A 56705-nucleotide genomic window follows, 5' to 3' on the forward strand; every position below is an offset into this window, starting at 1 on the left:
GGCGATGACCGAGGTGGTCTACGACGGCAGCTTCGCGCCGTTGCAGGGCACGCCGATGTCCGCCGCGTACGCCTCCAGCCTGGACCTGTCGTTCGACGTCCGCGGTGGTCTGGTGATGCGGCAGATGCACCACTGGGCGGCGCTGCTGTTCATGGCCGCGATCGTCGTGCACATGCTGCGGGTGTTCTTCACCGGCGCCTTCCGCAAGCCGCGCGAGACCAACTGGATCATCGGTTCGCTGCTGTTCTGGGTCGGCTTCCTGGCCGGCTTCACCGGCTACTCGCTGCCGGACGACGGCCTGTCCGGCACCGGTCTGCGGATCGCCTCGGCGATCATGCTGTCCATCCCGGTGATCGGTTCCTGGGTCACCTCGTCGATCTTCGGTGGCGAGTTCCCGGGCACGATCATCATCAGCCGGTTCTTCATCGCCCACGTGCTGCTCATCCCCGGTCTGCTGGTGGCGCTGATCAGCGTCCACCTCGGCCTGGTCTTCAAGCAGAAGCACACCCAGTGGCCCGGCCCCGGCCGGACCAACAACAACGTGGTCGGCGAGCGCATGTTCCCGCGCTACGCGCTGAAGCAGGGCGGCTTCTTCATGGTCGTCTTCGGCGTCATCGCGCTGATGGGCGGTCTGTTCCAGATCAACCCGATCTGGTTGTTCGGCCCGTACGAGGCGTGGGTGGTCTCCGCCGCCAGCCAGCCCGACTGGTACGTCATGTTCCTCGACGGGTCGACCCGCCTCATGCCGGCGTGGGAGATCCCGATCCCGATCGGTGACGGGTACGTGATCCCGCCGCTGTTCTGGCCGACGGTCGTGCTGCCCGGCATCCTGGTGGGCCTGTCGACGATGTACCCGTTCCTGGAAGCTCGACAGCTCAAGGACCGCAAGAACCACAACCTGCTCCAGCGGCCCCGCGACGCACCGGCGCGGACCGCGGTGGGCGCCATGGCCGTGTCGTTCTACGTCGTGCTGACGCTCTCCGGCGGCAACGACGTGATCGCCGACAAGTTCCAGATCAGTTTGAACGCGATGACCTGGGCGGGCCGGATCGGTCTGCTGGTGGTCCCGCCGCTGGCGTACTACGTGACGTACCGCCTCTGCCTGGGCCTGCAGCAGCACGACCGGGAGGTGCTCGCGCACGGCGTGGAGACCGGCATCATCCGGCGTATGCCGGACGGTCGGTTCGTCGAGGTGCACCAGCCGCTCAGCGCGTCGAACGGGCACGCGGACGGCCACGGCGAGCTGGAGTACGTCGGCTGGGTCGTACCGAAGAAGATGAACCGGCTCGGGGCACTCGGCCCGGCCATCCGGGGCTTCTTCTACCCGATCGAGAAGCCGGTCGAGGCGCCGGTCTCGCCGGGGCACCCGCCGGTCGAACCCCGGCCGGAACGCGAGGAGATCACCAGCGGCGACAACCGCCGCTGACCAGCCCGAACGCACTGTCACGTGGCGCCCGCCGGATCCCGGCGGGCGCCACGTCGTATGGGTACCCCACCGCCCATCCGGCCAGGAGTCGGACGGCCGTGGCGGGACCGGTCGACCCCGCGCGACGGGCGATCGCAGGAATAACCCCGGTGAGCCGGGTATCCGTGCGGTCCAACGTCTCAAGGGGGGGAAGCATGTTGGGTCTCAAACGCCTCGGCCTGTTGGCCGCGCTGGTACTGGTCGGGGTCGCGCCGGCTGCGGCCGCGCAGGCCGCGGCACAGCCGTCGACGCAGGACACCCAGTACCTGCAGGCGGTACACCAGGTCAACCTGTTCGAGATCACCGCCGGTGACCTGGCTCAGCAGAAGGGTCAGGACCAGGGGGTCAAGGACCTGGGCGCGATGCTGAAGACCGACCACACCCAGCTGGACCAGACGGTGCAGCAGACCGCGTCCCAGCTCGGGGTGGAACTGCCGAACGAGCCCAGCGCCGATCAGCAGGCGGTCATCGCCAAGCTGAACAACGCCAGCGGCGCGGAGTTCGACCGGCTCTGGGTGACGAGCGAGCTGGCCGGGCACGTCCAGGCCATCCAGGCCACCCAGACGGAGATCTCGCAGGGCTCCGAGCAGTCGGTGGTCCAGTTGGCCCAGACGGCCCTGCCGACGCTGCAGGCGCACTATGACGAGCTGGTGCAGCTCGCCAACAAGCTGGGCATCCCGGTTCCGCAGACCAGCGCCAGCGGTACGCCCAGCCCGGGTGGCACTGGCACCGAGTCCCCGGCTCCGGGTGGCACCGGCACCGAGTCGCCGGCTCCGGGTGGTAGCACCGAGGCCCCGGCTCCGGGTGGCGGCACCGAAACGCCGGCTCCCAGCGTGAGCTGACGTAGCGACAGCAGACGGCCGGTCCACCCGCAGGGGTGGACCGGCCGCCGTGCGTGTGCTTGTCAGTCGGCGCTGGAGAGGCCGATCGCGAACGCCTCCTCCAGGTCGTGCTGGGAGTACGCCCGGAACGCGATGTGCGACTCGGTGTTGAGCACGCCCGGCACCTTGGAGATGCTGCCGGCGATGACCTGGGCGATCTGGTCGAACTCGCGGACCCGGACGATGGCGATGAGGTCGACGTGCCCGGCCACCGAGTAGACCTCGCTGACCCCGGAGAGGCTGGCCAGTGTCTCCGCCACCTCGGGGATCGCGTCGGTGGCACAGTCGATCAGCACGATGGCGGTGATCACGGGACATCTCTCCGTTCGTCGGCGTCGTCGCCCATGCTAGATGTTTCCGGGTGGCCCGGCGTCCTGCCCCCGTCGTCCGGGCCGCTCAGCCGGGCGCGGTGGCCGCGACGGTGCTTCCGTCCCCGGCCCGGATCACGCCGCGCAGCCGCTCGCCGTCCGGCACGACAGCACCCGGCCACACCACCGTACGGAACACGTCGCCGTCCACCCGCGCGCCCGCGCCGACCACCGACTCCACGCAGCGACCGGTCACCGTGGCGGACCTGTCGACGAGGGCGCCGCCGTTCGCGGCGTGCAGGTTGGCTGCCAGGTAGTCGGCCGGGGTGCCGGTGTCGTAGAAGGTGCCCGGGTAGGGCACCACCTCCAGCGCACCCGCCGCCTCGGCCGGACGCCAGACGGCGCGGACCAGGTCCGAGAAGACGACCGGCAGGTCCCGGACGAGCCGCCAGGGCAACAGCGAGAAGCCGGTGAAGCTGTGCCCGGCGAAGGTGCCCGGCGCCGCCGGGTCCGCGGCGGGCTGACCGAGCAGGCGTACGGTGTGGCCGTCCCACCCGTCGAGCAGGGCGGCCACGTCCGGGCCCGGCGTCGCGGCCGGGTCGGCGAGGTACGCGTCGGCGTTGCCGACCAGCACCGGCCGCCCGTCGATCCAGTCCCGCAGGTTGGCCACCCCACCCGCGGTGCCCAGCGGCTCGCCGGGCTCGACGGACAGGTGTGCGCGGTCACCGACGTGGGCGACCACCTGGTCACCGAGATAGCAGGCGTTCACCGCGACCCGGGCCGGGCCGACCAGGCCGAGCCCCGCGACCCGGGCCAACGCCCGATCCAGCAGCGGGACGTTGCCCACCGGGCAGAGCGCCTTGGGTACCCGTTCGGTGAGCGGGCGCAACCGGGTGCCCTCGCCGGCGGCGAGCACCACCGCGCACAACTCCGCCGGCACGGCCGCCGTCGCGGTCATGGCAGGTCGTCGGGGATGGGGGGCGGGAACTGCCCGGCCAGCGGCCCGATGTCGTAGTAGGCGAGCAGCCGGGCGGTCGGCCAGGTCAGCTTGGGCAGGTCGTCCAGCGGGTGCCACGCGGCCTCGAGGACCTCCCCGCCGTCGACCGCCAGCTCGGTGCCGGACGCCGGCACCTCCGCCTCGAAGACCACGTCCACCCAGCCCTTGGCGTGCACGATCGCGTTCGGCACCGCCGGACGTAGCCGGGACGGGGGAAGCCGGACGCCGGATTCCTCGAACAGCTCGCGGGCCGCGCCCACCACCGGGGCCTCGCCGCGGTCCAGCAGGCCGGCGGGCAGCGACCAGCCCTTGCCGGGGGGCTGACGCAGCATCAGCAGTCGTCCCGCGCCCGGCGCCTCGGAATCGCGGACCAGGGTGACCGCACCGACGATGTACTTCGGCATCGCCAGCTTGACCAGGCGCCGACGCACCGGCAGCGGCAGCCGGTAGAAGGCCTGGTAGAAGATGGCCCGACCGGTGGCGCGGGAACGGGGGATCATGACCCCAGGCTAGTGGTCGCGAATGCCCTTCGGACGCGCTGGGGCGGCCCGGTCACTGTCGATGGTCGACCAGGTCGATGAGCTGGCGTACCACGGTGTCCGGTTCGATGACCCGGTCGAAGACCGCGACCAGCAGGGTCTCCAGGTCGGGATAGCCCAACTCCTCGGAGAGACGCAACAACGGCAGGTCGCTGGCGAGGCCCCGGTTGTGCTGACGCAGGGTGAGCCCGATGGTGGCCCGACCGAGACGGACCTTGTCGCTGATCGTGATGCCCGGCTCGGTGTGCTCGGCGAACCACCTGTTGATCTGCATCTGCGCGTGTGGCGACTTGACGAAGCTCAACCACTCGCGGCGGGGACCACGCGAGGCGACGCCGGCCTCGAACCCGTTGTCGCCGTCGTTCTCGGTGAAGATCTCCACCACGTCGCCCTCGTCCAGCTCCGAACTCAGCGGAGCCAGCCGACCGTTGATCCGCGCCGCGAGACAGTGGTCGCCCCGCTCGTTGCCCAGCTCGTACGCGAGGTCGACAGGGGTGGCGCCACCCGGCAGCACGACCTGCCGCCCCTCGGCGAAGACCTGGATCTGGCCCTCGGCGAGGTCGCAGCGCAACGACTCGAGGAACTGCGCCGGGTCGGCGGCGTCCGGCTCCCAGTCGAGCACCCGGCGCAGCCAGTCCAACTGCTCGGCGCGGGCCGCCGCGCTGCCGCGCCCCGACTGTGGGAAGCGGAAGTCGGCCGCGATGCCGTACTCGGCGGAGCGGTGCATCTCCTCGGTGCGGATCAACACCTCGACCGTGCGGTCCTGCGGGCCGCAGATGCTCGTGTGCAGCGAACGGTAGAGGTTGTTCTTCGGTGAGGCGATGAAGTCCTTGAAGCGCCCGGGGATGGGTCGCCAGGTGCCGTGGATCGCGCCCAGCGCGGCGTAACAGTCGGTGGGCGGGCCGTCGACCACCACCACGATGCGGGGCAGGTCGAACGGGGCGGTGTGGCCGCCGGCGATGGTGTCCTTCCAGATCGAGTAGAGGTGCCGGGGGCGAGGGCTCACGAGGGCGTCGACCCGGCTGCGCTTCAGCGCGACCCGGGCGCGGGTGACCACCGCGTCGAGGTACGCGTCCCAGCCCGGCCGGTCGTGCACGTGCCGGGCCAGCCGGGCGTGCTCGTCGGGCTCCAGGTGCAGCAGCACCACGTCGTCCAGCTCGCGCTTGAGCGTCTGGATGCCCAGCCGGTCGCAGAGCGGGACCAGCACCTCCTGGGTCTTGCGGGCGATGCGCTCGCGCGACGACGCCGAGCGCACCCCGAGGGTGCGCATGTTGTGCAGCCGGTCGGCCAGTTTGATGATCAACACCCGGACGTCCTTGGCCGCCGCCACGATCATCTTGCGGATCGTCTCCGCCTCGGCGGCCTTGCCGTAGAACGCCTTGTCGAACTTGGTCACCCCGTCGACCAGGTGGGCCACCTCACCACCGAAGTCCTCGGAGAGCGCCTGGAGGGTGTAGCGGGTGTCCTCCACGGTGTCGTGCAGCAACGCCGCGACCAGGGTGGTGGTGTCCATCCCCAGCTCGGCGCAGATCTGCGCCACCGCGAGCGGATGGGTGATGTACGGCTCACCGCTCTTGCGGAACTGCCCGCGGTGCATGTTTTCCGCGATCGTGTACGCACGTCGCAGCACCGCGGGATCGGTGCCGGCGTGGATGCTCCGGTGGGTGCGCACCAGTTGGGTGACCGGGTCGGAGTCGGTGGTCGGCCAGCTGAGCAGCGAGCGCAGTCGGCGGGCGAGCGGCAGCTCACCCGGCTGTGTCGGCAGGGCGCCCCCCAGGGCGGCGCCGTGTCCGGCGTCGACGTCCACGAGGGACACCTCCTCACCCCGGCTCCACGGCGCCGGGAGCCGGCGGCGGGAGCAGGCCCACGAATCGGGCAGGACTGCACTTCTCTAACAGCCTAAGCGAGTCGACGTAGTCCGATCGGTCAGTTGGTCATGAGCGTTCGGTCGAGAGTTGGTGGGACGCGGCGTTCTCGGCCTTCGTCAGCAGGTCACGGAACCTCCCCGCGCCTCCCGCCGGGGAGGACCAACCGGAGGACATTTCGAGAAGTCGGGTCTCGGGTCGCTCCAACCAGGACAGGATCCGCTCGGACTCCTCGGCGGTCGCCGCCGGCACCGGGCCGTGCCCGCCCACCACCGTTTCGGCAGTGGCCCGGATGGTGGTCAGCGTGGGTCGCGGGTGCACGCCGGGCGGGGACACCCCCGCGCCGGCCAGCCGGCCGTGCCGCACCAGCGCCAACTCCCAGCCGCCCCGGGCGGCCGGCCGGGCCGCGGCCAACTCGACGATCCCGGTCAGCGCGGCCAGCCGCTGCATCCGCACGGTGGCCCGCAGCACCGCCGCCAGCCGGAACCGCACCACCGCGGCCTCCTCGTAGCGCTTGTCGGCCGAGAGCACGTCGATCCGGGCGAGCAGCGCGTCCACCACCGGCTGTGGATCACTCGTGGTGGCGGTGCGGAACGGCTGCGCCGCTCTGTCGTCGTACTCCTCGGGGGTGATCCTGTGCTCGCAGGGCGCCGGGCAGCGACCCAGCTCGGCCAGCGCGCAGGCCGGCGTGACGGTGCGCAGCGAGAGCCGGTGCGTGCACTGGCGCAGCGGCACGGCGTCGTGGAACCCGGCGGCGGCCAGCTCCGCGGCCCGCCGGGAGGTGAACGGACCGAGGTACGCGGTGTCGGTGGGGGAGAGGTCGCGGACTATCGAGAGCCGGGGATAGGGACCGTCGGTCAGCTTGAGCCAGACCATCCGCTCCGGGTATTTCGACCGCCTGTTGTACGGCGGGGCGTGCGCGGCGATCAGGCGCAGCTCGCGGACCTCCGCCTCCAACGAGTGGGCGCACTCCACCGCCTCGACCCGTTCGGCCGCCGCGAGCATCTCGGAGATCCGCGCCCGCTTCTCGCCGGCGGTGAAGTAGCTGCGCACCCGGGTGGCGATGTCGACGGAGGTGCCCACGTAGAGCGGACGGTCGTCGGCCGCCCGGAAGATGTAGACGCCGGGGACCTTGGGCAGCCCCTCGGCCAGGTGCCGTTTGCGGCGCTGGGTCGGGGTGACCGCCCGGGCGAACTCGATGGCGTCGCCGACCGTGTCCACCCGGTGCCCGCCGAGCCGACCGATCAGCCCGTGCAGCACGTCGACGGTGGCCAACGCGTCGTCCAGGGCGCGGTGGGTGGGCTGGGTGGCGGTGCGGAAGTAGGCGGCCAGGGTGCCGAGCTTGCGGTTGGGCACCTCGTCGCGGGTCAGCACCCGGCGGGCGAGCGCCGCCGTGTCCAACACGCGGGGGTTGGGCCAGCGGTAGCCGTGCTTGGCGCAGGCGGCCTTGAGGAAGCCCACGTCGTAGGGGGCGTTGTGGGCCACCAGCACCGCGTCGGCGATGAACTCCAGGAAGCTCGGCAGCACCTGCTCGATCGGCGGCGCGGGCACCAGCATCGCCTGGGTGATGCCGGTCAGCACGGTGATGAACGGTGGGATCGGCTGCCCCGGGTTGACCAGGGTGGCCAGCACCCCCAACTGCTCGCCACCGCGCACCCGCACCGCGCCGATCTCGGTGATGCCGCCGCCGTCCGGCGCGCCGCCGGTGGTCTCCAGGTCGACCACCACGAAGGTGGTCGCGTAGAGCGGCAGCGCCGGGTCCACCCCGCCCACCGTCGGGTCGAGACCGGCCAGTGACTCCTGGACGTACTCCGCCTGTGCCATCGCCGGCACGCTAGCGCGCCGGTCCGACACTCCCGTCGCAGCCGTCTCACCAGTCGCCATGGGGCTAGGATGAGAGATCGGCTCACTCACCGGGCGGTGGGCCCGGTCGCGGTGGGAGACTTGCCACATGCCCCTCACCGAGCCGTCCGACGACCACCTCCCGCAGGAGGATCCGGTCGCGCTCGACGGTGCGACGGGCAACCCGGACGACAACGTAGTCAGCGCGACATCCGACGCATCCGAGCCGACGGCGGCGGGCGCCGGCGCGGCTGGCGAGCCGGAGCCGACGCTGCCCGAGCCGGTCCGGCAGCGGATCGTGGCGCTGACCGCCGCGGTGCTGCCCACCCTGCCCGCCGACGAGGTGCCGGTGCCGTTGCGTCGGGTGGCCAAGTTCGCCCCGAACCGGCGGGCCCGGCTCGGCGCGCCGGCCATCGCCGCCCAGCTCACCGCCGACCCGCTGTTCCGGCAGCGGGTCACCGCCCGGGTCCTGGCCGACGCCGGCGACCTCGGGGCCGCCGTCGTCGAGGGCACCGCGCCCGCCGCCGCCGACCCGGTCGAGGTCGCCGCGCTCGCCTACCTGGCCCGACCCCGCGGCTGGCGGGAGCTGATCGACGCCAGCGGTGCCGCCGTGCGTGCCGAGGCGGACAGCGCGGTCGTCGCCGAGCTGGTCCGCGAGGCCGAGCAGCGGGCCACCCGCGCCGAACACGACCGGGCGGTGGCCCGGGTCGAGGCGGAGAAGCTGCGCGACGAGCTGGCCCGCGTCCGGGAGGAGCTGGGTCAGCTCCGGGAGGAGTCCCGGCAGGTCGCCCGTACCCTCCGCGAGACCCAGGCCCGCGAGCGCAAGGCCAGCGAGCTGCTGGCCACCGAGCGCGGCCGGGCCGCGCGCGCCAGTGCCGACGTCGACGCCGAGCTGCGCCGCGCCCGCGCCCGACTGGCGGAGGCGGAGGCCGCCGCCGGAATGGCCCGGGCCAGCGCCAAGGAGTCCCGCTCGGTCGACGACGCCCGGCTCTGGTTGCTGCTGGAAACCATCGGCCAGGCCGCCGTCGGGCTGCGCCGCGAGCTGGCGCTCGACCCGGTCGACAAACTGCCCGCCGACTTCGTCGCCGACGCGTTCGCCGAGCAGCCGGGCACCGCTCCGGCCAGCCCCGCCGCACGTGCCCGCGACACCGACGACCCGGCTCGACTCGACCAGCTGCTCGCCCTGCCCCGGGCGCACCTGGTGGTGGACGGCTACAACGTCACCAAGCGCGGCTTCGGCGAGATGTCCCTGGAACAGCAGCGCAAACGACTGATCACCGGGCTGGGCGGGATCGCCGCGCAGACCGGTGACGAGGTCACCGTGGTCTTCGACGGCGCCGAGCGGATGCACGGGCTGCCGCCCGCGCCGCGCGGCGTACGGGTGCTCTTCTCCCGCAAGGGCGAGACCGCCGACGAGCTGATCCGGCGGCTGGTCCGCGCGGAGCCGGCGGGGCGTCCGGTGGTGGTGGTCTCGTCCGACCGTGAGGTCGCCGACGGGGTACGCCGGCACGGCGCCTACCCGCTGGGCGCCGACTCGCTGCTGCGGCGACTCGCCCGCTCCTGACGCCGTCCGCGGGTGTCGTGATCGACACGGGTTCCATGATGTCGGGGTGTCCGACCACGTGGGAGGGCCCGATTTCATGCACATCGGGTCGATCTCGCCCTTGGCCGAGCGGTCGAACCGCCTTCCTGTCCTACGCGAGGGCTAGCGTTGCCGCTGTCGCCGACGGGAGGAGGTCGCCATGACCCCGGACAACGTCAAGGTCTTCGTCGACAGAGACCTGCGAGGTGCCCGGTTCAACAGATCGACGTTGGCCGGCGCGGTGATGCGCGGCGTCGATGTGAACGGTGTGGACATGGATGCGCCGTGGCTCGCCGAGGGCACGCTTCTGATCAACGGCGTCGATGTCGCGCCGCTCGTCGAGGCGGAGCTCAACAGGCGGTTCCCCGGGCGTGAGCTCAGGCAGGCCACGGACCCGGACGGCCTCCGCCTGGCGTGGACGGCGCTCGAGGAGGCCTGGGCGTCCGCGGTCGACCGGGTCCGGTCCATGCCACCGGGCGCGGCCGACGTCTCGATCGACGAGGAGTGGTCGTTCGCGCAGACACTGCGCCATCTCGCGTTCGCCGCCGACGCCTGGCTGGGCAAGGCGATCCTGCGCCTGCCGCACCCGTTCCACGCGCTCGGCCAGCCCAACGTCGAGTACGAGACCGACGGCTTCGACATGTCGGTCTTCGCCAAGGAGCAGCCGACGTTCGCCGAGACCCTGACGGTGCGGGCCGAGCGGCAGGCGATGGTGCGCGACTTCGTCGCGGCCGTCACGCCGGACCTGCTCGCCGAGCCCCGGCCGGCCGCCTGGTGGCCCGAGCAGCAGGTGACAGTCCTGCACTGCCTCCACGTGATCTTCGACGAGGAGTGGCAGCACCTTCGCTTCGCGCTGCGCGACCTCGACGCGCAGGAGCGCGGCGGCGGGACGGGCGATCCGGCCGATCACCGCTGACCGCCGCGGACGTGGCGCGCGTGCGATATGCGCGCTAGTCCGAGAAGCGGTCACCGATGCGGATCGTGTCGTACCGGGTCTTCGGCACGCAGGAGTTCCTGCTCCGGCCGCTGTCGGTGACGTAGGTGATCCGGTAGCAGGTCCGCAGGCGGCACATCTGGCCCTTGCGGTTGCAGACGGACGTGGAGGTCTCCTCCTTGCCCGAGACGGCGCCGACGGTGTCACCACGCGCCCCCCACGCGATCAGTCCGATCACCACGGCGAACGCGCAGGCGATCCCCACCACCGCGATGATCGGTCTTTTCGCCGCCCGGCTGTGGCGGCGCGGCAGCACCTCGCCGCCCGGCTGCTCCGGCGAAGGGCGGCCATCTTCGTCGGTCACCCACCCACCCCCGTTGTCACGACCTCACGGTAGGAGGACATCGCAACGGCGCCGCCGTCCGATGGACGCGAGATCGGGGGGGTCCGGGCGGTCGGGATGGCCCGATTTCGCTGAACTGGAGTCGATCTCTCCCCCAAACGGACGGTCGGACGTGGTTTCTGTCGTACCCGGTGGTTAGCGTCGATGTCACCGATGGTGCTCGGTTGACGACGACAAGACGTGAGCCGGCACCGCGAGCCGATCAGGAGGCGCGATGCTCATCGACTGTGACGGGTGCGCGAGGCGGGCCGACGGATGTTCCGGCTGCCCGCTGACCGCCCTGTTCGACGAGACGTCCCCGGCGGCCGGGCTGGTCGCCGCCGAGGTCGAGGCCATCGAGGTGCTCGCCCGGGCCGGCTTCGACGTGGAGGTGCTGGCCGCGCCCGCGCGCCCCAGCGCGGCTCGCCCCCGTGCCGTCCGCCGGATCGCCTGAGCGCCACACCGCGCCCGAAAGTGGGCTTCTCGCGGACCATAGGATGAGCGGTCACGGCGGGAGGAGCGGCGCGATGAGCGGGATACGACGGAACGACGACGGGCTCGTCGGAGCCACGCTCGTCGGCGCGGCCTGCGGCGGCGCTGTATCAGGCGGCTCCGCGTGGGACGGCTCCGCGTGGGACGGCTCCGCGTGGGACGGCTCCGCGTGGGACGGCTCCGCGCGGGGCGGCTCCGCGTGCGGCGGCTCCGCGTGCGGTAGCGGCGACGCGGCGGCGTCCCGTTGACCCCGCGCGGGTGGGCGTTGCTGACACTGGCCGGGTTGACCATCGCGCTGGTCGTGACCGCCGCGCTGTTCATCCCGTGGCACCGACCGCCGGCCCCGCGGGCCGACCAGCTCGCCGCGCTGGGTGACCTGCCGGCCGAGCAGGTGGCCAAGGGGCGGGAGTTCCGGGCCGCGCTGCGCCCCGGCGGTTACACCGCGCTCGCCGTGGGGCTGCTCGTCGCTCTCGCGCTCGGGCTGACCCCGCTGGGCGGTCGCCTGGTCGAGCTGGTGGGCCGGCCGTTCGGGGGGCACTGGATCGCGCAGGCGGTGCTCGGCGGGCTGGCCGTGATGCTCGTCGCCGACCTGGTGACGTTGCCGTTCGCCGCCTGGCGCCAGAGCGTGCTCACCCGCTACGGGTTGAGCACCAACGGCTGGAGTGGCTGGGCGGTCGACCTGCTCAAGTCGTACGCGGTCAGCGCGGTGATCGGGGCGGTGGCGCTTGTCGGCTTCTACGCGGTGATCCGGTTCGCGCCGCGCTGGTGGTGGGCGTTCGGCGCGGCGGGTGCCGCTCTGCTCGTGGTGCTGCTGTCGTTCGTGTTGCCGGTGCTTGTGGAGCCGGTCTTCAACAAGTTCACCCCGATGGACCAGGGCCCGCTGCGTACCGAGCTGATGAGCATGGCCGCCCGCGACGGGGTGCCGGTGCGCGACGTGCTGGTCGCCGACGCGTCCCGGCGCACCAAGGCGGTGAACGCGTACGTCTCCGGTCTCGGACCGACCCGGCGGGTCGTCGTCTACGACACGCTGCTGCGCGAGGCGACCCCGGCCGAGGTGACCGCCGTGGTGGCGCACGAGTTGGGGCACGCGAAGGACTCCGACGTGACGGTGGGCACGTTGACCGGTGCGCTGGGTACCGCCGCCGCCGTGGTGGCGCTCTACCTGCTCGGCTCGTGGGCGCCGCTGCTGCGGCTGGCCGGCGTCGACTCGGTCGCCCAACCACGCGCCTTTCCGTTACTGCTGGCGCTCGTCACGGTGGCCGGGCTGGTCGCCGCGCCGGTGCAGGCGCTGATGTCGCGACGGGTGGAGGCTCGGGCCGACGCGCACGCGCTCGCGCTGACCCGTGACCCGCAGGCGTTCGAGTCGATGCAGCGCCGGCTCGGGTCGGTCAACCTCGGCGACCCCGATCCACCACGCTGGGAATACCTCTACTCGGCCTCGCACCCGTCCACAGTCGAGCGGATGGCCGCCGCCCGCGCGTACGCCCGGGAGGCCGGCCGATGAGCCGCACGCTGCTGATCACAAACGATTTTCCGCCCCGCCCGGGCGGCATCCAGTCCTTCGTGCACAACCTCGCGGTGCGGCAACCGGCCGGCTCGGTGGTCGTCTATGCGTCGAGCTGGCGTGGGGCCGAGAAGTTCGACGCCGACCAGCCGTTCGAGGTGATCCGGGAGCGCACCCGGGTGCTGTTGCCCACCCCGTTGATCGCCCGCAGGGCGGCGCGGTTGGCGCGCGCGTACGACTGCGACACGGTGTGGTTCGGCGCGGCGGCCCCGTTGGGGTTGCTCGCCGCCGGCCTGCGTCGGCGGGCCGGCGTACGCCGGGTGGTGGCGCAGACCCACGGCCACGAGGTTGGTTGGGCGGCGCTGCCGGCCGCCCGGCCGGCGCTGCGGCGCATCGGTCGGGGTGTGGATGTCACCACCTATCTCGGCGAGTACACCCGCAGTCGACTGGCCCGCGTGCTGGACGGGGTGACCGAGCTGCGCCGGCTCGCCCCCGGGGTCGACGTGGACACCTACCACCCGACCGTGGACGGCGAGCAGGTCCGGGCCCGGCTCGGGTTGACCGACCGCCCGGTGGTGGTCTGTGTGTCCCGGCTGGTGCCCCGCAAGGGCCAGGACATGCTGATCCGGGCGCTCCCGGAGATCCGCCGCCGGGTGCCCGAGGCGGCGCTGCTGATCGTCGGCGGTGGGCCGTACCGGGCGACGCTGGAGAAGCTGGCCCGCCAGACGGGTGTGGAACGGGACGTGGTGTTCACCGGCTCGGTGCCGTCGGCCGAGTTGCCGGCGCACTACGCGGCCGGCGACGTCTACGCGATGCCGTGTCGCACCCGCAACCGGGGCCTCGACGTGGAGGGGCTGGGCATCGTCTACCTGGAGGCGTCCGCGACCGGCCTGCCGGTGGTGGCCGGTGACTCCGGGGGCGCACCGGACGCGGTCCGTGAGGGGGAGACCGGTTACGTCGTACGTGGGCGCGACGTGGCCCAGCTCGCCGACCGGGTGGCCCGACTGCTCGCCGATCGGGACCTGGCCCGCCAACTGGGCGCTGCCGGCCGGGCCTGGGTGGAGCGGGAGTGGCGCTGGGAGGCGCAGGCGGAACGGATGCGGGCGCTGCTCGACGGTTGAGCGCGCGGCGTGGCGCCGACGGTCGGCCCGGTGACGTCGGGAGGGGTGTGGGGCCCCGGACGCTCAGCGGATGCGGGCCAGGATCCGATCGGCGGGGGCCGGGCGGCCGAAGTGCCAGCCCTGGCCGGCGTCGCAGCCGATCGCCCGTAGCCGCTCGGCCTGCCCGGCGGTCTCCACACCCTCGGCGGTGACCGTCAGGTCCAACGCGTGCGCGAGCGAGACCAGCGAGGCGAGGATCCGCTCGTCGGTGCGGCCGACCGAGGGCGACCGCAGGCCGGCGACGAACTCCCCGGCGACCTTCAGTTCGGTCACCGGCAGGTCCCGTAGATAGGCCAGGTTGCTGTAGCCGGTGCCGAAGTCGTCGATGGCGATCCGCACCCCGAGGTCGGCCAGCACCCGCAACGCGCGGACCGGCTCCTCGGCGGTGCTCATCATCGTGCTTTCGGTGATCTCCAGTTGCAGCCGTTCCGGCGGCAGGCCGGTCTGCCGCAGGAGCGCCCGAACCTCCTGCACCAGCCCGGGTCGGTGCACCTGCCGCACCGCCAGGTTGACGCTGACGAACGGGGCGGCGACGCTGCCGGCCGCCCACGCCTCCGCCTCGCGGCAGGCCTCGGCCAGCACCCAACCGCCCAACTGGATGATCAGGCCGGTCTCCTCGGCCAACCCGATGAAGCTGTCCGGACGCAGCACCCCCAGCTCCGGGTGGCGCCAGCGGACCAGCGCCTCGACGCCGACCAGGCTGCCGTCGCGCAGTGAGGTCAGTGGCTGGTAGTCGAGGTAGAACTCACCCCGCTCCAGCGCGGCGGGGATCGCCGCGGAGAGCGCGTACCGGGCCAGCTCGCGTTGGTTGCGCTCGGCGTCGTAGAGCGCCCAGCGCGCGCCGCCGGCGGACTTCGCCCAGTGCAGGGTGCTGTCCGCGGCCCGCATCAGGTCGGTGGGGTTGGCCCCGGCCACCTGCCGCTCGACGATGCCGATGCTCGCCGAGATCTGCAGCTCGTGCCCGTCGACGAGCGCCGGTGTGCGGACCGCGTCCAGCGCCGTCTCGGCCACCGCCACCATGTCGTCGGTGCCGCCGGTGCTTTGCACGAGGATGACGAACTCGTCCCCGCCGAGCCGGGCCACCAGGTGCTCACCCATGGCCTGGGACAGCCGTTCGGCCACCGTGACCAGCAGCCGGTCACCGACCTGGTGCCCCAGGGTGTCGTTGACGACCTTGAAGCGGTCCAGGTCGAGGAAGCACACCCCGACCCGCTGCGCGCCCCGGCCGGGCTCGTTGAGCGCCGCGGTGAGCCGCTCGGTGAACAGCGTCCGGTTGGGCAGACCGGTGAGCGGGTCGTGGGTGGCCTGGTGCCGGAACCGGGCCTCGCTGGCGCGCAGCGCCCGCTCGGCCTGCGTCCGGGCCCGCATGGCGGCCCGGCGGATCGACTCCTGCTCGTCGAGGGTGCGGTCGCGCAGCGCGCGGGCGTAGCCGGTCGCCACGGCCGCCAGCAGCCGGGCCATCCGATCTTCGACCTCCTCGGCCACCAACCCGAGGTCGCGCACCAACCGAAGCTGGATGACCTCGACGGTACGACCCAGCCCCTCTGCCGAGGCGATGTGCGCGGCGACCAACTCGGCGCCGACCCGGTGCCCGGCACGCAGGTCGAACGGCTCCGTGAGCAACGCCCCGGCCAGTTGCCCGGTGAGCCGGTCCAGCATGGCTTCCAGCTGGGCCTGGGTCATCGGCAGGTAGCTGGTGCCGGTGACCGCCTTCGCCCAGGCACGGGCGAACGTGCCCGGACGGGAGGCCGCCTCGGGCGACTCAGCCACCGAGTCGCCCGACGCCGCCCATGAAGACCGCGCGCTCGGCGTCCTCCGCGCTCTCCGGGGTGTCCGGTCGCCACTGCGGCACCCACACCACACCGGGGTCGAGCAGCTCGAACCCGTCGAAGAGCGCGGTCAACTCGGCCCGACTACGGACCCACAGGGGATTGTCGGTGCGCCGGTAGACCCGCTCCGCCTCGGCGCGTTCGTCGTCGCTGCGCCCGTCGTCGCTGGCCTGGGACAGCACCAGATAGCTGCCGGGGGCCAGGGCGTCGCGCAGCGTCCGCAACAGCTCGGCCGGTCGGTCGTCGTCCGAGACGAAGTGCAGGACGGCCACGACCATCACGGCCACCGGTTGGCTCAGGTCGAGCTGCTTGCGGACATCCGGGTGGGCCAGGATCGCCTCCGGGTGCCGCAGGTCCTCCTGCACCACCACCGCCCGTTCGTTGCCGGCGAGGATCTCGCGGCTGTGCGCCACCGCCACCGGGTCGACGTCCACATAGACCACACGTGATCGCGGGTCGAGCCGCTGGGCGATCTCGTGCACGTTGCCGACGGTCGGGATGCCCGAGCCGATGTCCAGGAACTGGCGTATCCCGGCCTCGGCGAGGTGATGCACGGCCCGGCGCAGGAACGCCCGGTTGGCCTGGGCCATCAGCGGCGCCTCCGGCACCGCCGCGACCATCGCCTGCGCCGCGGCACGGTCCGCGGCGAAGTTGTGCGAGCCACCGAGGTAGTAGTCGTACATCCGCGCGACACTCGGGCGCTCGATGTCGATGGTGTCGGGTGCCCAGTCCGGCCGCTGCATGCGATTCACCCCTCGGTTCGCGACGCGGGCGTCGTCGCCCGCGCGGGTATTGTGCACCCGCCACGCACGCCAGACCATAGCGTGCGTCAGGTTGTCCGCCGACGTCGGTCGATGCGCGACGGTCCGCGCTGGCCGAAGCCGGCGCGGACCGTCGGTCGTGAGGTCCCGCTGTGCGAGCGGGGGCAGGTCAGAACTTCGGCGCGTCCGGTGCTTCGAGCAGGCCGAGCCGCAGAGCGGTCATCAGCGCCTGGGCCCGGTTGGCCGCGCCGAGCTTCTCGTAGAGCTTCGAGATGTGCGTCTTGGCCGTGGACTCGCTGACGAACAGTTGCTTGGCGATGCCGGCCACGCTCATCCCGTCGGCGAGCAGCCGCAGCACCTGCCCCTCGCGGGGGGACAACTGCGGGCCGGACGGCGCGAGCCGGCGCTTCATCGCCTCGGCCAGGTCGGCGGCGGTGAACGCGCTGGGGGAGGAGGCGGCGTGCCGCGCGGCGGCCACCACCTCGTCGGCCGGGGCGGTCTTCGGTACGAAGGCACTCGCACCCGCCTCCAGGGCACCGAAGAGCTGGTCGTCGCCGGCGTACATGGTCAGCACCACGATGCCCATCGACGCGCTGGACTTGCGCAGCGCGCGGGTGGCCTCCAGGCCGCTGCCGTCGGGCAGCCGCAGATCCATGATCACCACGTCCGGCTGGAGGGCGCCGGCCTGGCGTACCCCCTCTGCCGCCGTGGCGGCCTCACCGACGACCTCGAACTGCCGGTCGCGCTCGAAGGCGTGGCGCAGGCCCTTACGAATCAGGTCATGATCGTCAACAAGGAGGACCTTGGTGCGGGTGGCCGGTGTCGGACTTGTGGTCATCCTCGGGTTACTCCCCTTCTGGTGCTGCGCTGTCGCGCACGTTATCTCGGCGGGACGAGGTGCCAACAACCACGGCCACGGTCGTGCCGGTGGGTTGCCGCGGCCTGATCTCCAACCGGCCCCGGATACGTTCCGCCCTCTCGGCCATGATCGCAAGACCGTACCGTCCGTCGGGGCGCTGGTCAGCCATCCCCTGACCGTCATCCGACACTTCTATTTGCGCGTACGGGGGGTCGACCTCGCACGTGACCCACAAATTCGAGGCGCCGGCGTGCTTGCGCGCGTTGGTCACCGCCTCCTGGGCGATGCGCAGCAACTCGGCCTCGGTGGCGGCCGGCAGCCGGGCGGTGGACTCGTCGAGCGAGAGGTGCACCCGCAGCCCGCCGGACGAGCCCACGGTGCGCGCGTACTCGGCGATGGCCGCGGCCAGCCCACCCTGCCGGTCCACCTCACTGCGCAGCTCGAAGAGGCTCAGCCGCAGCTCGGTGATCACCCGGGTCACCTCGCCGCGCAGCGTACGAAGGGCCTCGGCGGTCTCGTCGGCGTTGTCGAAGACGGTGGCCATGGCGTTGTCGATGCCGTAGCCGACCATCACCAGCTCCTGCGCCACCCCGTCGTGGATCTCCCGGGCCAGCCGCTGCCGTTCCTCGTTCGTGGCCAGCGAGCGCACCTCGTCGAAGAGCAGCGCCGCCTCCAGCCGCAGCGCGGCCGGGCGGGTCAGCGCGGTCACCCGGGACACCACCGGCGGCGGGTACGCGTGCGCGGTGTCCGCCTCCAGCACCACGAGCCCGACCGTACGCACCCCGGCGACCAGCGGAACGATGAGCGCGGACACGTCCGCGCCCCGGTGTGAGCGGGACTGCGAGCGCGCTGCCGTCGTGGCCTGTTGGCTGGCCCAGGCGTCGGCGATCGCCGAGTCCGCGTCCAGCGTCGTCTCCCAGTCCACCCGGTCGAGGCCGGCCTGGGCGAGCACCACGAGCCGGCCTCCGCCGCTGGCCGACAGCACCGCACCCCGGTCCGCCTTGGCCACCGTGCGCAGTTCCTCCAGCAGGTGCTCGGAGATGCCACCCGGGTCCAGGGTGGCACCGGGCAGCTGTCGGGCCACCGTCCGCAACTGGGTCAGCAGCCGGGTCGCCTCGGCGTACGGCTGGGGTTTGCCCTCACCGCGGACCACGAGCACCCGGTGCAGGGTGCCGGCGGCGTAGAGGCCCAGCGCAGCCAGGATCAGCCACTGCGCGCAGACCGCGAGGTAGCCCGGCTGGCCGAGCTGGAGCTCTCCGCCGACGGTGGTGAGCGCACCGCTGACCAGCAGGGTGGCGGCGGTGACCGCGAGCAGGGCGGCGCCCTCGCGGAAGCGACGGCGCAGCGCGGTGACGGTCACCGGGACGGCCAGGTAGGGCAGCACCGCCGAGGCGCCGAGCCCGGCGACGGTGCCGATCGACGCCACCGCGGCCACCTGGCTCGCGGCCAGGCCCAGCACCACCACCTCGGCCACCCGACTCAGCGGCGCGATCAGCCGGTGCTGTGGGGCCAGCAGGGACGGGAGCCCGGCCACCGCCAGGAGCGCGATCCACCAGAGTTGGGTGACGTGGCGGGTGGCGAAGAGGGTCAGGACGGCGACCAACGCCAGCATCACCAGGCGGGCGGCCGCGGCGAGGGGATGCGGGTGCGGTGCGGTGGCTGTGGATGCGGGCACGTGACGGATGGTAGTCAGCCTCGGTAGATGTCGGCGATGTCCGCCGCGTACGTCTTGTGGACGACCTGGCGCTTGACCTTGAGCGACGGGGTCAGCTCGCCGGTCGCCTCGGTGAAGTCGTGGGGCAGGACCCGGAACATCTTGATCGCCTCGGCCTTGGAGACCGCCTGGTTGGCGGTGTCGATGGCGGTCTGGATCTCCCTGCGCAGGGCCTCGTGCTCGCGGAGCTGCTCGACGGGGGTGTCGGCGGCCAGCCCGGCGCCCTCCAGCCAGGCCGGCAGCGCCTCCTCGTCGACGGTGACCAGCGCCGCGATGAACGGCTTGCGGTCGCCGATGACGACACACTGACTGATCAACGGGTGCGCCCGGACCAGGTCCTCCAGCACCGCCGGGGCGACGTTCTTGCCGCTGGCGGTGACGATCAGCTCCTTCTTGCGCCCGGTGATGCTCAGGTAGCCGTCGGCGTCGAGCTGGCCCAGGTCGCCGGTCCGGAACCACCCGTCGGTGCTGAGTGTCTCGGCGGTCGCCGCCTCGTTGTGCCAGTAACCCTGGAAGACCAGCTCGCCGGAGATCAGGATCTCGCCGTCGTCCTCGATCCGCACGGTCACGCCGGGCAGTGGGCGGCCGACGGTGCCGATCCGGGTGCCGGTCGGCAGGTTCGCCGCGGCGGCGGGGGAGGTCTCGGTCAGGCCGTAGCCCTCCAGGACCGTCACGCCGATGCCCCGGAAGAAGTGACCGAGCCGGGCGCCGAGCGGCGCGCCGCCGGAGATGGCGTCGCGGCAGCGCCCACCGAGCGCGGCACGCAGTTTGCCGTAGACCAGCCGGTCGAAGACCACGTGCTGGGCGCGCAACGCCAGGCCGGGGCCGCCCGGGGTCTCCAGAGCCTCGCTGTACGCGATGGCGACCTGCTCGGCACGGGCGAAGATGCCGCCCTTGCCGTCGGCCTCGGCCTTCTGCTTGGCCGCGTTGTAGACCTTCTCGAACACCCGGGGTACGGAGAGCACGAAGGTCGGCCGGAACGCCTGCAACTCGGCGACCAGGTTCTTGGTGTCGGCGCAGTGGGCCATGGTGGCCCGCGCCTGCACGACGCCGATCTGGATCAGCCGGGCGAAGGCGTGCGCCAGCGGGAGGAAGAGCAGGGTGGACGCGCCGGCGTGGAACAGGTTCGGCAGCACCGGCACCGCGTTGGCGATGTCGGCGTACATGTTGCGGTGGGTGAGCACGCAGCCCTTGGGTCGGCCGGTGGTGCCGCTCGTGTAGATGATGGTGGCCAGGTCGTCGGCGCCGACCGCCTTGCGTCGCCGCTCGACCTCGGCCAGCTCGACCGTGGCGCCGCTGCTGACCAGCTGGTCGACCCCGCCGAGGTCGATCTGCCAGACGTGGTCCAGCTCGGGCAGCCGGTGTCGGATGCCGGCGATCAGGGCGGCGTGCGCGTCGGTCTCCACCACGACGGCGACGGCGTTGGAATCCTCGATGATCCACGCGGCCTGTTCGGCGCTGGACGTCTCGTAGATCGGCACGGTGACCGCTCCGACGGTCCAGATGGCGTAGTCCAGCAGCGTCCACTCGTACCGGGTGCGGCTCATCAGCCCGACGCGGGCACCGGGTTCGATGCCGGCGGCGATCAGTCCGCGGGCCACGGCGGCCACCTCGTCGCGGAACTGCCGGCAGGTCACCTCGGCCCAGGTGGTGACGGTGCCCGTGGCACCGGGGGTGGGGCGGGCGAACTGGACGGCGTCGGGCGCGACCTCGGCGTTGTCCCAGACCGGATCGGTGAGGTTGGCCGCGTCGCCAACGGTGACGATCGGCGGGACGGAGAACTCGCGCACCTGCACTCCTTCGTGCTCGCACTGGCCGGTCGGGGCGCCGCCGACGGACGGTGGCTGTGTCGAAACCTACCCGGTGAGCACGGGCACACTGCTAGGGCCTGCGCTGTCCCGGCCCCCGCGGGCCCCGGCGGCGCGCGGGGGCGGCGCGGCGTGGAGCCGCTGCCCGCCGGGTAGCCTCCCCCCATGGCGGACTCCTCCACCCAGTCGATCATCATCGGCGCCGCACCGGATCGGGTGACGGCGGTCATCTGTGACTTCGCGGCCTACCCGGAGTGGACCGACGCGGTCCGCCGCGCCGAGGTCGTGGAGGAGTACGAGGACGGCTACGCCAGCCAGGTGCGCTTCACCATCGACGCCGGGGTGATGGCCGACGAGTACGTGCTCGCCTACTCCTACGCCGAGGACCTCTCCCGGATCGAGTGGCACCTGGTCGCTCCCTCGAAGATGCAGAAGTCCCAGCGTGGTTCGTACGACCTGGTGGGTAACCCGGACGGCAGCACGACGGTGACCTACACGCTTGAGGTCGACCTGTCGGTCGGCATGCTCGGGATGTTTCGGCGCAAGGCCGAGAAAATGATCATGGACACCGCGTTGAAGCAGCTCAAGCGCCGGGTAGAAGCAACCGGTGCGGCGCAGTGACGGGTCCGGTGGCACGGTAGAGGAGCCGACGGTGGGCGGAACGGATCCGGGTTCGGCCCGGGAAGAGGCAGAGCGGCTGGTCGCCACCCTGCTCGCGGGGGCGCGACTGGCCTCCGCCGGCTCGGCGGGCGGCGCGTTCGGCTCGTTGGGCGGGGTGCTGGCCGGTGTCCTCGGTCACAGTGCCGACCCGGGCGGCCGACCCGGCGCCGGCGGTGCTTTCGCCACCGGATCGGCCGAATGCTGCGTCTGCCCGGTCTGTCGGGGCATCGCCGCGTTACGCGACCCGAGTCCGGAATTCGCCGAACGCCTCGCGACCGGCGCCGGTGATCTCGCGGCGGGTGTCGCCAGCCTGCTCCGCGCCTTCTCCCCGCCGCAACCGTCCCCGACGAGCCCCTCCGGTTCGACCTCCGCGCCGACCCCCACGCCACCGTCGGCACCCGCCGCGAGCACCGGCGACGTGCCCCCCGAGCCAGCCCCCGCCGACCGGTTCGGCGCGACCGGCGACGAACACGTGTGGCGCGATGCCACCCGCAGCGGGCATGATTCTCAGCCGGCGCCGGAGCGGGATGTCTGGTCGGTCGCCACCCGGACGGCGGACCCACTCGCCCCGGCCGCCGTACCACCCGTCGACGACGCCGGGCCGGCGACCGTACCGGCACCGACCACTCATCCCGCGGTGCCCGCTTCGCGGGTGCCGGACGACACCGGGGCGCAGGCTCCGGGCGACGGCGCCTGAGCGCGGGACATCCCGACCCGGACCGGCATGCCGCCGGGACACGGGCCGGACAGCAGAGGGGAGCGGCAGCGGTGACGCTGACCATCGGAGTCGACGTCGGTGGCACGAAGGTGGCCGGCGGTGTCGTGGACGACACCGGCACGGTCCTCGTGCAGACCCGACGGGACACCCCCGCCGATGACGTCGGCAAGACCCGCGACGTCATCATCGAGCTGGTCGGCGAGCTGGCAGCCGGGCGGACGATCGAGGCCGTCGGCATCGGCGCGGCCGGCTGGATCGACGCCAGCCGCTCGACCGTGCTCTTCGCTCCGAACCTGGCCTGGCGGGACGAACCGCTGCGGGAGTACGTCAGCGAGGCCGTCGGCCTGCCCGTGATCGTGGAGAACGACGGGAACGTGGCCGCCTGGGCCGAGTTCCGCTACGGCGCGGCCCGCGACGCCGACGACTCCATGATCATGTTCACGATCGGCACCGGCGTGGGGGGCGGCATCGTCCTCGGCGGTGACCTGATGCGCGGCGCGCACGGCGTCGCCGCCGAGCTGGGCCACATGCTGGCCGTGCCGGACGGGCACCAGTGCGGCTGCGGCCGGCTCGGCTGCATCGAGCAGTACGCCAGCGGCAGCGCCCTGGTGCGCTTCGCCCGCGCCGGCGCCCGGCAGGAGCCCAACCGGGCCACCGCGCTGCTCGACCTGGCCGGCGGTGAGGCCGAGGCGATCACCGGCCCGATGGTGACCGCCGCCGCGCAGGGTGGCGACCCCGTCTCCGCCGAGGCGTTCGCGCAGATCGGCCGATGGCTGGGCACCAGCCTCGCCGACATGGCGCAGATCCTCGACCCGCAGACCCTGGTGGTCGGCGGCGGTGTGATCGATGCCGGTGAGCTGCTGCTCGGCCCGACGCGCCGCTCGTACCTCGACGCGCTCGCCCAGCGCGGTCGCCTGCCGGTGGCCGAGGTGCTCCCCGCCGAGCTGGGCAACAGCGCCGGAGTGATCGGCGCCGCCGACCTCGCCCGCCGGATCTGAGGCGGTCGGAGGTGGGTGTGCCGCTGCGCGTGGTGTCGTACAACATCCACAGCCAGCGCGACGACACCGCCGCGCTGGCGGCGGTGGTCCGGGCCGCGCGGCCGGACGTGGTGATCGTGCAGGAGGGACCGCGCCGGTTCCGGTGGCGGCAGAAGTCCGCCACGCTTGCCGAGTCGTTCGGCCTGGTGGTGGCCGCCGGCGGGCTGCCCGCACTGGGCAACCTGCTGCTGACCAGCCTGCGGGTGCAGGTGCGGGGCAGCCGGTGCCAACGCTTCCCGCTGACCCCCGGCCGGCACCTGCGCGGCGCCGCGTACGCCGACTGCCGGGTCGGCGACGCCCGGTTCACCCTCGCCGGCTCGCACCTGTCCACCGACCCGACCGAGCGACCCTCCCAGGCCGCCGAGTTCAAGCGCGGCCTGGACGCGGCGACCAGCCCGGTGCTGGCCGGGGCGGACCTCAACGAGGGTCCGGACGGGCCCGCCTGGGCCACCGTGTCGCGGGGGTTGACCGACGCCGCGGTGGCCGCCGACCGGGCCGAGCGGCTCACCTACTCCTGCGCCGACCCGCGCCGACGCATCGACGCGCTCTTCGTCGACCCGCGGATCACGGTCGTGGACTACGACGTCGTGGACACCGCGCAGACCCGCCGGGCCAGCGACCACTTCCCGGTCCTCGTCGACCTGCTGCTGCCCGCCACCGGCTGACCCCGACCCGGCGCGACAGTCGACGCGTCCGGCGCAGGACTGGACATCCGGCCCGGTAGTGGAGAGGATTTCGCGGCGACCGGCACGCCTGCCGTACCAAAAGGAGATGTCCCGGTGTCCACCTCCACCGACCACGGCCGGCCCGACCCGGAGGCGACCTCGCCCACGGCGAACAGCGAGAGTCGCCCGGTCTCCGACCGGGGCGACACGGTCTGCGTCATCGGGGCCGGGGCCAGCGGCCTGACGGCCATCAAGAACCTGCGCGAGCACGGGTTCGGCGTGGACTGCTACGAACGGGAGACCGGCGTCGGCGGCGCCTGGAACTGGCGGCACGACCGCAGCCCGGTGTACGCCAGCACCCACCTGATCTCGTCGAAGCCGTTCACCCAGTTCCCGGACTTCCCGATGCCGGACTCCTGGCCGGACTACCCGCACCACAGTCAGCTGCTGTCCTACTTCGAGCGGTACGCCGACCACTTCGACCTGCGCTCGCACATCTGGTTCGGCACCGAGGTGATCCGGGTCCAACCCGCCGAGGGCGACCGGTGGGACGTGACCACCCGCTCCACCGGCGGGTACGGCCCGGAGCGCACCTCCCGCTACGCCGCCGTGGTGATCGCCAACGGTCACAACTGGTCGCCGAAGCTGCCCCGCTACGAGGGCCTGGAGCAGTTCCGGGGCGAGATCATGCACGCCTCGTCCTACAAGGACCCGGCGCAGTTGCGCGGCAAGCGGGTGCTCGTGGTCGGCGCGGGCAACACCGGCTGCGACATCGCCGTCGAGGCCGCCCAGCAGGCGTCGCGCTGCTGGCACTCCACCCGGCGCGGCTACTGGTACGCGCCGAAGTACGTGCTCGGCCGCCCCGCCGACCAGGTGAACGACAGCCTGCTGGCGCTGCGCGTGCCACTGCGGGTGCGGCAGTGGCTCTACCACTGGACGCTGCGGTTGACAGTCGGCGACCTGACCCGCTTCGGTCTGCCCAAGCCCGACCACCGGGTGTACGAGACGCACCCGATCGCGAACAGCCAGCTCGTCTACTACGTGGGCCACGGCGGCATCGGCCCGGTGCCGGACGTCGCCCGGTTCCACCCGTACGCCGTGGAACTGGCCGACGGCCGCGAGATCGACCCCGAGGTGGTCGTCTTCGCCACCGGCTACCTGCCGCGCTTCGAGTTCCTGGACGCGTCGGTGTTCGCCGACAGCGCCGGGGCGGGCCGGCCCACGCTGTGGCTCAACGCGTTCACCCCCGGGCACCCGACGCTCGCGGTCGCCGGCCTGGTGCAGCCGGATTCCGGGTTGTTCACCCTGTCGCATTGGCAGATGGTGCTCTTCGCCCGCCTCCTGCGGGCCCGCCGGGACCGGCCGGAGCGGGCCGCCGCGTTCGCGTCCCAGGTGCGTGACCGGGCCGGGGAGCGATACTCCGGGAAGGTCAAGGAGAGCAGCCGGCACTGGTTCGAGGTCGGTCACGCCGACTATCTGCGCGCCGTCCAACGCGCCCTGGTCGACCTGGAGGGCAAGTGAGCGCGAGTAGCGAACTGCGGATCATGCGGGGCCGGGAGTGGTCGCGTCCGGTCCGACCGGCCCGCCGGGAGGTGCTCAGCGCCGTCCCCGAGGTGGAGGAGGGGCGAGTGCCGCTGCTCTTCGTCCCCGGTTTCGGGCACGGTGCGTGGGCGTTCGCCGAGCACTGGCTGGGGCACGCGGCAGCGCGGGGCTTCCCGGCGTACGCGGTGAGCCTGCGCGGGCACGGTGGCAGCGAGCCGGCGCCGGAGGCGACGCTGCGCGCGTACGCGCACGACGTGGTCCAGGTGGCCGCGGGCCTGCCGCGCCAGGCGGTGCTGGTGGGGCACGGCGCCGGGGCTCTGGTGGTGGCGCACGCGTTGGCCCGCTATCCGGCGCGGGCCGCGGTGTTGGTGGCGCCGGTCTTCGGCGGTTGGGGAGTGCTGGGTGCGGCGTTGCGCCGCAACCCGGGGGGCACGTTGCCGGCGGTGTTCGGCGGGCCGTTGCGGCTCAACCGGGGGCAGTTGTTCAGCCGCGAGTTGCCCGACGAGGAGGCCCGGCGGTACGTCGGCCGACTCGGCCGGGCGGGCCGGCGGGCGCAGTGGGCTCTGCTGGGCGAGCCGGAGGCCGAGCCGGCGGTGGGCGCCCCACCGGTGCTGGTGCTGGGCAGCCCGGACGACCGGGTGGTGCCGGCGTCGACGTTGACCCGGGTGGCCCGCCGCTTCGGTTCGGCCCCGCTGCTCTTTCCCGGGATGGGCCACGACCTGATGCTGGACGCGCGGTGGGCGGAGCCGATCGACGCGATCCTGGACTGGCTGGAGAAGGAGCCCACGGCGCACTGAGCACCCGGGCGCGCCGGTCGGGGTGCTCGCCGCCGCCGCGCGGCCGCCCGGCGGGTGGGTCGCGCGGCCGGCCGGCCCGGCCCGCTGCCGCGCGGCCAGCCGGCCCGGCGGGTGGGTCGCGCGGCGACGATCTTGGGGGTGGCTGCTCAGCCGCTCGCCGGGTGGGTGGCCGAGCTGGCGGTGGAGGTGGCGGGTCGCGGCACTCGAGCGGCGTCGGTGGCGTCCGGGGCGGCGGCGTCGGGACTGGCGTCGGTGCTGGTCAGGCGGCTGACCAGGGCGCCGCGCTCGTCCAGGGCGTGCAGGTAGGAGCGGGCCCAGGCCCGGATGTCGTGCTCCTCCAGGTGGGCGCGCATGGCTCGCATCCGGTGCGTGGTGTCGGCGGGGCTGGCCCGCAGCGCGGCGCACAGGCCCTGCTTGAGCCCCTCCAGGTCGTGCGGATTGACCAGGTAGGCCTGGGAGAGTTCGGCGGCCGTGCCGGCGAACTCGCTGAGCAGCAGGGCGCCCGTGTCGTCCACCCGGGCGGCCACGTACTCCTTGGCGACGAGGTTCATGCCGTCGCGCAGCGGGGTCACCGCCATCACGTCGGCGACCCGGTAGAGCGCGGCCAACTCGGCCCGGTCGAAGGGCTGGGTGAGGTAGTGGATCGCCGGCTCGCCGACCCGGCCGAACTCGCCGTTGATCCGGCCCACCTCGCGCTCGATCCGCTCACGCAGGATCTGGTACTGGCCGACGCGCTCGCGGCTCGGCATCGCGACCTGCACCAACACCGTGTCGCGGACCTTGACGTCGCCGCTGGCCAGCAACTCGCTGTACGCCTTGAGGCGCTGCTCGATGCCCTTCGTGTAGTCCATCCGGTCCACGCTGAGGATGACCTGCCGGGGGTCGCCGAGGTCCTGACGTAGGCGGCGGGCTCGGGCGGCCACGTCGGGGCGGGCGGCGAGCGCGCCCATCTCGGCGGTGTCGATGGAGACCGGGAACGCGCCGATGCGGACGACCCGGTCGTCGATGCCGATCCGCCGGTCGGTGGCCGGCAGATCCAGCACCCTGGTCACCAGTTGGGCGAAGTTGTGCGCCGCCTGCACCCGCTGGAAGCCGACCAGGTCCGCGCCGAGCATCCCGCGCAGCAGTTCGGCCCGGCGCGGCAACTGCATGAACAGCTCCGGCGGCGGGAACGGCACGTGCAGGAAGAAGCCGATGCGCAGGTCCGGACGGAGCGCGCGCAGCAGACCGGGGACCAGTTGCAGGTGGTAGTCCTGGATCCAGACCACCCCGCCCTGCTCGGTGACCTCGGCGGTCGCCTCGGCGAAGCGTTGGTTGACCCGCTGGTACGCCTCCCACCACCGCCGGTGGTGCTGCGGCTGCTCGACGGCGTCGTGGTAGAGCGGCCAGAGGGTCGCGTTGGCGAACCCCTCGTAGTGGTCGCGCAGATCTTCCGGGCTGAGCGCGACGGTGTGCATCCGGACCCCGTCGACGTCCGGTAGTGCGGGGGCCGGACCGGTGCCGCCGGCCCAACCGACCCAGGTCGCCGGGGTGTGTCGCAGGAGCGGGTGCAGCGCGCTCACCAACCCACCCGGGCTGCGCCGCCACTCGCAGGCCCCGTCGGGCGCCTGACTGTCGTCGATGGGGAGGCGGTTGGCCACCACCACGAGAGAACTCTGTCGCATCTCGGGCATTCCGATCAGCAGAGGACTGACCGCCACGAGCAAGGGAAAACCGGTCAGTCAGCGGGGGAAGTGACGTACAGCGGTATTCCTACTGACAGTAAGTTACACCACTGTTACGCCCCGGGCGGGTCGGAGCCGTCCCGGGATGCGGGCCAGGATCAGACGACGGCGCCGTTGTCCGGGTCGTCGTCGTCCTCGTCGCCGGGGCGCAACCGCCAGATCAGCGTGACGAAACCGGCCAGGATGCCGGTGAACCCGAACAGGGTGACCGCCGAGCGGTCCACCGGGATCAGCGACGGGAAGAGGAAGAGCACGAAACCGAGGACCACGCCGAGCACACCGACCACCGCGTACTTGCTGACCCGCGGCAGCGGCGGTGGCGGGGGCGGGTGGTAACCCTCGTCGTCCTCGTCGTCGGGCAGGTTGGCCCCGAAGGTGTCCAGCCCGTCGAGCAGCGACGGCTCGTCCGGCCGGGTGCCGCGCCCCACCGAGATCCCGGAGATGTCGGTGGCGGAGGGCAGCCGGCGGGTGTCGGTGGCGGTCGGACCCGGCTCGTCGGTGCCCGCGCGGGCCAGCGGACCGGCGGTCGGCTCGTCCCGGGCGTCCCGTTCGTCCACGTCCTCCGCGGCCGGCCACGGGTGGTCGCCGACGGTGGACGAGGTGTGGAAGCCGGCCACGATCCGCGCCCACTCGGCGTCGATGTCCGGTTCGTCGCGCGCCGGCGGCTGCTCCGGGGTGGTCTCGTCCGCGAGCTGGGTCAGATAGTCCCGTGCGGTGGTCAGGTGCGAGCGGTCGACGTAGAGCCGGTCGACCGGCCGGGCCGGCACGGTGGTCGTGCGGGTGACCGGGTTGAGGTCGGCCGAGGGCTGCAGGTAGGCGGCGATCCCGCCGGCGGCCAGCACGTCGAGCAGGTGCTCGCCGACGCGCGGATCGACGTCGCCGACGACGGCGTACTCGTTCGCGTCGAGCCCGTTGTCCCGCCGTCCCCGGCGGGCACCACCCGCTGACACCCGGACATCCCCCTTAAGCGCCTCACGGCGCGACCCTCGACGCCCGTCCGCACGCCGTGCTCTGAATCGTGACACGTCAGGGCATGGTTCCGGGAGTGCGTTGTGTCGCGTCTTCCAAAGTCACGGCTGCCGCCGCAGGTCGCGACCGGGGTTCTTTGTCCGTTCTTGCGCGAACAGCGCCATCTCGGTGATCGTTGGCGGCGGAGCGACCCGACACGCCGGGCACCGCGCTGCTGAGCTGCCAACGATCGAGAGCAGAGGGGCACACGTGGCCGCTGGGGAGTACGAGGAACTGGACATCCCGCCGCAGTTCCAGACTCTCGCCGACCGTCACCGCCTCGAATACCGGCAGTCGCCACCCGGGATCGCGTTCTGCCTGGGCCTGGGCTCGACCCTGCTGGGTCTGCTGCTCAGCGTGGGCCCCGTGCAGCCCGGCGACCGGTGCGGCCGTGCTCCTCATTGCGGCCCGGGTGCCGCACCGGCGCATGCGAAGGCGGGAAGAGGAGCTGTACCGCGAGTACCTACAGTGGAAGAAGGGGCGGAGCGAGTAGCCAGCAGTGCACCGAGGGGTCGGGGTGGATCTGACGCTGATCATCATCCGCTGGCTGGCCGGTCCCGTGGCGTCTTCCTGCGTGAACTCGCCGCTGTATCCACCGACGGCGGCATCCTCCCCAACCGAAGCGGCCGGACGCCTGAGTCCGCGTCAGCAGGCCACGGCGGGACCGGTCGGGCTGATCGGCCGCCCGGCCAGGGCGAGCAGGCCGGGGGCGTCGTTGCGCAGCGCGAAGGTGCGTACCTCGGCGCGGGTCGCCCGTGCGCCCGCCGGGTCGCCGGCGCGGGTCAGCTCCGCCGCCGCGAGCGCGAGCGCCAACACCCGGTCGCTCACGTCCGGGATCCGCCCGTAGGTCTCGGCGGCGGCCAGGTGCAGCTCGGCGGAGCGCCGGTGGTCGCCGTCCGCCGCGGCCAGGGCCGCCGTCACGGTCCGCAGCGCCGCCTCCGACCAGGGCGTGCGGTGCCCGACCCGGCCCAGCATCGTGCGGACCCGCACGGCCGCGTCGCGACCGCTCAGGGCGGCGGCGTACGCGGCCGCGGCGATCCACTCACCGCTGGCCAGGGCCGGCACCGCCGACCAGCACCCGTCCAGCTCCTCGATCAGCTCCGCCGCCTCGGTGTCCCGCCCCTGCAACGCCCGACACAACGCGGCCATGCTCAGCATCGTCCAGAGCAGCCGGTGGAACCCGCTGCGCCGCGCGGTGTCCAACGCGTCGGTCAGGTCGTCCGGATCCTCGTCGTCACGCAGCACCAGCAGACAGCAGCGCAACCCGCGCACCTGCATGTCCCAGCTCCCGGTGGGCGTGTCCACGAACGCCTCCGCCGCCGCGAGGAGCCGGCCGAAGTCGCCGTCGAACCAGGCGCGCATCGCCTCCGCCGAGTAACTGGTGGTCAGGGTCTGACCGCTGGCGGTCCGCGCCGGCGCGGCCGAGAGCAGGGCGTTCGACCGCAGCCAGTCGCCCTCCTCGCGGATCGCCCAGGCGAGGTTCTGGGTGGCCCGGGGCAGCGCCAGCAGTTGACCGGCGCGGGCGAACTCGACGATCGCGTGCAGCTCGTCCAGGCCGACCCGGTCCCCGGACTGGTAGCGGGCGGTGGCCGCGGTGATCCGGGCGTTGGTGCGGGTCTCGGTCAGGCCCAACCGCTCGGCGATCTCGGCCGCCGTGTCCGCCGCCGCCACGGCCGGGTCCCGCTCGTAGTTGAGCATGTGCAGCCGGCCCATCTCGGCGTACGCGTCCGCCTTCTGCGGGGTGTCCGGTAGCGGCTCGAACAACTGCACCGCGCGGTCCAGGCAGGCCAACGCGTCGCCGCGGTCGGCCCGCAGCCAGGCGGCCTGGCCGAGCAGCGTCCACGCCCGGGCGGCGCAGGCGTTGTCGCCGTGCGACAGCAGCCGGTCGGCGAGGGTGTGCACCTGCTCCGGACCACCGCCGGAGAGGAACGCGTTGCCGTCCCGGTAGAACGAGATCTCGGTGCTCAGCAGCTCCAACTGGAGCCGGCCCACCGGGTCGCTGTCGTCGGCCAGGCCGAGTGCCCGGCCCGCGTGGCTGGCCGCCGCGTCCAACCCGTGCAGCGCGTACGCCCGCCGGGCCGCCCGGTGCAGCGCCTGCCGCGCCGGCCCGGCGTAGCGCTGCACCTGCATGCCCAGCGAGCGGGCGATCTCGTGCGCGGCCCAGCGGTGGTGGGCGAGCACCTCGGCCAGGTCGGTGTCGCGGGAGTGCGACAGCGCGTCGAGCCAGTCGGCGGCCCGCTCGTGGCGGGCCACCCGCTCGGTGCGCGGCAACCGCTGGTAGCAGACGTCACGGACCAGCACGTGGCGGAACCGGTACTCGGCCTGCCCGGCCATCGTCGACGCGGCCTGCTCGTGCACGAAGTCGCGCTGTTCGAGTCGGCGCAGCGAACGCTCGACCGACTCGATCTGTTGCCCGAGGGCGGCGGCGACCGCGCCGGGCCAGAACTGCACCCCGACCACCGACGCGGCGAGCAGCACCGCGCGGTCCTTGGCGTCCAGCAGGTCCACCCGGTTGGCGATCACCGCGTGCACGCTCTCCGGCATGGTCAGCTCAAGCTGCTTGTCCAGCGACCAGCCCCGCCCCGACTGGCGCAGCGCCCCCTGCTCGATCAGCATCCGGACGTACTCGTGGGCGTAGAGCGGGTTGCCGCCGGCCACCTCGATCAACGGGGTCAGCATGTCGGCGGAGAACGCGGCCTGGCCGAACAGGTGCGCGTACAGGGCGGCGATGCCGGTGTCGCGCAGTGGCGGCAGGGTGATCGTCACCGAGCCGGTGATCGACCCGGCCCAGCTCGGGTCCCGGTCGACGAGCTCCGGGCGGGCGGTGCAGAGCAGCAGCAGCGGCACGTCACGGGCCGCCGCCCCGAGCAGCTCCACGAAGCGCAGCATCGCGTCGTCGGCCCAGTGCAGGTCCTCGAAGACCAGCACGGTGGGACGCCGGACGGCAAGCGCCAGCAGGAAGCGACGCCACGCCGACTCCGCCTCCTCGGCCGGCAGCGGCGTGCCGGGCAGCCCGACCAGCGGGCGCAGCGCGTCCGCCACCCGGTCCCGTTCACCCGGGCCGATCAGCTCGCCCACGGCGGCGGTCAGCCGTTGCGCGGCGCTTGTCGCCGGGTCGGTGTCGAGGATGCCGGCCTCGGACTTCACGATGTCGGCGAGCGCGGCGAAGGTGACGTTCTCCCCGAACGGCGGGCAGCGCCCGGTGTGCCAGGTCAGCGGCTCGTCGACCAGCCGGCCGGTGTGCAGGTAGAGCTCGCGCAGCAGCCGGCTCTTGCCGATGCCGGCCCGGCCGAAGATGGTGACCACCTGCGGTCGCCTGTCGCGCAGCGACCGGTGCAGGGCGTTGACGAGCATCCCCAGCTCGTGTTCCCGGTCGACGAGCGGCGTGGTGTCCGGTTCCCGGTCGGTGGGTTGGCGACGCAGCGGGGACAGGGCGAGCCACACCTCGGTCGGCGACGACCGGCCGCGCAGGGTGACCGGGGGCTGCTCCTCGTAGCGGATCGCGTCCTTGGTGAGCGCGTGGGTGGTGCCGCAGACCAGCACCCCACCGGGTGGCGCGACCGACTGCATCCGGGAGGCCGTGTTGACCACGTCACCGGCCACGATGGCCTGTCCGCCGTCGCGCGCGGCGGCCACGTCGACAAGCGCCTCGCCGGTGGCCACCCCGACCCGGAACCGCATCTCGGTGCTGCCGGTCGGCGCGAACCGGGTGAGCACCCGTTGCAGCTCCAGACCGGCCCGTACGCAGCGCAGCGCGTCGGTCTCGGTGGCGATCGGGGCGCCGAAGAGCGCCATCACCGCGTCTCCGATGTATTTCTCCACCACCCCGCCGTACTGACCGACCACCCGGCGGGCGGCGGAGAAGAACCCGGTCTGCATGCCCCGGACCTGCTCCGGGTCGGTGCGCTCGACGTACGGCGTGAAGTCGATCAGGTCCACGAAGAGCACGCTCACCCGGCGGCGGTCCTCCTGCGGGGTGACCGTGGCCGGTCGGTCGGCGCCCGGCCGGGGCGACCCGCAGGACGTGCAGAAGGTGACGTCCGAGGCGAGCGGGCGCAGGCAGTGCGGGCACACGGCGCCCAGCTCGGCGCCGCAGCCGCCGCAGAAGCGGTCCCCGTCGGCGGCCGTGCGGCCACAGCGTCCACACTGCGCGGCGATGACATCCCCCAGAGGTGAACGGGTCGACGCCCATGGCGTCCCCTGCCCAGAATTATCGCCCCCGTCGGCCGCTGTCAGGTACCGGCCTGTTGGCTTGTGGACAGTCACCGAGGGTGCTGACCGACTAGATTCAGGCGGCCAGATATCGATCAGGGACCAGAGGGGGACAGGTCAATGGTGTACGTCAAGCTGGAGAGCGACTGGACCGACGGCAACGGGGTCAGCCACTCCGCGGGCGACTCGGTGGACGTCGACGCCGCCACGCTCGCCACGCTCCAGGCCGAGGGCATCGTCAGCGAGCAGACCCACGGCCCGGGTGGCGACGGCAAGGGCCCGGACAAGTGGGCCGGGCCGGGCAGCTCCGGGGCGTGACCCCACGCCGATGACGCCGAAACGGCCGGGTCGCCCACGGGGCGGCCCGGCCGTTTCGTGCTGCTCGGGTGAGGGGTCAGCGGTCGTTCATGCCGGCGCGGCGGCGCAGCGCGGCCACGTCGGTCACCACGATCCGGCGCCCCTCGGTACGCAGCCAGCCACGGCTGGCGAACGAACCGATCGCCTGGTTGACGCTCTGCCGGGAGCCACCCGCCATCTCGGCCAGTTGACTCTGGTTGAGCTCGATCGTGATCATCGGCGCCTGGCTCTCGCCCGCCAACCGGACGAGCGTCTTGGCCACCCGACCCGGCAGGTCGAGGAAGACGTGGTCGGCGTTCTGCTCGGTCAGCCGGCGGATCAGCCCGCCCAGCGAGCGCATCACCGCGTCCAGGATGCGCGGGTTGGAGTGCACCAGCTCCATGAACGCGCCGCGCGAGAGCGCGAGCGCCGCGCAGTCCTCGATGGCCTCGGCCGAGGCGGACCGGGTGGACGCGTCGAGCAGGGAGACCTCGCCGAGCACGTCCGGGGGACGGATCACCGACAGGACGGCCCGCTCACCCGTGGGTGCGGTGCGGAAGACGGCCACCGCACCGCGGCGCAACACGATGAGCGACTCACCCGGGTCGTTCTCCACGAAGAGCAACTGCCCCTTGCGGTAGGTGCGCGGAACGGCGGCGGCGATGACGCGCTGCCGCACCTCGGGCTCCAGACCAGCGAACATCTCGACACCCGTGAGCGCGTCACCCGGCTCCGGCAGGCGCATCTCCACGGCCCAACCCCTCCCCGGTCATGGACCACAAACTCGCTCACCGGGTGAACCTGATGGCCCTGACAAGGTGAACTGACACCGATTCGGCATCCGGTAGCGGTACACATCAGATCATGACGGTCCGGTCGCTTGCTGTACACCCCTCGAAGCACTTCCGTGACCGTCGCGAGCTGCCGCGTACCCTCGTTGAAGTGCCGATCCGGCCCGTCACCAGCGGTGCGGCGGCCCCGCCGGGCGCGGCCGGGCGGCGGTGGGCGAGGATGGTCGGAATGGTCTACCGCTATTTCTACGACTGCGAGTTCATCGAGGACGGCACCACCGTCGACCTCGTCTCGATAGGTGTCGTCGACGAGTACGGCCGCGAGTTCTACGCGGTCTCCACGGAGTTCGACGATTCCCGTGCCGTGCCCTGGGTCCGGCGCAACGTGCTGGACAAGCTGCCGTCCCCGGCGGACCGGGCCTGGCGGTCGCGCGAGCGCATCCGCGACGACCTGTTCGACTTCCTGGTCGAGCCCGTCCGGGACCGGCCGGGGGAGCAGTTGGAGCTGTGGGCCTGGTACGCCGCGTACGACCATGTGGTGCTCGCCCAGCTCTGGGGTGCGATGCCGGCGCTGCCCCGGGAGATTCCCCGTTACACCAAGGAGCTGCGGCAGCTCTGGGACGACAGCGGTCGGCCGACCCTGCCGGACGCCGACGCGGCCCGGCACGACGCTCTGGTCGATGCCCGGCACAACCTGGCCCGGTGGCGGGCGATGACGGCCGGCGGGCGATGACGATCCGCCGAGCGACGGTCGTACCGTCGTAGGTTTGACCGGTTCTGTCCCGGGCATCGGTTCGACCAGCCGAGCCGAGGGAGAGTGCCATGAGCAACCAGCCCACCAGCGCCGCCGAGGCGCGAGCCCGGGTCACCGAGCTGGCCCGGGCCGCGCGGATCTGCATGCTCACCACGACCGCCCTGGACGGGCGGCAGGTGAGCCGACCGATGGGGCTCCAGGAGGCCGAGTTCGACGGGGAGCTGTGGTTCTTCGCCCACGCCGACTCGGCGAAGGTCCGTCAGCTCCGGGTGAATCCGGAGGTGAACGTCGCCTTCTCCGACCAGAAGCACAACGCCTGGGTGTCGATCTCCGGCACCGCCACCGAGGGGCTCGACCGGGCGCGCGCCGAGCGGCTGTGGAACCCGCTGCTCAAGGCGTGGTTCCCCGACGGGCTGGACACCCCGGGGCTCACCCTGATCAAGGTGCACGCCAGCTCCGCCGAGTACTGGGACTCGGCGAACAGCGCCGTGGTCAACCTGCTCGGTTACGCGAAGGCCGCCGTCACCGGGCGGCCGCCGGAGGCCGGCGAGAACCACGAGGTGACGTTCTGAGCAGCGCTCGTCGGCCCGCCGGCCCGGGGCGCGCTGTCGTCGCACCGGCGGGCCGACTACAGTGCGCAGTGACGGCCCGCCCCGGGCCGGCAACGGCGCCGATGGTCTGATCTGACACATACCCTGGGGCAATTCGGGCTTTACCTGATGCTCCAGGAGGATGAGCGGATCATGCGTATCGGCGTGCTCACCGGCGGCGGCGACTGCCCAGGTCTCAACGCGGTCATCCGGGCGGTGGTCCGCAAGGGCGTCGCCACCTACGGTCACGAGTTCGTGGGCTTCCGGGACGGTTGGAAGGGCCCGCTGGAGGGTCTGTCCCGGCCCCTCGGCATCGCGGATGTCCGTGGCATCCTGCCCCGCGGCGGCACCATCCTCGGCTCGTCCCGGACCAACCCGTTCAAGATCGAGAACGGCGTCGAGCGGATCAAGGACAACCTCGCCGAGCAGGGTGTCGACGCGTTGATCGCGATCGGCGGCGAGGACACCCTCGGCGTGGCCACCAAGCTCTACGAGCTGGGTGTGCAGGTCGTCGGCGTGCCGAAGACGATCGACAACGACCTCGGCGCCACCGACTACACCTTCGGCTTCGACACCGCTGTCAACATCGCGATGGAGGCCATCGACCGCCTGCACACGACCGCGGAGAGCCACCACCGCACCCTGGTCGTCGAGGTGATGGGCCGGCACGCCGGCTGGATCGCCCTGCACGCCGGCCTGGCCGGCGGCGCCAACGTGATCCTGCTGCCCGAGCGGCAGTTCGACGTCGACCAGGTGGCCGGCTACGTCGAGAAGCGCTTCCAGCACCAGTACGCCCCGATCGTCGTGGTCGCCGAGGGCGCCCAGCCGCTGGACGGCCAGATGGTCCTCGCCAACCAGGAGCTGGACTCGTTCGGCCACGTCCGCCTCGGCGGCATCGGCCAGTGGCTCGCCGAGCAGCTGGAGGCCAAGACCGGCAAGGAGGCCCGCACCGTGGTGCTGGGTCACATCCAGCGCGGCGGCACCCCGACCGCCTTCGACCGGGTGCTCGCCACCCGCCTGGGCCTGCAGGCCATCGACGCGGTCAACGACGGCGACTGGGGCAAGATGGTCGCGATGCAGAGCACCGACATCGTCCGGGTGCCCCTCGCGGAGGCCACCCGCGAGCTGAAGACCGTGCCGCTGGAGCGGTACGTCGAGGCCGAGGTCTTCTTCGGCAGCTGATCGACAGTTGGCGGCACGGCGGGCCCGCGGGCCCGCCGTGCCACGACCAGACGCGAGGGGGTACGGGCCGACATGTCCGCCGGGGTGCACACGGTCGCGGTCATTGGCGCGGGCAAGATCGGCGAGCTGATGCTCTCCGGGCTGCTGCGCTCGGGATGGCCGGTGGACCGGCTGCTGGCCACCGCCCGCCGGCCGGCCCGCGCCGACGAACTGACCGCCCGCTACGGCGTACGGGTCGTCGACAACCTGACCGCGGTGGACGAGGCGGCGGTGCTCGCGGTCTCGGTGAAGCCGCAGGACGCCGCCGCGCTGCTCGACGAGATCGGCCCCAAGGTGCCGGCCGACAAGCTCGTCATCTCGCTCTGCGCCGGCCTGCCCACCAGCTTCTTCAACCGCCGGCTGCCCGAGGGCACCCCGGTGGTCCGGGTGATGACCAACACCCCGGCGCTCGTCGACGAGGCGATGACGGCGATCTCGGCGGGCGCGCACGCCACCGGGTCGCACCTGGCGCTCGCCGAGGAGATGTTCAAGCCCCTCGGCCAGACGATCCGGGTGCCCGAGTCACAGCAGGACGCCGTCACGGCGCTTTCCGGCTCCGGGCCCGCCTACTTCTACCTGCTGGTCGAGGCCATGATCGACGCGGGAATCCTGCTGGGGTTGCCCCGGCAGGTGGCGCACGAGCTCATCGTGCAGACCGCCATCGGTTCCGCCGTGATGCTGCGGGATTCCGGGGAGCACCCGGTCAAGCTGCGCGAGGCGGTCACCTCGCCGGCCGGCACCACCATCTCCGCGATCCGGGAGTTGGAGAAGCACGGCGTACGGGCGGCGCTGCTCGCCGCGCTGGAGGCCGCCCGGGATCGTGCCCGGGAGCTGGCCGCCCAGGCCGACTGACCCGCTGGCCGTTCGGGGTGGGACGGCCGCAAACCGGGTGGCCGTTGGGGTGCGTCGCGGGGCCGTGCGTGCCGCATACTGGCCCGGTGTTCACACTTGCCCAGGCCCGGCACCTGGTGGCCACCCTGCAGCCGCGCATCGACGAGCTGATCCGCGTCCGGGCCGACCTGACCGAGCTGCGCGTCGACCTGGCCGACCACGGTGTGAGCGCGCTCGGTGGGCTGGCCGAGGTCAAGGGGCTGGAAGCCCGACTGCACGCCGTCGTCGACGAGCTGCACCAGCACGACATCCAGGTCAAGGGCATCGCCCCGGTCCTGCTCGACTTTCCCGGCGAGCGCGACGGCCGTGCCGTGCTCTGGTGCTGGCTGGAGGGCGACTCCGACGTGCGCTGGTACCACCGTGCCGAGTGCGGCTTCGCCGGCCGCCGCCCGCTCTGACGCCGTCCGTCCGCCGGCCGCGCTGACCCGCCCCGTCCGCCGGCCGTGCTGACGCCGTGCGCCGCTTGCCGGCGGCGCGGAGGGTCAGGTTGAGCCCTTGATCCACTCGGGGTCTTGGAAGTCGCGGCATCAGGCCGTGCCGGACACCGCGACTTCCGGGAACCCGAGTGGATCAAGCCGGGCCGGGGGCGTCAAGCAGGGCCGGGGGCGGGGGCGTCAAGCCGGGCCGGGGGCGTCACGCCGTGCGGCGGGCGGCGGGGCGTGCGGTCAGCCCGCGGCGGAGTCCGGCAGCGCCGGGCTGACGGCCTCGGTCACCGCGAAGACGACCACGTTGTCCCGGTAGTGCCCCTTGCGCCGGTCGAAGTCGCCCCCGCAGGTGACCAGCCGCAACTCCGCTCCGGGCGTCGGACCGTAGACCGCGTCGGTCGGGAAGCTGTCCTTACGGGTACGCAGCGACCCGGTCACCCGGAACGCCAACCGCTGCCCGCCACGCCACACCTCGATCCGGTCGCCGGGCCGCAGCTCACCGAGCCGAGCGAACACCGCCGGGCCTCGTCGCGAGTCCAGGTGCCCGGCGAGCACAGCCGGGCCGGTGTCGCCGGGCGCCGGGCCGCCGCCGTACCAGCCGGCGGTGTCGAAGTCGGTGGGCGGAATCAGCGCGCCGGCGCGGTCCAGGCCCAACACGGTGAGCGCGGAGTCGACGTCGATGCGCGGTATGCGTACCCGGGTGGGTGCGGGACCGTGCGGCGCGGGCGTGGCGGCCACCGACGGGCAGTGGTCACCGCAGCCGGGGTGCCAGCTCGCCGCCGGCGGTGGCGGCGAGGCGGTGGTGGCCAACCCGACGCCGGTGCCGGCGGCGAGGCAGACCGCCGCGCCGGCCGCGACAAGCGCGGCCAGTGGCCGGCGGTCGCGGTGCCGACGGATCGACGGGTCCGGCCCGGCGTTCACCAGGTGGTGCGCCGCCGCCGACGCCAGAGCAGCAGGGCCACCGCGCCGGCGAGCGCGGCCAGAGCGCCGGCCACCAGGGGGTACGCGCCGAACCCGGTCGCGGCGGTGCCCCCGGCGCCGGTGTCCACCCCGCCGGCCGGGACGACGGCGCCGCCCTCGGCGTCGCGGCGCAACTCGGCGGTGAGCCCGCCCTGCTTCGCGTCGAGCACCAGCAGCGAGTAGACCGCGCCGCCGGTGAGCCGCACCTCGGCGTCGGTGCTCGGCCCGTCGGCGCCCGCCAGCCGCAGCCGCCAACTGCCCGGCTCGACCTGCTCGTACTCGGTCGTGGAGGCGAACTGCACGTCGTTGGCGATCATCGGACCGTTCGCGGCGGCCACGTCCAACACCGGGGTACGCACGGAAGCCTGCACGACGCGCACCTTGGCGCGGCCCTGCGTGGGCGCGCTGAGGTCGTCGTTGAGCACCCGCAGGCCCAGGTCCGCGTGTCGGCCGACGCCGGCCACCGTGTACGCGTCGCCGCTGGTGACCGCGACCTCGGTGGTAAGCACCGGGGGGTCGCTGGCGGGAGCGCCGGCCTCCCGCATCGCCACCGCGTACCGGCCCGGCGCCAGTTCCAGGTAGTCGGAGACCACGCCGTACCCGACCCCTTCGAAGACCTGTGGTTTCGTGGCGTTCGGGGCGGTCAGGTAGACGTCCACCGCCGGGGTGTCGGGGGAGAGGTGGGCGAGCCGGACGTATCCGACGGTGTCCGCCCCGGTCGCGGCGGTGGCCGGCGTCGGCGTGCCGGTGGCGGCCAGGGCGGTGCCGAGCAGGAGCGCGCCGGAGCCGGCCAGCAGCCGGCGGGTGGCGGTACGGAGCGTGTGCATCTCGCCTCCGGAAGCACGGTTGGTGAGCGGGCGGCAACCCAGAGAACAGAGTCCCGTTTACAGGACTCCAGCGCAAGTTGCCCACGCGATGTTTTCTGTCGCCGTCCCGACCCTCGCCCGCGTCGGCACGCAGGCGTGCGACGTCTCGCTACCGCTCCCGGACGGCGAGGAGGCCGAACAGGTCGGGGACTCCACCCGGGCCTTCCTCGGCGACCCGGACCAGCCGCAGGCCGGGCGGCCCGCAGAGGTCACGCCGCCCGCGTCCGCCGCCGCCCTTCGGGCCGCCGCACATCGTCGCGCTGGCCTATTCTCGGTCGATGCGAGATCGCCGGGTGGCGCTGGTGTGGACGGCCTTCGTCGTCGTCGCACTGGTGTCCTGCGTGCTCGTCCTGCGCCGCGACGACCGCCTCTCCGACCTGCACATCTACTACGGCGCACTGTCCGACCTGCACGCTGGCCGCCCGCTGTACGAGTTCCGGGCGGCCAACGGCGGGCCGTTCACCTACCCGCCGTTCGCCGCGCTCGTGCTGGGTCCGATCACCGCCGTGCCGGAGGGCGTACTCCGGGGGATCTGGCTGGTGGCGACGTGCGCGGCGGTCGTCGCCATCGCCGGGGCGGTGGGTGTCGCGCTGCACACCCGGCGGTCCCGGCGACCGCTTGTCGTGGCGGTGGCCGCCACCGTGCTGATGCTCTCCGCGCCGGTGCAGAGCAACCTGCGCTTCGGTCAGGTGAGCGTCTTCATCGTGCTGATGGCCCTGCTCGACGGGATGGGCGTCGGTCCGCCCCGGCTGCGCGGGATGCTGGTGGGGGTCGCCGCGGCGATCAAGCTGACCCCGCTGCTGTTCGTGGTCTACTTCCTCGCCACCGGCCGCTATCGTGACGCCGCCCGCGCGGTGGCGACATTCCTGGCCTGCGCGGGTCTCGCCGCGCTGGTGCTGCCCGCCGAGAGCGTGACGTACTGGACCGAGGCCGTGCGGCAGACCTCACGCATCGGCAACCTCGCCTCGCTGGGCAACCAGTCCCTGCACGGGATGTTGCTGCGCGTCGGCGTCGACGAGACGACGTTGCCCCTGCTCTGGGCCGGTCTGGTGGCACTCGTGTGCGCGGCGGCGCTGCTGCGGGCGCGACAGTTGGCGGCGCGGGGCCGCCCGGGTCACGCGGCCGTGCTCGTCGGTTGCGCCACCATCGCCGCGTCCCCGGTGTCCTGGACCCACCACCAGGTGTGGCCGGTGCTCGCCGCGATGCTGCTGATCGGCGCGTCCGGCGTCACCCAGCGGGCCGCCGGCGTGGGGCTGCTCGCCGCCATGGCCGTCTCGTTGGGCGCGGTCCTCAGCCCGGTGTCGACACGGCCGGGTGTGCAGTTCCTCTTCGAGAACGCCCGCGCGATCGGGGTGAGCCTGCTGTGCCTGGTCGGCTTCGGCGGTGTCGCGGTCGCCGCCCGCCGGACGTCGCGCCGGCCGACCGTCGGGCGGGGCTGGCTGCGGGTGGGCTGGCTGCGGGTGGGCTGGCTGCGGGTGGGCGTCACGGCCACGGTGGCGGTCGCGTTCTTCGCCGTGCAGCCGTTGCCCGCCGGGGCGGATCCCACCTTCAAGGCGTACGCCCTCGACGACGTGGTCAACCCGCGCTACTTCTTCGTCTGCCGTGGCCCGGTCGAGTGCGCCGCCTACGGCACCGGCGCGCCGGTCACCTTCGGCACCCGCGCCGAGAAGACGAAGGTCCGGGTCAACGGCGTGGTCTCCCCGCAGGTGAGCCGCCTGGAATACTATTCGGCGCCCGGCGGGGCGCCCCGGGCCATCCCGCTTCTCGACGCGTACCCGGGAAGCCGCACGTTCTCGTTCCGCTCGGCGAGCATGGCGCAGGGCCGGCTGGTCGCGTACGCCTCGGACGGCCGGCCGATCGCCAGCTACGACGAGGAGTTGGCCGCCGCCCTCCGTGCCACCACCCGGTGACGGGGGAGGGCGGCGGCGTCGCTCAACGGGTCGCGGCGGCCAGGGCGGCGCGCAGCTTCTCCGCGTCGCCCGGTGCCGGGTGCTCCCAGTCGGTGGGGCTGGCGGAGTAGAGCGTGCCGTACGCCGGGGTGTCCGGCTGGTAGCGCCACCCCTCGGCGAGCGGGCCGGCGTCCACCGCGTCGTAGCCGATCCGGTCCAGGAAGGCCGTCACCTCGGCCTTCGCGGCGGCGTCGTCACCGGCGATCGCGAGGGCGCTGCGGTCGGTAGCGCCGGCCGGCCGGGGGAGCGCGGCGAGACCCTTGTAGTAGATGTTGTTGAAGACCTTGACGACCCGGGACTCCGGCAGGTGCCGCTGGAGCAACTCGCTGCTCGTGGTCTCGCCCGAGTCCAGTTCCGGGAAGGTCCCGTCGCGCTGCGGGTAGTAGTTGTTGGTGTCGATGACGACCTTGCCGGCCAGCGGTTCCACGGGCACCGCGCGGTACGCCTTCAGCGGCACCGTGACCACCACCAGGTCGCCGACCTGCGCCGCGTCCTGTGCCGTGCCGGCGCCGGCGTGCTCGCCCAGCTCGTCGACCAGATCCTTGAGCGTCTCCGGGCCGCGCGAGTTGCTCAGCACCACGTCGTAGCCGGCGTCCACGGCCAGCCGGGCCAGGGTGCCGCCGATGTTGCCGCTGCCGATCAGTCCCACAGTTGTCATGTTGGTTCCCAACTCCGTCCACCCGCGACGCATTCCCGACCAGTCCGGTGGGTAATTCCGGTTGCCGCGCGAGCCGGCAACATCGCGCTCGATCCTGAATCTAGTGGCATCCGAAAGGTGGGGGGCCATTACGTCCACGATCGAGCGCGATCAAGGTGGGGCCAGGCGTGTCCGGCCGACTGGCCTTCAGGCGGGGAGGGCCTTGTCGATTGCGGCCTGGAGGTCGGCGTCGTCGGGGGTGACCGTGGGGGCGAAGCGGGCGGCGACCGTGCCGTCCGGGGCCACCAGGAACTTCTCGAAGTTCCACCGGACGTCCCCGGTGTGCCCGTCGGCGTCCGGGGTGTCCACGAGCGCGGTGTAGAGCGGGTGCCGGTTCGGGCCGTTGACGTCGACCTTCTCGGTCAGCGGGAAGGTCACCCCGTAGTTGACCTGGCAGAAGTCGCTGATCTCGGCGGCGCTGCCCGGCTCCTGGCCGGCGAACTGGTTGCACGGCACCCCGAGCACCACCAGGCCGCGCTCGGCATAGGAGTCGGCGAGCGTCTGGAGGCCGGCGTACTGCGGGGTGAGGCCGCAGCGGGAGGCCACGTTGACGACCAGCAGGGCCTTGCCGCGGTAGCGGGCCAGCTCGGCGGGGCCGCCGTTGAGGGCGTCGATCGGGATGTCGAAGACGGTCATGGCCCGAGGCTACGCGCCGACCGTGTGGTGGCCCGGAGGCGGGCGGAGCGGGTGTAATCCGCCCATCACCGCAAATCGAAACATGCACATCTTGACGAAGTGATGACGCCGTGAGTACCGTCTCACCATCTCTTTTGGAAAGTTTCCTAACAGTTCGGGAGACGCCTCATGAAAAGATCGCTCCGCCGGGCCCTCTGGGCCGGTGCCGTGGTCGCCGTGACCGTCGCAGCGGTGCCGATGACCACCGCGTTCGGCGCCGGCAGTGTCACCACCACGTTCACCAGAGCACAGGACTGGGGGACCGGTCACGAGACGAGGGTGACCGTCACCAACGGGTCGAGTGCCGCCGTCGCCACCTGGCGCATCGAGTTCGACCTGCCGTCGGGCACCACCATCAGCAGCGCCTGGGACGCCGACGTGACGAGCAGCGGCAACCACTACGTCGCGGTCAAGAAGAGCTGGGCCGGCGGCCTCGCCCCGGGTGCCTCGTTCAGCTGGGGTTACAACGGCAGCGGCGCCTACAAGGCGCCGCTGAACTGCACAGTCAACGGCGCGCCCTGCGGCGGCGGCACCCCCACCAGCCCGCCGACCACGAGCGCACCGACCACCGCGCCGCCGACCACCGCGCCGCCGACCACGGCGCCGCCCACCACGGCGCCGCCGACCACCACCCCGCCGAACCCGGGCGGCAAGAAGGTCGTCGGCTACTTCGCCGAGTGGGGGGTCTACGGGCGCAACTACCACGTCAAGAACATCCAGACCAGCGGCTCGGCCGCCAAGCTGACCCACATCCTGTACGCCTTCGGCAACACCACCGGCGGCCGCTGCGCCATCGGTGACAGCTACGCCGACTACGAGAAGGCGTACACGGCGGCGGACAGCGTGGACGGCGTCGCCGACACGTGGGACCAGCCGCTGCGCGGCAGCTTCAACCAGCTCCGCAAGCTCAAGCAGCTGAACCCGCACCTCAAGGTGATCTGGTCGTTCGGCGGCTGGACCTGGTCCGGCGGCTTCACCCAGGCCGCACAGAACCCGGCCGCGTTCGCCGAGAGCTGCTACAACCTGGTCGAGGACCCGCGCTGGGCGGACGTCTTCGACGGCATCGACGTCGACTGGGAGTACCCGAACGCCTGCGGTCTGACCTGCGACACCAGCGGCCCGAACGCGTTCAAGAACGTGATCGGCGCGCTGCGGTCGAAGTTCGGGTCCAGCGCCCTGGTCACCGCGGCCATCACCGCGGACGGCAGCAACGGCGGCAAGATCGACGCCACCGACTACGCCGGCGCCATCGGCAATCTCAACTGGCTGATGCCGATGACCTACGACTACTTCGGGGCGTTCGCCGCCCAGGGCCCCACCGCCCCGCACTCCCCGCTCACCTCGTACACCGGCATCCCGCAGCAGGGCTTCAACTCCGACGCGGCGATCCAGAAGCTCAAGAGCAAGGGCGTCCCGGCCAACAAGCTGCTGCTCGGCATCGGCTTCTACGGCCGCGGCTGGACCGGTGTCACCCAGGCCGCACCGGGTGGCAGCGCCACCGGGGCGGCGCCGGGCACCTACGAGGCGGGCATCGAGGACTACAAGGTCCTCAAGAACACCTGCCCGGCCACCGGCACGGTCGCCGGCACCGCGTACGCCAAGTGCGGCAACAACTGGTGGAGCTACGACACCCCGTCGACGATCAACGGCAAGATGACGTACGCGAACAACCAGGGCCTCGGTGGCGCGTTCTTCTGGGAGCTCTCCGGTGACACGAGCAACGGCGAACTCATCGGCGCCATCAAGGGCGGTCTCGGCTGAGTCGCAGGCCGGCGCACCACCCACACGCTGGGGAGGAGCCCGCACCGCTCCTCCCCACCGGTGAGACGACGGCCCGGTCGACGCCAAGCGTCGGCCGGGTCGCCGTCGTTGGGGTCTGGGCAGCTCGATGTGACAGACTCGCGGCGCGGCAGGTCTCGATCTCACCGTCGAGGAGGTGGTCATGCGCCCGACCCACCGCAGGCTCGCGGCAACCGCCGCCGGGCTGGTGCTGCTGCCGGCCGCCCTGGTCGGCTGCGGGATCGGCCACGACGACAAGGTCAAGCCGCCGGCCGCACCCGCGCCCAACCCCGCCGAGGAGGCCACCACCCGCTCCCGGGAGCGCGTGCAGGCATACCTCGACGCGATGACCGCGAAGGACGTCGCCGCCGGCCGGAGTCAGCTCTGCGCCCTCCTGCACGACGCCTTCGACCTGGCCGCCACCAGCCCCAACGGCGACTTCGCCGATCACTTCCAGGTGCCCGAGGCGGCCATCACCGACATCCGGTCCGGTCCGCTCGGCCAGGAGGTGAGCGTCTCGGTCTCGGTCACCGCCGGCAAGGTCACCGTCGCCCGGCCGCTGGTGTTCACGGTGACCCGTCAGGGCAGCGACTGGTGCATCGCCGGGGAGTCGCCGGGCGGCGAGGCCGCCACGCCGACGCCGACCGGGGCCGTCCCGACCCGCGCGTCCTGACCATCGTCCGGCGGGTTGATCTCCCATCTGCCGGAACCGTCCCCCTCGCCCCCCGCGCGCCCCGACCGTCGCCGTACGCTTTCTGTCATGCGCCATGAGTGGCATCAGCTGAGCCATCCCGCGGTAAGCAGCCCGGGCCTGCAGACCAGTCGACCGACAGCCGACTCCGCCGAGGACGCCGCGCTCGGCCTGGACCGGTGGCGGGAGCTGCCCCGCGAGCAGGTCCCGCCGTGGTCCGACCCGGCGGCCGTCGCGGCGGTCTGCAAGGTCCTCGACACCGTGCCGTCGGTCGTCGCGCCCTACGAGGTGGACCAGCTCCGGCAGAAGCTCGCCCTGGTCTGCGAGGGCAAGGCGTTCCTGCTCCAGGGCGGTGACTGCGCGGAGACGTTCGTCGACAACACCGAGAGCCACCTGCTGGCCAACGCCCGCACCCTGCTCCAGATGGCGATCGTGCTCACCTACGGCGCGTCGCTGCCGGTGGTCAAGGTCGCCCGGGTCGCCGGGCAGTACACCAAGCCCCGCTCACTGCCCACCGACGCCCGGGGTCTGCCCGCGTACCGCGGCGACATGATCAATTCGCTGGAGACCGATCCGGTCGCCCGGGTCGCCGACCCGCAGCGCATGATCCGGGCGTACGCCAACTCGGCGGCGGCGATGAACATGCTCCGGGCGTACCTCGCCGGCGGGCTCGCCGACCTGCACGCCGTGCACGACTGGAACAAGGGCTTCGTGAAGACCTCCCCGGCGGGGGAGCGCTACGAGGCGATCGCCCGGGAGATCGACCGGGCGATCGCCTTCATCCGGGCCTGCGGGATGACCGAGGACGACGCGCTGCGGACGGTCACGCTCTACTGCTCCCACGAGGCCCTGGCCCTGGAGTACGACCGGGCGCTCACCCGGGTCTCCGACCGCCGGGCGTACGGGCTCTCCGGGCACTTCCTCTGGATCGGCGAGCGCACCCGGCAGATCAGCGGCGCGCACATCGACTTCATCTCCCGGATCGCCAACCCGATCGGCGTCAAGCTCGGCCCGACCACCTCGCCGGACGAGGCGATCGAGCTGTGCGAGAAGCTCAACCCGGACAACATCCCCGGCCGGCTCACCCTGATCAGCCGGATGGGCAACCACCGGGTACGCGACGCCCTGCCGCCGATCGTCGCCAAGGTCACCGCCGCCGGCGCGAAGGTGGTCTGGCAGTGCGACCCGATGCACGGCAACACGCACGAGTCGTCGAACGGCTACAAGACCCGGCACTTCGACCGCATCGTCGACGAGGTGCTCGGCTACTTCGAGGTGCACCGGGGGCTGGACACCCACCCCGGTGGCCTGCACGTCGAGCTGACCGGCGAGGACGTCACCGAGTGCCTCGGCGGCGCCCAGGGCATCGAGGACCTCGACCTGCCCGACCGGTACGAGACCGCCTGCGACCCCCGACTCAACACCCAGCAGTCGTTGGAGTTGGCGTTCCTGGTCGCGGAGATGCTCCGTGGCTGACGCGAGGAGTGAGCTTGCGAGCCCCGCAGTCGGCAGCCGAAGGGACAACAGTGGCTGACGCGCGGAGTGAGCTTGCGAGCCCCGCGGTCGGCAGCCGAAGGGATGACCGTGGCTGATCTGTTCGTGGACCTGCGCTCCGACACGGTGACCCGGCCCACGGCCGGGATGCGGGAGGCGATGGCCACCGCCGAGGTCGGTGACGACGTCTACGGCGAGGACCCGACAGTCAACGCGCTGGAGGCCGAGGTCGCCGCGCTGTTCGGGCACGAGGCGGCGCTGTTCGCCCCGAGCGGGTCGATGGCCAACCAGATCGCCCTGCAACTGCTGGTGTCGCCCGGCGACGAGCTGCTCTGCGACGCCGACGCGCACGTGGTCACGTACGAGATCGGCGCCGCTGCCGCGTACGGCGGGATTTCCTCGCGGACCTGGCCCGCGGTCGGCGCGGACATCGACCCGGAGAGGGTGGCCGCGATGATCCGGCCGGACGGCTACTTCGCCGTCCCCACCCGCGCGATCGCCGTCGAACAGACCCACAACCGCGGCGGTGGCGGGGTGATCCCGCTGGCCACCCTGCGGGACCTGCGCGGCGTCGCCGACGACGCCGCCGTCGCGTTGCACTGCGACGGCGCCCGGATCTGGCACGCGCACGTCGCCGACGGGGTGCCCCTGATCGAGTACGGGCGGCTCTTCGACACGCTGTCGGTGTGTCTGTCCAAGGGCCTCGGCGCCCCGGTCGGCTCGCTGGTGGTGGGCAGCGCGGAGAAGATCGAGCGGGCCCGGATGATCCGTAAGCGGATGGGCGGCGGCATGCGTCAGGCCGGCATCCTCGCCGCCGCCGGCCGGTACGCGCTCGCGCACCACATCGACCGGCTGGCCGACGATCACGCGAGGGCGGCCCGGCTCGCCGAGACCGTCGCGCCGTTCGGGGTGCTGGCCACCACGGCCCGCACCAACCTGGTCGCACTCGACCTGACGAAGCACGCACTCGACGCGCGTGCCCTGGCCGCCGCCGCGCGGGCCGAGGGCGTACTCGTCTCGGTGCTCGGCCCCCGCACCGCCCGCCTGGTCACCCACCTCGGCCTCGACGACGCGGACATCGACCGAGCGGTCGCAGCCCTACCCCGCATCCTCGCCAAGTCCTAACCCCACCCCCACCCCCGCCCCCGGGCCTTACCGCTGTTGATCATGGGGTTATTGCCGCTCGGATCGGCGTGTCGTGGCTATAACTCCATGATCACCGCGCGGGCGAGGCGGGTGGGGGCGCCTGGGGAGGGGGTTGGGGTTAGCGGGTTAGGCGGGTGAGGGTTGTTATGTCGGCGGCGTGGCCGAGCTGCTTCTCGCTCGGGGTTTCCACCACGATCGGGATGCCGGCGGTGGCCGGGTGGGCCATCAGCTCGGCGAAGGCGGGCTCGCCGATGGTGCCCTTGCCGATGTTCTCGTGCCGGTCCCGGGTGGAGCCGCACAGATCCTTCGAGTCGTTGGCGTGGACCAGCCGCAGCCGGTCCGCGCCGACAGTGGCCACAAGCGTGTCCAGGGTCGCCGTCATGCCGCCCTCGGCCGCCAGGTCATGGCCGGCGGCCCAGGCGTGGCAGGTATCGAAGCAGACCCCGAGCATGGGGTGCCCGTCCACCGCGTCCAGGTAGGGGCCGAGCTGCTCCACCCGGGAGGCCAGGGACCGGCCACCGCCGGCGCTCGGCTCGACGAGCAGCATCGGCCCGCCGACGTCGGCGGCCCAGTCGAGCAGCGGCAGCAACTCCCGGCGGACCTGCCGCATCGCCGTCTCGGCGTACCCCTCGTCCACCGAACTTCCCGCGTGGAACACCACCGCCCGCGCGCCGATCGCCACGCCCCGACGAAGCGCGTGGGCCAGGGTCTGCGCCGACTTCTCGACCGTGGCCGGGGTGGGCGAGCCGAGGTTGACGAGCAGTGAGGCGTGGATGAACGCCGGAATGCCCCGCTCGGCGCAACCCTCGCGGAACAGGGCGTCCTGGCCCGGGTCGCCGTCGGGCAGCGCCCAGCCCCGTGAGTTGGAGACGTAGACCTGCACCACCTGGGCGCCGGTCGCGTCGGCGTACGGCAGGGCGGCCTTGGCCAGCCCACCCGAGGTCGGCGTGTGCGCGCCCACCGGACGCGAGGTGACCGCCGGCATCAGAAGCACGTGAGGGTGACCGGGGTGCCCGGCGGCACCTGCGAATTCTCACCCGGGAGCTGGATCCGGACCACGGCGTTCGGGTTGACCGCGACCGTCACCGGGAAGCCCTGGCTCTCCAACACCTGCTTGGCCTGCTGGCACGGCAGGTCGACCACCCGGGGCACGGCGACCGCGGCCGGGCCCTTGCTGACGTCCACCTTTACCTGGGTGCCCTTCTCCACGCCGGCACCGTCGGCCGGGCTCTGCCCGAGGATCTCGTCCCGGGGCTTGTCGGAGTCCTTGTAGGTCTCCACGAGCACCAGGTTGAGCTGGGCCAGGGCGGCGCGAGCGTCGTTGAGGTTCTTACCGACCAGGTTCGGCACCGTCACCGGCGCCCTGCCCCGGCTCAGAATGAGGGTGATCTTCGCGCCGGGTTTGACCTCGGTGCCCACCGGGGGGGCGGTTTCCAGCACGACCCCGGCCGGCAGGCTGTCGTCGTAGCGGGGGGCTCCCTTGGCCACCACCAGCTTCACGTTGACCAGGTCCGCCTCGGCGAGATCGAACTCCTTGCCGATCACGTCCGGCACGGGGAAGCGTTCCGGGCCGAGGGAGAGGGTGAGGGTGATCGTGCCACCCTTGACGATCTTGGTAGCGGACGCCGGGCTCTGCCCCAGCACGCTGTCCTTCGGGGCCTGTTCGTCGAAGCGCGGCTCACCGTACTTCAGGGTGAGCCCGGCGCTGTCGGCCTGCGCCTGTGCCTCGGCCTTGCTCAGGCTCACCAGTTGCGGGGCGTCCGTGTAGCGGCCGACGCCGAACCACCAACCCCCGAGCGCGGCCACCAGGCCCAGCGTCACCACCACCGCCGCGACGGCCAGCCGGCCGCGCGGGCTCGCCAGCAGCGTGCCGCGCAGCGCCGCGAGTCGGGACCCCAGGCCCTCCGCGGGTTCCGGAGCGGCCCGCCGCCGACCCGGCCCCTGGCTGGCCCCCTCGGGCAGCCGCGCCCAGGACGGGCGGTCGGTCGGGCGGATCGCCGCGACCACCATGGTCGGCTGGGAGAGCGGCTCGCCGCTCACCGGGCGGAGCACGGCGGTGTGGCTGTTGGCGTCACCCAGGCGATCCTTGGCGACCTGCACCTCGGCCAGCAGCGCGCCGGCGTCGGCGGGCCGCGCGGCCGGATCACGCCGAGTGGCGCGCTGCACCAACTCGTCGAGGATCGGCGGCAGACCGGGCACCAGCGTCGAGGGTGCCGGCACGTCCCGGTCGACGTGCTGCCAGGCGACATCCACCGGGCGGTCCCCGTCGTACGGGACCCGGCCGGCGAGCATCTCGAACAGCACGATGCCGGCCGAGTAGACGTCGGTGCGGGGATCGGCGCGGCCCTCGGTGACCAGCTCCGGTGCGACGTACGCCACGGTGGCCATCAGCTGGTTGCCCTGGTCCTCGTCGGCGCTCGCCTCGACCGCCCGGGCCAGCCCGAAGTCGGCCACCTTGACGACGCTGTCGACCAGATTGGCGACACCGCCGGTCGGGGCCTCGGCGACCAGCACGTTCTCCGGCTTGACGTCGCGGTGCACCAGCCCGGAGCGGTGCGCGGCGGCGATCGCGGCGAGCATCTGCTCGACGATGGCCAGTGCCTCGTCGGGGTTGAGCCGGCGTCGCTCGGCCAGCACGTCGCGCAGCGTGCGGCCGCGCACGTACTCCATCACCAGGTACGGCAGACCGGCGTGCGTGCCCTGGTCGTAGACCGCCACCACGTTCGGGTGGGTCAGCCGGGCGATGGTCTTCGCCTCGTCGGTGAACCGCGCCACGAAGTTGGTGATCCGGGCCCGGGCCTCGGGGGCCTGGGTCGGGTGGATGATCTTGACAGCGACGGTGCGCTCGAGGCGTTCGTCGGTGGCGGTGTACACGGTCGCCATGCCACCACGGGCCACGCGACCGCGAATGCGGTAGCGCCCGTCGATCAGCGAGCCCAGCAACGTGTCGGCGACCTGAGTGTCCATCGGCAGGGAGTCTATGTGTCCAGGGGGTGAAGGATGAACAGGATGCTACAGCCGGACGCCGAACGGGTCCGTCCCGTTGTGTTGCTCGTTTCCTCTGCCGCAGGTCAGCGGCACCACAGGAGCGGTCGTCCGGGGTGCCGGTGGCCCGCCGCGACGGTGGCGTGGCAGGGTGGTCGGGTGACCGAACCCGTACCCGACCAGGCCGTGCCCAGCCTGGAGCTCGCCGGACCCGCCGACCCGGCCGGCTGGCTGACCCTGCCCGACGTCGCCGAGCGCCTCGACGTGTCGATCAGCAAGGTGCACCAGATGATCCGTGACCGGGAGTTGCTGGCGGTTCGCCGCGACGGCGTCCGCCGCATCCCGGCGGACCTGGTCGCCAACCAGACCGTGCTCAAGCACCTGCCCGGCGTGCTCAACCTGCTCACCGACAACGGTTACGACGACGAGGCCGCCCTGCGCTGGCTGTACGAGCCGGACGACATCCTCCCCGGTGGCACCCCGGCCACCGCCCTCTCCGGCGACCAGGCCCGCGAGGTGAAACGAAGAGCCCAAGCCCTGGGCTTCTAACTCGGAAGTAGACCTACTTCCTCCCGATTAGGGCCGCTTCGCGCAGCGGAGCGGAGCGACTAACCCCCCTGCCCCCGGCCCGCCCTCCCGCCTCCGGCCCTCCTGCCCCCGGCCCTCCTGCGCCCCCGTTGATCATGAGGTTATTGTCACGACACGCCGAGCGCGTTGACAATAACCTCATGATCAACGCCGGGGCGAGGGCCAACGCCGGGGGCGGGGCCAACGCCGGGGCGAGGGCCAACGCCGGGGCGGGGGCGGGGGCGTGGGTTAGTCGGCTCGGCGGGTTGCGGCGATGGCTAGGTCCACCAGGGCTTGGCGGGCCTCGGTGTCGAGGTCGGCGGCGGTCAGTGCCGCCAGCGCGGCGTCGGTGAGCGTGACGATCCGCTGCTCGGTGCGGGCCAGCGCCCCGCTCGCGGTGATCAGCTCGCGGAGCCGAGCCACCCCCTGCTCGTCCAGCCCAGGGTCGCCGAGTTGGCTGAGCAGCAGCTCGCGGCCGGCGTCGTCGGTGGTCTCCACGGCCGCCGCCACCAGGTAGGTGCGCTTGCCCTCGCGCAGGTCGTCCCCGGCCGGCTTGCCGGTCAGCGCCGGGTCACCGAAGACACCCAGCACGTCGTCGCGGAGTTGGAACGCCTCACCCAGCGGCAGCCCGTACGCCGAGTAGGCCGCCCGTACGTCGGCCGTCGCGTCGGCCAGTGCGGCGCCGAGCAGCAGCGGCCGCTCGACCGTGTATTTCGCCGACTTGTACCGGGCGACCTTGCTGGCCCGTTCCACCGAGGTGTCGCCGGTGACCTGCGTCAGCACGTCGAGGTACTGCCCGACGGTGACCTCGGTGCGCATCTCGTCGAAGACCGGTCGGGCCCGCGCCAACGACCACAGGTCCAGCCCCGCGGAGTGCAGCAGCTCGTCGGACCAGACCAGGCACAGGTCGCCGAGCAGGATGGCGGCGGCGTCGCCGAAGCCGTCCGGGTCACCGCCCCAGCCGGCCTCCCGATGCCGTGCGGCGAACCGCCGGTGCACCGCGGGCTCGCCGCGTCGGGTGTCGGAGCGGTCCATCAGGTCGTCGTGGATCAGGGCGCTGGCCTGGACGAACTCCAGCGCGGCCAGGGCGGTGAGCACCTGGTCGCTGTCGAGCCCACCCGCGCCCCGGAACCCCCAGTACGCGAATGCCGGGCGGAGCCGCTTGCCGCCACCGAGCACGAAAGCCTCGATCGCCTCCGCCACCGGGGCCAGGGCGTCGTCCACGGCGGCGAGCCGAACCCGCTGGCCGGTCAGGAACTCGCTGAGGGCTTTGTCGACCCGCTGCCGTAGGCCAGCACGGTCGACGGGAGAGACGGGGGCAGCGTGGGTCACGCACCGACGCTAGCGGGTCGCCGTAACCCGCGCCGTACCGCCACGCGTAGGGCCTGGGTCAAAGCCCCTGGCCGGCCTGCGGCGGGGCCGGACGACGACCGGCCGCGTTGGAGATTGGCCCGGATACGACACCGGGATCCGGGCCAACTTCCGCCCTACCGGACCGCCGTCTGGCCTCCGCCTCGGCTCGACCCAGGACTGTGACACGGGCCCTGGTCCCGTCGGTGCGGCCGGGACCGGTACGCCCCGCCGGTCGCGTGCCGGCCCCCGCCGTACGGCCCGCTCCAGGGGCTCGCGTCGCGCCGGCCCGGCGGGTGCCCGCGGCGGCCTCGGTGAGCGTCACCAGCGGCACGTCCAGGACGACGGCGAGCCAGCCGAGCCAGAACCCGCCCGGCACACGACGCTGCCGTTCCCACCTCGACACCTCGTGCCGGCTCAACGTCGGCACCCCGGCGGCGGCGCACAACTCGGCGGCGGCGCGCTGCTGGCTCCAGCCACGGGCCAGTCGGTACCGGGCCAGCAGCGGGCCGAGCTGCGCCGGGCGCGGCGAACGGGGCGGGGTCATGGGTCCTCCTGGCGGGCGTCGGCGCGGTGACGACCACCCGCCCCGACCGGACGGGACCGGCGTCACCGCGTGTTGCTGACCCCCGCGCGGGACCCGGGCGCCGCCCCCGCCGCCCCTCCCACGCCACCCATTCCTACCCCCGGGGTACGACGCCTTCCGCCGCCGGACCCGGCGAGCGGTCCCGTCGGACCCGGCGAACGGCGCGGTAGGGGACCGCGAGGTGGAAAGCGCCTGGGCCGTGGTGGCGTCGCCCGCTAGAGTCGGGTCGTGGCGCTCGGTCTTCCCTCGGTACTCCCCAATCCGCAGCCGGCGATCGGGGAGCTCATTCGCGAGCGCCAACCGACCTTCTCGTTCGAGTTCTTCCCGCCCAAGACACCGGCGGGGGAGACGCTGCTCTGGCAGGCCATCCGCGAGCTGGAGTCGCTGCGCCCCTCGTTCGTGTCGATCACCTACGGTGCGGGCGGTTCGACCCGGGACACCACCGTGGCGGTGACCGAACGGATCGCCACCGACACCACCCTGCTGCCGATGGCCCACCTGACCGCCGTCAACCACTCCGTCGCCGAGCTGCGGCACGTGATCGGCCGGCTCGCCGGGGTGGGGGTGCGCAACGTGCTGGCGGTGCGCGGCGACCCGCCGGGCAACCCCGGCGGGGAGTGGGTCCGCCACGCCGAGGGCGTCGACTACGCCGAGGATCTGGTCCGCCTGGTCCGCGACGCCGGTGACTTCAGCGTGGGCGTGGCGGCCTTCCCGTACAAGCACCCCCGCTCACCCGACGTGGCAAGCGACACCGCGCACTTCGTCCGCAAGTGCCGGGCCGGCGCCGAGTTCGCGATCACGCAGATGTTCTTCGACGCCGACGACTACCTGCGGTTGCGCGACCGGGTGGCCGCCGCCGGCTGCGACACCCCGATCCTGGCCGGGGTGATGCCGGTGACCCAGATCGGCACCATCGAGCGGTCCGTGCAGTTGTCCGGCGCACCCTTCCCGCCGGCGCTGGCGGCCCGCTTCGAGCGGGTCGCCGACGATCCGGAGGCCGTCCGCCGGCTCGGTGTCGAGCAGGCCAGCGAGATGAGCCGCCGGCTGCTGGACGAGGGCGTGCCGGGCATCCACTTCATCACCCTCAACCGGTCCACCGCGACCCGCGAGGTCTGGCAGAACCTGAAGGCCGGCGCACGGGTGTGAAGGCCCGGTCTGCGACACCTGATGCCCGGCACGACGGTTGATCCGTGGTGGGCACACAGCTGAACTGGGACCAGTACGCCACGGCGTGGGCGCGGTTGCACGGTGGGTTCGACCCTCGGGTCGCGGCGCCTGTGGTGCGCGCGTGGCTGCGGTTCGCCTACCACGTCGGGTACGTGCTGGGGCGGCTGCGGGTCAGCCCCACCGCGGTCACCGTGGCCGGGGTGCTGCTCTGTTTCTGCGTACCGTTGCTTGTCACCAGGCCGGGTGACGGGCCGTTCCTGGGCGCGTTGTTCGTGCTGCTCGCCGCCGTGGCGGACAGCGTGGACGGCGCGGTGGCGGTCGCCACCGGCCGCACCACCCGACTCGGCTACGTCTACGACTCGGTCGCCGACCGACTCGGTGAGGTGGCCTGGCTGCTGGCGTTCTGGCTGGTCGGCGCGCCGGGTGCGCTCGTCGTCGCGGGTGGCGCGCTGTCCTGGCTGCACGAGTACGTCCGGGCCCGGGCGGTCGCTGCCGGCATGCGCGACATCGGCGCGGTCACCGTCGGGGAACGCCCCACCCGGGTCTCGGTGGCCCTGGCCGGCCTGGTGGTCGCCGGGCTGGCCGGGCTGATCGAGCCGGACCTGGCCGCCGGCACCATCACCATGGCGACCGCGGTGTGGGTGCTGCTGGCCGGCTTCGGCCTCGGGCAACTGCTCTCCAGCATCCGCCGCGCCCTGCTCGACGCCGGCTGAACGGCGCCGCCGCCTACCCGGCGCGCCACCGCCCGCCGCCTACCAGGCGGGGCCGATCTCGTCGGCGACGATCTGCGCGGAGAGGGTCACCATCGGCAACCCGCCGCCCGGGTGGGTGGAGCCGCCCACCAGCCACAGCCCGTTCGCCGGCCCCCGGTTGGCGGGCCGGAGCAGCCCGCCGGCGGTGCCGTAGATCGAGCCACCTGGCGCGCCGGTCGCCGCGCCCAGGTCGGCGGGGGTACGGATCTCCCGGAACAGCAGCCGGTCGCGCACGTCCACGCCGCGCCGCGCCAGCACCTCCAGGATCCGGTCGGCGTACGCGTCGGCAAGCCCCGGGCGTCGCCAGTCGACGGCGCCCGCCGCGCTGCCGTGGCGGGGGGCGTTGACGAGCACGAACCACGCCTCGTGTCCGGCTGGGCGGACCATCGGGTCGTCGGCCACGGTGACGAACACCGTCGGGTCGACGGCCGGCCGGGCCCGTACGCCGCGTCCCGGGTTTCCGAAGATCGCGTCGAACTCCGCGTCGTAGTCGTCCGGGAAGAAGACTGTGTGGTGGGCCAGCCCGGTGCTGCCGGAGACACCGAGCAGCAGCACGAAGCCGGCGAGGCTGCGGTCGGTCAGCCCGGCCAGCCGACGCGGGTGCGGCAGCAGGTCACGGTAGACGGTCAACGCGTCCACGTTCGCCACCACCACGTCGGCGGGCACCGGCGCGGTGACGCCGGCGAGGCGTACCCCGTGCACCCGGCCGCCGGTGGCGTCGATCCGGGTGACCGTGGCGTCGGTCTGC

At 72.8% G+C, this 56705-nt stretch carries 51 protein-coding genes (2 of these 51 cut by a window edge); 27 read left to right on the forward strand and 24 right to left on the reverse strand.

The features are described from left to right. Both ACPXBU_RS24115 and ACPXBU_RS24120 read left to right on the forward strand, forming a co-directional pair. A protein-coding gene (locus ACPXBU_RS24115) for a cytochrome b N-terminal domain-containing protein (RefSeq protein WP_425759779.1) crosses the window boundary here: on the forward strand, nt 1-1426 show its 3' portion. 206 nt of this gene lie to the left of the window's left edge; only the last 1426 of its 1632 coding nucleotides appear in the window; its start codon lies beyond the left edge, outside the window; the stop codon is at nt 1424-1426. A 194-nt stretch (nt 1427-1620) separates the two neighbouring features. After that, nucleotides 1621-2307 carry a DUF4142 domain-containing protein gene (locus tag ACPXBU_RS24120; RefSeq protein ID WP_425759780.1) on the forward strand — a complete coding sequence of 229 codons (687 nt, stop codon included), beginning with the start codon at nt 1621-1623 and terminating at the stop codon, nt 2305-2307. Between the two features lie 62 nt (nt 2308-2369). On the opposite strand, the gene ACPXBU_RS24125 is transcribed toward ACPXBU_RS24120, so the two are convergent. From ACPXBU_RS24125 to ACPXBU_RS24145, 5 genes are all read right to left on the reverse strand, one after another. After that, nucleotides 2370-2657 (reverse strand): Lrp/AsnC family transcriptional regulator, encoded by a 288-nt coding sequence (locus ACPXBU_RS24125; RefSeq protein ID WP_355033408.1) that lies wholly within the window; start codon nt 2655-2657, stop codon nt 2370-2372. Between the two features lie 85 nt (nt 2658-2742). Beyond that, nucleotides 2743-3612, reverse strand: coding sequence for a nucleotidyltransferase family protein (locus ACPXBU_RS24130; protein WP_425759781.1), 870 nt, complete (start codon nt 3610-3612; stop codon nt 2743-2745). Further along, entirely contained in the window at nt 3609-4151 is a 543-nt protein-coding gene (locus ACPXBU_RS24135) for an NUDIX hydrolase (RefSeq protein ID WP_393363559.1), read from the reverse strand. Before ACPXBU_RS24135 ends, ACPXBU_RS24130 begins: the two co-directional genes overlap by 4 nt. A gap of 52 nt (nt 4152-4203) precedes the next feature. Further along, nucleotides 4204-5997, reverse strand: a complete 1794-nt coding sequence (locus ACPXBU_RS24140) for a RelA/SpoT family protein (RefSeq protein ID WP_393364526.1) — start codon at nt 5995-5997, stop codon at nt 4204-4206. A 127-nt stretch (nt 5998-6124) separates the two neighbouring features. Next, nucleotides 6125-7879, reverse strand: coding sequence for a DEDD exonuclease domain-containing protein (locus tag ACPXBU_RS24145; protein ID WP_393363556.1), 1755 nt, complete (start codon nt 7877-7879; stop codon nt 6125-6127). A 127-nt stretch (nt 7880-8006) separates the two neighbouring features. Here ACPXBU_RS24145 and ACPXBU_RS24150 point away from each other — a divergent pair, with 127 nt between their 5' ends. Beyond that, the gene (locus ACPXBU_RS24150) at nt 8007-9461 is read left to right on the forward strand and encodes an NYN domain-containing protein (protein ID WP_425759782.1); all 1455 of its coding nucleotides are present in this window, start codon (nt 8007-8009) and stop codon (nt 9459-9461) included. Between the two features lie 178 nt (nt 9462-9639). Beyond that, a complete protein-coding gene (locus ACPXBU_RS24155) occupies nt 9640-10395 on the forward strand; it encodes a DinB family protein (protein ID WP_425759783.1) in 756 nt (251 codons plus the stop codon). Nucleotides 10396-10429: 34 nt separating this feature from the next. Here ACPXBU_RS24155 and ACPXBU_RS24160 read toward each other — a convergent pair whose 3' ends face one another. After that, the gene (locus ACPXBU_RS24160; RefSeq protein WP_425759784.1) at nt 10430-10777 is read right to left on the reverse strand and encodes a hypothetical protein; all 348 of its coding nucleotides are present in this window, start codon (nt 10775-10777) and stop codon (nt 10430-10432) included. Nucleotides 10778-11030: 253 nt separating this feature from the next. Between ACPXBU_RS24160 and ACPXBU_RS24165 the strand changes: the two genes are divergently transcribed. The 3 genes from ACPXBU_RS24165 (at nt 11031) to ACPXBU_RS24175 (ending at nt 13912) form a co-directional block, all read left to right on the forward strand. After that, nucleotides 11031-11249 carry a hypothetical protein gene (locus tag ACPXBU_RS24165; protein ID WP_393363545.1) on the forward strand — a complete coding sequence of 73 codons (219 nt, stop codon included), beginning with the start codon at nt 11031-11033 and terminating at the stop codon, nt 11247-11249. Between the two features lie 282 nt (nt 11250-11531). After that, nucleotides 11532-12791 carry a M48 family metallopeptidase gene (locus ACPXBU_RS24170; protein WP_425759786.1) on the forward strand — a complete coding sequence of 420 codons (1260 nt, stop codon included), beginning with the start codon at nt 11532-11534 and terminating at the stop codon, nt 12789-12791. Next, nucleotides 12788-13912 carry a glycosyltransferase family 4 protein gene (locus ACPXBU_RS24175; protein ID WP_393363539.1) on the forward strand — a complete coding sequence of 375 codons (1125 nt, stop codon included), beginning with the start codon at nt 12788-12790 and terminating at the stop codon, nt 13910-13912. The genes ACPXBU_RS24170 and ACPXBU_RS24175 overlap by 4 nt, the downstream gene beginning before the upstream one ends. Nucleotides 13913-13975: 63 nt before the next feature. On the opposite strand, the gene ACPXBU_RS24180 is transcribed toward ACPXBU_RS24175, so the two are convergent. From ACPXBU_RS24180 to ACPXBU_RS24200, 5 genes are all read right to left on the reverse strand, one after another. Then, nucleotides 13976-15634: a putative bifunctional diguanylate cyclase/phosphodiesterase gene (locus ACPXBU_RS24180; protein WP_393364523.1), complete on the reverse strand. Its 1659-nt coding sequence runs from the start codon at nt 15632-15634 to the stop codon at nt 13976-13978. A gap of 79 nt (nt 15635-15713) precedes the next feature. Beyond that, nucleotides 15714-16523: an SAM-dependent methyltransferase gene (locus ACPXBU_RS24185; RefSeq protein ID WP_393363536.1), complete on the reverse strand. Its 810-nt coding sequence runs from the start codon at nt 16521-16523 to the stop codon at nt 15714-15716. 187 nt (nt 16524-16710) lie between these two features. Beyond that, nucleotides 16711-17379, reverse strand: coding sequence for a response regulator transcription factor (locus ACPXBU_RS24190; RefSeq protein WP_007072219.1), 669 nt, complete (start codon nt 17377-17379; stop codon nt 16711-16713). Nucleotides 17380-17386: 7 nt separating this feature from the next. Continuing rightward, nucleotides 17387-19075, reverse strand: coding sequence for a GAF domain-containing sensor histidine kinase (locus tag ACPXBU_RS24195; protein ID WP_425759787.1), 1689 nt, complete (start codon nt 19073-19075; stop codon nt 17387-17389). Between the two features lie 14 nt (nt 19076-19089). After that, nucleotides 19090-20904 carry an AMP-dependent synthetase/ligase gene (locus ACPXBU_RS24200; RefSeq protein WP_393363530.1) on the reverse strand — a complete coding sequence of 605 codons (1815 nt, stop codon included), beginning with the start codon at nt 20902-20904 and terminating at the stop codon, nt 19090-19092. 183 nt (nt 20905-21087) lie between these two features. Between ACPXBU_RS24200 and ACPXBU_RS24205 the strand changes: the two genes are divergently transcribed. The 6 genes from ACPXBU_RS24205 to ACPXBU_RS24230 all read left to right on the forward strand — a co-directional run bounded on the left by ACPXBU_RS24205 (nt 21088) and on the right by ACPXBU_RS24230 (nt 26341). Then, nucleotides 21088-21543, forward strand: coding sequence for an SRPBCC family protein (locus ACPXBU_RS24205; RefSeq protein WP_393363527.1), 456 nt, complete (start codon nt 21088-21090; stop codon nt 21541-21543). Nucleotides 21544-21574: 31 nt separating this feature from the next. After that, entirely contained in the window at nt 21575-22279 is a 705-nt protein-coding gene (locus ACPXBU_RS24210; protein WP_425759788.1) for a hypothetical protein, read from the forward strand. Nucleotides 22280-22350: 71 nt separating this feature from the next. Next, a complete protein-coding gene (locus ACPXBU_RS24215) occupies nt 22351-23298 on the forward strand; it encodes an ROK family glucokinase (protein WP_393363522.1) in 948 nt (315 codons plus the stop codon). A gap of 17 nt (nt 23299-23315) precedes the next feature. After that, nucleotides 23316-24002, forward strand: coding sequence for an endonuclease/exonuclease/phosphatase family protein (locus ACPXBU_RS24220; RefSeq protein WP_425759789.1), 687 nt, complete (start codon nt 23316-23318; stop codon nt 24000-24002). Between the two features lie 114 nt (nt 24003-24116). Further along, a complete protein-coding gene (locus ACPXBU_RS24225; RefSeq protein WP_425759790.1) occupies nt 24117-25523 on the forward strand; it encodes a flavin-containing monooxygenase in 1407 nt (468 codons plus the stop codon). Nucleotides 25524-25546: 23 nt separating this feature from the next. Beyond that, nucleotides 25547-26341 (forward strand): alpha/beta hydrolase, encoded by a 795-nt coding sequence (locus ACPXBU_RS24230; RefSeq protein WP_393364520.1) that lies wholly within the window; start codon nt 25547-25549, stop codon nt 26339-26341. A gap of 146 nt (nt 26342-26487) precedes the next feature. On the opposite strand, the gene ACPXBU_RS24235 is transcribed toward ACPXBU_RS24230, so the two are convergent. The 3 genes from ACPXBU_RS24235 to ACPXBU_RS24245 all read right to left on the reverse strand — a co-directional run bounded on the left by ACPXBU_RS24235 (nt 26488) and on the right by ACPXBU_RS24245 (nt 33243). Next, on the reverse strand, nt 26488-28005 hold the full coding sequence (locus tag ACPXBU_RS24235) for an alpha,alpha-trehalose-phosphate synthase (UDP-forming) (RefSeq protein WP_425759791.1): 1518 nt from the start codon (nt 28003-28005) through the stop codon (nt 26488-26490). A gap of 158 nt (nt 28006-28163) precedes the next feature. After that, nucleotides 28164-29015, reverse strand: a complete 852-nt coding sequence (locus ACPXBU_RS24240; RefSeq protein WP_393363510.1) for a DUF308 domain-containing protein — start codon at nt 29013-29015, stop codon at nt 28164-28166. Nucleotides 29016-29718: 703 nt separating this feature from the next. After that, nucleotides 29719-33243: an adenylate/guanylate cyclase domain-containing protein gene (locus ACPXBU_RS24245; RefSeq protein ID WP_425759862.1), complete on the reverse strand. Its 3525-nt coding sequence runs from the start codon at nt 33241-33243 to the stop codon at nt 29719-29721. 162 nt (nt 33244-33405) lie between these two features. Between ACPXBU_RS24245 and ACPXBU_RS24250 the strand changes: the two genes are divergently transcribed. Continuing rightward, nucleotides 33406-33603 (forward strand): hypothetical protein, encoded by a 198-nt coding sequence (locus tag ACPXBU_RS24250; RefSeq protein ID WP_393363505.1) that lies wholly within the window; start codon nt 33406-33408, stop codon nt 33601-33603. A 76-nt stretch (nt 33604-33679) separates the two neighbouring features. Here ACPXBU_RS24250 and ACPXBU_RS24255 read toward each other — a convergent pair whose 3' ends face one another. Beyond that, the gene (locus tag ACPXBU_RS24255) at nt 33680-34372 is read right to left on the reverse strand and encodes a Crp/Fnr family transcriptional regulator (RefSeq protein ID WP_007463121.1); all 693 of its coding nucleotides are present in this window, start codon (nt 34370-34372) and stop codon (nt 33680-33682) included. Between the two features lie 269 nt (nt 34373-34641). Between ACPXBU_RS24255 and ACPXBU_RS24260 the strand changes: the two genes are divergently transcribed. The 5 genes from ACPXBU_RS24260 (at nt 34642) to ACPXBU_RS24280 (ending at nt 38266) form a co-directional block, all read left to right on the forward strand. Further along, nucleotides 34642-35145 carry a polyadenylate-specific 3'-exoribonuclease AS gene (locus tag ACPXBU_RS24260; RefSeq protein ID WP_393364515.1) on the forward strand — a complete coding sequence of 168 codons (504 nt, stop codon included), beginning with the start codon at nt 34642-34644 and terminating at the stop codon, nt 35143-35145. Between the two features lie 89 nt (nt 35146-35234). Continuing rightward, the gene (locus ACPXBU_RS24265) at nt 35235-35738 is read left to right on the forward strand and encodes a pyridoxamine 5'-phosphate oxidase family protein (protein WP_393363502.1); all 504 of its coding nucleotides are present in this window, start codon (nt 35235-35237) and stop codon (nt 35736-35738) included. 171 nt (nt 35739-35909) lie between these two features. Next, nucleotides 35910-36938, forward strand: coding sequence for a 6-phosphofructokinase (locus ACPXBU_RS24270; protein ID WP_393364513.1), 1029 nt, complete (start codon nt 35910-35912; stop codon nt 36936-36938). Nucleotides 36939-37010: 72 nt separating this feature from the next. Continuing rightward, nucleotides 37011-37829 carry a pyrroline-5-carboxylate reductase gene (gene proC / locus ACPXBU_RS24275; protein ID WP_425759792.1) on the forward strand — a complete coding sequence of 273 codons (819 nt, stop codon included), beginning with the start codon at nt 37011-37013 and terminating at the stop codon, nt 37827-37829. A gap of 86 nt (nt 37830-37915) precedes the next feature. Beyond that, the gene (locus ACPXBU_RS24280; protein ID WP_393363496.1) at nt 37916-38266 is read left to right on the forward strand and encodes a DUF2203 domain-containing protein; all 351 of its coding nucleotides are present in this window, start codon (nt 37916-37918) and stop codon (nt 38264-38266) included. A 267-nt stretch (nt 38267-38533) separates the two neighbouring features. Here ACPXBU_RS24280 and ACPXBU_RS24285 read toward each other — a convergent pair whose 3' ends face one another. Beyond that, the gene (locus ACPXBU_RS24285) at nt 38534-39214 is read right to left on the reverse strand and encodes a class F sortase (RefSeq protein ID WP_425759793.1); all 681 of its coding nucleotides are present in this window, start codon (nt 39212-39214) and stop codon (nt 38534-38536) included. After that, a complete protein-coding gene (locus ACPXBU_RS24290) occupies nt 39211-40080 on the reverse strand; it encodes a DUF4397 domain-containing protein (protein ID WP_425759794.1) in 870 nt (289 codons plus the stop codon). The genes ACPXBU_RS24285 and ACPXBU_RS24290 overlap by 4 nt, the downstream gene beginning before the upstream one ends. Before the next feature lie 317 nt (nt 40081-40397). Here ACPXBU_RS24290 and ACPXBU_RS24295 point away from each other — a divergent pair, with 317 nt between their 5' ends. Next, on the forward strand, nt 40398-42029 hold the full coding sequence (locus ACPXBU_RS24295) for a glycosyltransferase 87 family protein (protein ID WP_425759795.1): 1632 nt from the start codon (nt 40398-40400) through the stop codon (nt 42027-42029). Between the two features lie 22 nt (nt 42030-42051). Here the strand turns inward: ACPXBU_RS24295 and ACPXBU_RS24300 are convergent, their stop codons facing one another. Further along, complete coding sequence (locus tag ACPXBU_RS24300; RefSeq protein ID WP_425759796.1) at nt 42052-42726, reverse strand: NADPH-dependent F420 reductase; 675 nt, start codon at nt 42724-42726, stop codon at nt 42052-42054. Between the two features lie 186 nt (nt 42727-42912). After that, nucleotides 42913-43401 (reverse strand): glutathione peroxidase, encoded by a 489-nt coding sequence (locus tag ACPXBU_RS24305; protein WP_425759797.1) that lies wholly within the window; start codon nt 43399-43401, stop codon nt 42913-42915. Nucleotides 43402-43569: 168 nt separating this feature from the next. Here ACPXBU_RS24305 and ACPXBU_RS24310 point away from each other — a divergent pair, with 168 nt between their 5' ends. The 4 genes from ACPXBU_RS24310 to ACPXBU_RS24325 all read left to right on the forward strand — a co-directional run bounded on the left by ACPXBU_RS24310 (nt 43570) and on the right by ACPXBU_RS24325 (nt 48529). Next, the gene (locus tag ACPXBU_RS24310; RefSeq protein ID WP_425759799.1) at nt 43570-45201 is read left to right on the forward strand and encodes a glycosyl hydrolase family 18 protein; all 1632 of its coding nucleotides are present in this window, start codon (nt 43570-43572) and stop codon (nt 45199-45201) included. 181 nt (nt 45202-45382) lie between these two features. Next, on the forward strand, nt 45383-45892 hold the full coding sequence (locus tag ACPXBU_RS24315) for a hypothetical protein (protein WP_393363473.1): 510 nt from the start codon (nt 45383-45385) through the stop codon (nt 45890-45892). Between the two features lie 87 nt (nt 45893-45979). Continuing rightward, nucleotides 45980-47386 (forward strand): class II 3-deoxy-7-phosphoheptulonate synthase, encoded by a 1407-nt coding sequence (locus ACPXBU_RS24320; protein WP_393363470.1) that lies wholly within the window; start codon nt 45980-45982, stop codon nt 47384-47386. Between the two features lie 102 nt (nt 47387-47488). Then, entirely contained in the window at nt 47489-48529 is a 1041-nt protein-coding gene (locus ACPXBU_RS24325; RefSeq protein WP_425759801.1) for a threonine aldolase family protein, read from the forward strand. 139 nt (nt 48530-48668) lie between these two features. Here the strand turns inward: ACPXBU_RS24325 and ACPXBU_RS24330 are convergent, their stop codons facing one another. Then, nucleotides 48669-49535: a deoxyribonuclease IV gene (locus tag ACPXBU_RS24330; protein ID WP_393363464.1), complete on the reverse strand. Its 867-nt coding sequence runs from the start codon at nt 49533-49535 to the stop codon at nt 48669-48671. Next, nucleotides 49535-51517, reverse strand: a complete 1983-nt coding sequence (pknB, locus tag ACPXBU_RS24335; RefSeq protein WP_425759802.1) for a Stk1 family PASTA domain-containing Ser/Thr kinase — start codon at nt 51515-51517, stop codon at nt 49535-49537. The genes ACPXBU_RS24330 and pknB overlap by 1 nt, the downstream gene beginning before the upstream one ends. Before the next feature lie 177 nt (nt 51518-51694). Here pknB and ACPXBU_RS24340 point away from each other — a divergent pair, with 177 nt between their 5' ends. Continuing rightward, the gene (locus ACPXBU_RS24340) at nt 51695-52084 is read left to right on the forward strand and encodes an Rv2175c family DNA-binding protein (protein ID WP_393363458.1); all 390 of its coding nucleotides are present in this window, start codon (nt 51695-51697) and stop codon (nt 52082-52084) included. A gap of 267 nt (nt 52085-52351) precedes the next feature. On the opposite strand, the gene ACPXBU_RS24345 is transcribed toward ACPXBU_RS24340, so the two are convergent. After that, nucleotides 52352-53434: a polyprenyl synthetase family protein gene (locus ACPXBU_RS24345; RefSeq protein WP_425759803.1), complete on the reverse strand. Its 1083-nt coding sequence runs from the start codon at nt 53432-53434 to the stop codon at nt 52352-52354. Between the two features lie 58 nt (nt 53435-53492). Further along, nucleotides 53493-53999, reverse strand: a complete 507-nt coding sequence (locus ACPXBU_RS24350; RefSeq protein WP_425759804.1) for a helix-turn-helix domain-containing protein — start codon at nt 53997-53999, stop codon at nt 53493-53495. A gap of 267 nt (nt 54000-54266) precedes the next feature. Here ACPXBU_RS24350 and metF point away from each other — a divergent pair, with 267 nt between their 5' ends. Continuing rightward, complete coding sequence (gene metF / locus ACPXBU_RS24355) at nt 54267-55184, forward strand: methylenetetrahydrofolate reductase [NAD(P)H] (RefSeq protein ID WP_393363450.1); 918 nt, start codon at nt 54267-54269, stop codon at nt 55182-55184. A gap of 44 nt (nt 55185-55228) precedes the next feature. Then, nucleotides 55229-55918, forward strand: coding sequence for a CDP-alcohol phosphatidyltransferase family protein (locus ACPXBU_RS24360; RefSeq protein WP_425759805.1), 690 nt, complete (start codon nt 55229-55231; stop codon nt 55916-55918). Nucleotides 55919-55957: 39 nt separating this feature from the next. On the opposite strand, the gene ACPXBU_RS24365 is transcribed toward ACPXBU_RS24360, so the two are convergent. Continuing rightward, nucleotides 55958-56705, reverse strand: the 3' portion of a protein-coding gene (locus ACPXBU_RS24365; protein ID WP_425759806.1) for a phytoene desaturase family protein. Its footprint extends 740 nt past the window's final position; 748 of the gene's 1488 nt are visible here — the last part of the coding sequence; the start codon falls outside the window, past its right edge; its stop codon occupies nt 55958-55960.

This window comes from Micromonospora sp. DT231, from assembly GCF_049847025.1.
Lineage (GTDB): Bacteria > Actinomycetota > Actinomycetes > Mycobacteriales > Micromonosporaceae > Micromonospora.

Excerpts from the sequence above, each read along its gene's own strand:
- ACPXBU_RS24260 (WP_393364515.1), top strand. The coding sequence starts at position 34,642 with ATGGTCTACCGCTATTTCTACGACTGCGAGTTCATCGAGGACGGCACC.
- ACPXBU_RS24295 (WP_425759795.1), top strand. The coding sequence starts at position 40,398 with ATGCGAGATCGCCGGGTGGCGCTGGTGTGGACGGCCTTCGTCGTCGTC.
- ACPXBU_RS24235 (WP_425759791.1), bottom strand. The coding sequence starts at position 28,005 with ATGCGACAGAGTTCTCTCGTGGTGGTGGCCAACCGCCTCCCCATCGAC.
- ACPXBU_RS24300 (WP_425759796.1), bottom strand. The coding sequence starts at position 42,726 with ATGACAACTGTGGGACTGATCGGCAGCGGCAACATCGGCGGCACCCTG.
- ACPXBU_RS24165 (WP_393363545.1), top strand. The coding sequence starts at position 11,031 with ATGCTCATCGACTGTGACGGGTGCGCGAGGCGGGCCGACGGATGTTCC.
- ACPXBU_RS24190 (WP_007072219.1), bottom strand. The coding sequence starts at position 17,379 with ATGACCACAAGTCCGACACCGGCCACCCGCACCAAGGTCCTCCTTGTT.
- ACPXBU_RS24205 (WP_393363527.1), top strand. The coding sequence starts at position 21,088 with ATGGCGGACTCCTCCACCCAGTCGATCATCATCGGCGCCGCACCGGAT.
- ACPXBU_RS24330 (WP_393363464.1), bottom strand. The coding sequence starts at position 49,535 with ATGCCGGCGGTCACCTCGCGTCCGGTGGGCGCGCACACGCCGACCTCG.
- proC (WP_425759792.1), top strand. The coding sequence starts at position 37,011 with ATGTCCGCCGGGGTGCACACGGTCGCGGTCATTGGCGCGGGCAAGATC.
- ACPXBU_RS24270 (WP_393364513.1), top strand. The coding sequence starts at position 35,910 with ATGCGTATCGGCGTGCTCACCGGCGGCGGCGACTGCCCAGGTCTCAAC.
- ACPXBU_RS24130 (WP_425759781.1), bottom strand. The coding sequence starts at position 3,612 with ATGACCGCGACGGCGGCCGTGCCGGCGGAGTTGTGCGCGGTGGTGCTC.
- ACPXBU_RS24145 (WP_393363556.1), bottom strand. The coding sequence starts at position 7,879 with ATGGCACAGGCGGAGTACGTCCAGGAGTCACTGGCCGGTCTCGACCCG.
- ACPXBU_RS24305 (WP_425759797.1), bottom strand. The coding sequence starts at position 43,401 with ATGACCGTCTTCGACATCCCGATCGACGCCCTCAACGGCGGCCCCGCC.
- ACPXBU_RS24250 (WP_393363505.1), top strand. The coding sequence starts at position 33,406 with ATGGTGTACGTCAAGCTGGAGAGCGACTGGACCGACGGCAACGGGGTC.
- ACPXBU_RS24150 (WP_425759782.1), top strand. The coding sequence starts at position 8,007 with ATGCCCCTCACCGAGCCGTCCGACGACCACCTCCCGCAGGAGGATCCG.
- ACPXBU_RS24155 (WP_425759783.1), top strand. The coding sequence starts at position 9,640 with ATGACCCCGGACAACGTCAAGGTCTTCGTCGACAGAGACCTGCGAGGT.
- ACPXBU_RS24230 (WP_393364520.1), top strand. The coding sequence starts at position 25,547 with ATGCGGGGCCGGGAGTGGTCGCGTCCGGTCCGACCGGCCCGCCGGGAG.
- pknB (WP_425759802.1), bottom strand. The coding sequence starts at position 51,517 with ATGGACACTCAGGTCGCCGACACGTTGCTGGGCTCGCTGATCGACGGG.
- ACPXBU_RS24265 (WP_393363502.1), top strand. The coding sequence starts at position 35,235 with ATGAGCAACCAGCCCACCAGCGCCGCCGAGGCGCGAGCCCGGGTCACC.
- ACPXBU_RS24290 (WP_425759794.1), bottom strand. The coding sequence starts at position 40,080 with ATGCACACGCTCCGTACCGCCACCCGCCGGCTGCTGGCCGGCTCCGGC.
- ACPXBU_RS24325 (WP_425759801.1), top strand. The coding sequence starts at position 47,489 with ATGACCGTGGCTGATCTGTTCGTGGACCTGCGCTCCGACACGGTGACC.
- ACPXBU_RS24320 (WP_393363470.1), top strand. The coding sequence starts at position 45,980 with ATGCGCCATGAGTGGCATCAGCTGAGCCATCCCGCGGTAAGCAGCCCG.
- ACPXBU_RS24135 (WP_393363559.1), bottom strand. The coding sequence starts at position 4,151 with ATGATCCCCCGTTCCCGCGCCACCGGTCGGGCCATCTTCTACCAGGCC.
- ACPXBU_RS24120 (WP_425759780.1), top strand. The coding sequence starts at position 1,621 with ATGTTGGGTCTCAAACGCCTCGGCCTGTTGGCCGCGCTGGTACTGGTC.
- ACPXBU_RS24185 (WP_393363536.1), bottom strand. The coding sequence starts at position 16,523 with ATGCAGCGGCCGGACTGGGCACCCGACACCATCGACATCGAGCGCCCG.
- ACPXBU_RS24350 (WP_425759804.1), bottom strand. The coding sequence starts at position 53,999 with ATGACCCCGCCCCGTTCGCCGCGCCCGGCGCAGCTCGGCCCGCTGCTG.
- ACPXBU_RS24180 (WP_393364523.1), bottom strand. The coding sequence starts at position 15,634 with ATGACCCAGGCCCAGCTGGAAGCCATGCTGGACCGGCTCACCGGGCAA.
- ACPXBU_RS24310 (WP_425759799.1), top strand. The coding sequence starts at position 43,570 with ATGAAAAGATCGCTCCGCCGGGCCCTCTGGGCCGGTGCCGTGGTCGCC.
- ACPXBU_RS24175 (WP_393363539.1), top strand. The coding sequence starts at position 12,788 with ATGAGCCGCACGCTGCTGATCACAAACGATTTTCCGCCCCGCCCGGGC.
- ACPXBU_RS24315 (WP_393363473.1), top strand. The coding sequence starts at position 45,383 with ATGCGCCCGACCCACCGCAGGCTCGCGGCAACCGCCGCCGGGCTGGTG.